At 73.7% G+C, this 57,671-nt stretch carries 44 protein-coding genes (1 of these 44 running past the window's edge); 16 read left to right on the top strand and 28 right to left on the bottom strand.

Annotated features, from left to right (window positions below; genetic code table 11):
* The 5 genes from E1266_RS00935 to E1266_RS00915 all read right to left on the bottom strand — a co-directional run.
* Positions 1–402, bottom strand: partial view of an aminotransferase class III-fold pyridoxal phosphate-dependent enzyme gene (locus tag E1266_RS00935; protein ID WP_132042649.1) — the 5' portion only. 852 nt of this gene lie to the left of the window's left edge; only the first 402 of its 1,254 coding nucleotides appear in the window; it begins with the start codon at positions 400–402; the stop codon falls past the left edge of the window.
* 116 nt (positions 403–518) lie between these two features.
* Entirely contained in the window at positions 519–1,178 is a 660-nt protein-coding gene (locus E1266_RS00930) for a GntR family transcriptional regulator (protein WP_131976255.1), read from the bottom strand.
* 17 nt (positions 1,179–1,195) lie between these two features.
* Positions 1,196–1,981 (bottom strand): maleate cis-trans isomerase, encoded by a 786-nt coding sequence (locus tag E1266_RS00925; protein WP_132042647.1) that lies wholly within the window; start codon positions 1,979–1,981, stop codon positions 1,196–1,198.
* Between the two features lie 36 nt (positions 1,982–2,017).
* Entirely contained in the window at positions 2,018–2,779 is a 762-nt protein-coding gene (locus tag E1266_RS00920) for an Asp/Glu racemase (RefSeq protein ID WP_132042645.1), read from the bottom strand.
* Positions 2,780–2,795: 16 nt separating this feature from the next.
* Positions 2,796–3,278, bottom strand: coding sequence for a DUF3830 family protein (locus E1266_RS00915; RefSeq protein ID WP_207945353.1), 483 nt, complete (start codon positions 3,276–3,278; stop codon positions 2,796–2,798).
* A gap of 343 nt (positions 3,279–3,621) precedes the next feature.
* Between E1266_RS00915 and E1266_RS00910 the strand changes: the two genes are divergently transcribed.
* Positions 3,622–4,548 (top strand): D-2-hydroxyacid dehydrogenase, encoded by a 927-nt coding sequence (locus E1266_RS00910; RefSeq protein ID WP_132042737.1) that lies wholly within the window; start codon positions 3,622–3,624, stop codon positions 4,546–4,548.
* Between the two features lie 29 nt (positions 4,549–4,577).
* The gene (locus tag E1266_RS00905; RefSeq protein WP_243718152.1) at positions 4,578–5,975 is read left to right on the top strand and encodes an amidase; all 1,398 of its coding nucleotides are present in this window, start codon (positions 4,578–4,580) and stop codon (positions 5,973–5,975) included.
* Positions 5,976–6,148: 173 nt separating this feature from the next.
* Here E1266_RS00905 and E1266_RS00900 read toward each other — a convergent pair whose 3' ends face one another.
* Entirely contained in the window at positions 6,149–7,162 is a 1,014-nt protein-coding gene (locus E1266_RS00900) for an alcohol dehydrogenase catalytic domain-containing protein (protein WP_165965886.1), read from the bottom strand.
* Positions 7,163–7,272: 110 nt separating this feature from the next.
* Between E1266_RS00900 and E1266_RS00895 the strand changes: the two genes are divergently transcribed.
* Complete coding sequence (locus E1266_RS00895) at positions 7,273–8,007, top strand: TetR/AcrR family transcriptional regulator (protein ID WP_132042638.1); 735 nt, start codon at positions 7,273–7,275, stop codon at positions 8,005–8,007.
* A gap of 4 nt (positions 8,008–8,011) precedes the next feature.
* Here E1266_RS00895 and E1266_RS00890 read toward each other — a convergent pair whose 3' ends face one another.
* The 4 genes from E1266_RS00890 to E1266_RS00875 all read right to left on the bottom strand — a co-directional run bounded on the left by E1266_RS00890 (position 8,012) and on the right by E1266_RS00875 (position 13,283).
* Complete coding sequence (locus E1266_RS00890; RefSeq protein WP_243718151.1) at positions 8,012–8,671, bottom strand: DUF1707 domain-containing protein; 660 nt, start codon at positions 8,669–8,671, stop codon at positions 8,012–8,014.
* 9 nt (positions 8,672–8,680) lie between these two features.
* Positions 8,681–10,981: an FdhF/YdeP family oxidoreductase gene (locus tag E1266_RS00885; RefSeq protein ID WP_132042636.1), complete on the bottom strand. Its 2,301-nt coding sequence runs from the start codon at positions 10,979–10,981 to the stop codon at positions 8,681–8,683.
* Positions 10,982–11,111: 130 nt separating this feature from the next.
* Positions 11,112–12,197: a trypsin-like peptidase domain-containing protein gene (locus E1266_RS00880; protein WP_132042634.1), complete on the bottom strand. Its 1,086-nt coding sequence runs from the start codon at positions 12,195–12,197 to the stop codon at positions 11,112–11,114.
* Positions 12,198–12,302: 105 nt separating this feature from the next.
* The gene (locus E1266_RS00875; RefSeq protein WP_132042632.1) at positions 12,303–13,283 is read right to left on the bottom strand and encodes a phosphotriesterase; all 981 of its coding nucleotides are present in this window, start codon (positions 13,281–13,283) and stop codon (positions 12,303–12,305) included.
* A 130-nt stretch (positions 13,284–13,413) separates the two neighbouring features.
* Between E1266_RS00875 and E1266_RS00870 the strand changes: the two genes are divergently transcribed.
* Positions 13,414–14,055 carry a TetR/AcrR family transcriptional regulator gene (locus E1266_RS00870; RefSeq protein ID WP_243718150.1) on the top strand — a complete coding sequence of 214 codons (642 nt, stop codon included), beginning with the start codon at positions 13,414–13,416 and terminating at the stop codon, positions 14,053–14,055.
* Here the strand turns inward: E1266_RS00870 and E1266_RS00865 are convergent.
* The 7 genes from E1266_RS00865 to grpE form a co-directional block, all read right to left on the bottom strand.
* The gene (locus E1266_RS00865) at positions 14,044–15,324 is read right to left on the bottom strand and encodes a multidrug effflux MFS transporter (protein ID WP_132042628.1); all 1,281 of its coding nucleotides are present in this window, start codon (positions 15,322–15,324) and stop codon (positions 14,044–14,046) included. The two genes, E1266_RS00870 and E1266_RS00865, sit on opposite strands and share 12 nt — an antisense overlap.
* Positions 15,325–15,452: 128 nt before the next feature.
* The gene (locus E1266_RS00860) at positions 15,453–17,189 is read right to left on the bottom strand and encodes a hypothetical protein (protein ID WP_132042626.1); all 1,737 of its coding nucleotides are present in this window, start codon (positions 17,187–17,189) and stop codon (positions 15,453–15,455) included.
* A gap of 3 nt (positions 17,190–17,192) precedes the next feature.
* A complete protein-coding gene (locus E1266_RS00855) occupies positions 17,193–19,454 on the bottom strand; it encodes a hypothetical protein (RefSeq protein ID WP_132042624.1) in 2,262 nt (753 codons plus the stop codon).
* Between the two features lie 2 nt (positions 19,455–19,456).
* The gene (locus tag E1266_RS00850; RefSeq protein WP_243718149.1) at positions 19,457–20,734 is read right to left on the bottom strand and encodes a GTPase; all 1,278 of its coding nucleotides are present in this window, start codon (positions 20,732–20,734) and stop codon (positions 19,457–19,459) included.
* Positions 20,731–23,385, bottom strand: a complete 2,655-nt coding sequence (locus E1266_RS00845) for a hypothetical protein (RefSeq protein ID WP_132042622.1) — start codon at positions 23,383–23,385, stop codon at positions 20,731–20,733. The genes E1266_RS00850 and E1266_RS00845 overlap by 4 nt, the downstream gene beginning before the upstream one ends.
* 26 nt (positions 23,386–23,411) lie before the next feature.
* Positions 23,412–24,995 (bottom strand): Hsp70 family protein, encoded by a 1,584-nt coding sequence (locus tag E1266_RS00840; protein ID WP_132042620.1) that lies wholly within the window; start codon positions 24,993–24,995, stop codon positions 23,412–23,414.
* A 7-nt stretch (positions 24,996–25,002) separates the two neighbouring features.
* Entirely contained in the window at positions 25,003–25,767 is a 765-nt protein-coding gene (gene grpE, locus E1266_RS00835; protein WP_132042618.1) for a nucleotide exchange factor GrpE, read from the bottom strand.
* A 254-nt stretch (positions 25,768–26,021) separates the two neighbouring features.
* Here grpE and E1266_RS00830 point away from each other — a divergent pair, with 254 nt between their 5' ends.
* Positions 26,022–26,666, top strand: a complete 645-nt coding sequence (locus tag E1266_RS00830; protein ID WP_132042729.1) for an ACT domain-containing protein — start codon at positions 26,022–26,024, stop codon at positions 26,664–26,666.
* A gap of 18 nt (positions 26,667–26,684) precedes the next feature.
* Here E1266_RS00830 and E1266_RS00825 read toward each other — a convergent pair whose 3' ends face one another.
* Positions 26,685–27,602, bottom strand: a complete 918-nt coding sequence (locus E1266_RS00825) for a carbohydrate kinase family protein (protein ID WP_132042616.1) — start codon at positions 27,600–27,602, stop codon at positions 26,685–26,687.
* A 71-nt stretch (positions 27,603–27,673) separates the two neighbouring features.
* On the opposite strand from E1266_RS00825, the gene E1266_RS00820 reads away from it, so the two are divergent.
* From E1266_RS00820 to E1266_RS00810, 3 genes are read left to right on the top strand one after another with little or no spacing between them, the layout of a single operon-like run.
* The gene (locus E1266_RS00820; protein WP_132042614.1) at positions 27,674–28,318 is read left to right on the top strand and encodes a class II aldolase/adducin family protein; all 645 of its coding nucleotides are present in this window, start codon (positions 27,674–27,676) and stop codon (positions 28,316–28,318) included.
* A gap of 60 nt (positions 28,319–28,378) precedes the next feature.
* Positions 28,379–29,182, top strand: coding sequence for an enoyl-CoA hydratase (locus E1266_RS00815; protein WP_132042612.1), 804 nt, complete (start codon positions 28,379–28,381; stop codon positions 29,180–29,182).
* Between the two features lie 31 nt (positions 29,183–29,213).
* Positions 29,214–29,648, top strand: coding sequence for a TIGR03668 family PPOX class F420-dependent oxidoreductase (locus E1266_RS00810; protein WP_132042610.1), 435 nt, complete (start codon positions 29,214–29,216; stop codon positions 29,646–29,648).
* On the opposite strand, the gene E1266_RS00805 is transcribed toward E1266_RS00810, so the two are convergent.
* Both E1266_RS00805 and E1266_RS00800 read right to left on the bottom strand, forming a co-directional pair.
* Positions 29,645–30,643 (bottom strand): ADP-ribosylglycohydrolase family protein, encoded by a 999-nt coding sequence (locus E1266_RS00805; protein WP_243718148.1) that lies wholly within the window; start codon positions 30,641–30,643, stop codon positions 29,645–29,647. The two genes, E1266_RS00810 and E1266_RS00805, sit on opposite strands and share 4 nt — an antisense overlap.
* Positions 30,644–30,658: 15 nt before the next feature.
* Positions 30,659–31,459 carry an AraC family transcriptional regulator gene (locus tag E1266_RS00800; RefSeq protein ID WP_243718147.1) on the bottom strand — a complete coding sequence of 267 codons (801 nt, stop codon included), beginning with the start codon at positions 31,457–31,459 and terminating at the stop codon, positions 30,659–30,661.
* Positions 31,460–31,522: 63 nt separating this feature from the next.
* Between E1266_RS00800 and E1266_RS00795 the strand changes: the two genes are divergently transcribed.
* Positions 31,523–31,933 carry a DUF2000 domain-containing protein gene (locus tag E1266_RS00795; protein ID WP_132042608.1) on the top strand — a complete coding sequence of 137 codons (411 nt, stop codon included), beginning with the start codon at positions 31,523–31,525 and terminating at the stop codon, positions 31,931–31,933.
* On the opposite strand, the gene E1266_RS00790 is transcribed toward E1266_RS00795, so the two are convergent.
* Both E1266_RS00790 and E1266_RS00785 read right to left on the bottom strand, forming a co-directional pair.
* Entirely contained in the window at positions 31,908–33,005 is a 1,098-nt protein-coding gene (locus tag E1266_RS00790; protein WP_132042606.1) for an acyl-CoA dehydrogenase family protein, read from the bottom strand. The genes E1266_RS00795 and E1266_RS00790 overlap by 26 nt on opposite strands.
* 90 nt (positions 33,006–33,095) lie before the next feature.
* Positions 33,096–33,338, bottom strand: a complete 243-nt coding sequence (locus E1266_RS00785; protein ID WP_132042604.1) for a hypothetical protein — start codon at positions 33,336–33,338, stop codon at positions 33,096–33,098.
* Between the two features lie 331 nt (positions 33,339–33,669).
* Between E1266_RS00785 and E1266_RS00780 the strand changes: the two genes are divergently transcribed.
* The 3 genes from E1266_RS00780 to helR all read left to right on the top strand — a co-directional run bounded on the left by E1266_RS00780 (position 33,670) and on the right by helR (position 38,899).
* Complete coding sequence (locus E1266_RS00780) at positions 33,670–34,098, top strand: hypothetical protein (protein WP_207945346.1); 429 nt, start codon at positions 33,670–33,672, stop codon at positions 34,096–34,098.
* Positions 34,099–34,104: 6 nt separating this feature from the next.
* Positions 34,105–36,489, top strand: coding sequence for an NACHT domain-containing protein (locus tag E1266_RS00775; RefSeq protein WP_132042602.1), 2,385 nt, complete (start codon positions 34,105–34,107; stop codon positions 36,487–36,489).
* A gap of 217 nt (positions 36,490–36,706) precedes the next feature.
* Positions 36,707–38,899, top strand: a complete 2,193-nt coding sequence (helR, locus tag E1266_RS00770; protein ID WP_132042600.1) for an RNA polymerase recycling motor ATPase HelR — start codon at positions 36,707–36,709, stop codon at positions 38,897–38,899.
* On the opposite strand, the gene E1266_RS00765 is transcribed toward helR, so the two are convergent.
* From E1266_RS00765 to E1266_RS00750, 4 genes are all read right to left on the bottom strand, one after another.
* Positions 38,896–39,561: an RraA family protein gene (locus tag E1266_RS00765; protein ID WP_132042598.1), complete on the bottom strand. Its 666-nt coding sequence runs from the start codon at positions 39,559–39,561 to the stop codon at positions 38,896–38,898. The two genes, helR and E1266_RS00765, sit on opposite strands and share 4 nt — an antisense overlap.
* A 94-nt stretch (positions 39,562–39,655) precedes the next feature.
* Entirely contained in the window at positions 39,656–40,123 is a 468-nt protein-coding gene (locus E1266_RS00760; protein WP_132042596.1) for a VOC family protein, read from the bottom strand.
* 69 nt (positions 40,124–40,192) lie between these two features.
* Positions 40,193–41,146 (bottom strand): DUF5996 family protein, encoded by a 954-nt coding sequence (locus E1266_RS00755; protein WP_132042593.1) that lies wholly within the window; start codon positions 41,144–41,146, stop codon positions 40,193–40,195.
* A 142-nt stretch (positions 41,147–41,288) separates the two neighbouring features.
* Positions 41,289–41,546 (bottom strand): helix-turn-helix transcriptional regulator, encoded by a 258-nt coding sequence (locus E1266_RS00750; protein WP_207945356.1) that lies wholly within the window; start codon positions 41,544–41,546, stop codon positions 41,289–41,291.
* A gap of 67 nt (positions 41,547–41,613) precedes the next feature.
* On the opposite strand from E1266_RS00750, the gene E1266_RS00740 reads away from it, so the two are divergent.
* Together E1266_RS00740 and E1266_RS00735 are read left to right on the top strand one after the other, a co-directional pair.
* Complete coding sequence (locus E1266_RS00740) at positions 41,614–41,760, top strand: DUF4260 family protein (RefSeq protein WP_132042591.1); 147 nt, start codon at positions 41,614–41,616, stop codon at positions 41,758–41,760.
* 109 nt (positions 41,761–41,869) lie between these two features.
* Complete coding sequence (locus E1266_RS00735; protein WP_132042589.1) at positions 41,870–43,153, top strand: glutaminase; 1,284 nt, start codon at positions 41,870–41,872, stop codon at positions 43,151–43,153.
* Here the strand turns inward: E1266_RS00735 and sbnB are convergent.
* Entirely contained in the window at positions 43,144–44,169 is a 1,026-nt protein-coding gene (gene sbnB, locus E1266_RS00730; protein WP_132042587.1) for a 2,3-diaminopropionate biosynthesis protein SbnB, read from the bottom strand. The two genes, E1266_RS00735 and sbnB, sit on opposite strands and share 10 nt — an antisense overlap.
* Positions 44,170–44,198: 29 nt before the next feature.
* Positions 44,199–45,167, bottom strand: a complete 969-nt coding sequence (gene sbnA / locus E1266_RS00725; RefSeq protein ID WP_132042585.1) for a 2,3-diaminopropionate biosynthesis protein SbnA — start codon at positions 45,165–45,167, stop codon at positions 44,199–44,201.
* Positions 45,168–45,400: 233 nt separating this feature from the next.
* Between sbnA and E1266_RS00720 the strand changes: the two genes are divergently transcribed.
* Both E1266_RS00720 and E1266_RS00715 read left to right on the top strand, forming a co-directional pair.
* Complete coding sequence (locus E1266_RS00720) at positions 45,401–46,912, top strand: amino acid adenylation domain-containing protein (protein ID WP_132042583.1); 1,512 nt, start codon at positions 45,401–45,403, stop codon at positions 46,910–46,912.
* Positions 46,913–47,359: 447 nt separating this feature from the next.
* On the top strand, positions 47,360–57,671 hold a 10,312-nt coding region (locus E1266_RS00715), incomplete at its 3' end, for a non-ribosomal peptide synthetase (RefSeq protein WP_132042581.1).

The raw sequence follows: 57,671 nt of genomic DNA, 5'->3' as shown, positions 1-57,671 counted from the left end.
GGCGGCGCCCATGGTCCGGCCGTGGAAGGAGCCGTGGAAGACGACGATGTTCTGCCGGCCGGTGGCGTGCCGCGCCAGCCGGATGGACGCCTCGACGGCCTCGCTGCCACTGTTGAGGAAGAACAGCGAGTCGAGCCCGGACGGCAGCACGTCGCCGAGCGCCTCGGTGAGGCGCAGCAGCGGCTCGTGCATGACCGTCGTGTACTGGCCGTGGATAAGCGTGCCGACCTGCCGCTGCGCGGCCTCGACCACGCGCGGGTGGCAGTGGCCGGTGCCGGTGACGCCGATGCCCGCGGTGAAGTCGAGGTGCCGCCGGCCGTCGGTGTCGTACAGGTAGACGCCCTCGCCGCGCTCGGCAAGGACGGGGGTGGCCTGCTTGAGCAGGGGTGACAGCTTAGCCATGCGTCGTCCCTCCGATGCCCTTCGTAGATTGTCGACAATCTGCAATGTAGGTGCCCCTGGGACCGGATGTCCAGCGCCGCGGGGCCACTCCGGTACGGCGCCGCCGGAAGAGAGTGCTAGGGGAGGCGGAGCCGCTCGATGGAGTCGGTCATGTGCTCCTCGATGAGGGTCAGCAGCCGCTCCTCCTCGCCGTCGCCGATCGCGTCGACCAGCCGCCGGTGCTCCTCGACCAGCTCGGACGGCTCCGGGTAGGTGTCCTGCAGCGCGTTGAGGCACATGCGGGTCTCCACCAGGAGGGTGTGCGCCATCCGCTCCAGCCGGGGGCTCCCGGACGAACTGACCAGCACCTCGTGGAACGCCTGGTCCGCGTCGCTCATCGCGACCCGGTCGCGCTGGTCGGCCGCGTCGATGAGCGCGTCGAGGGCGTCGGTGAGCCGGGCGACGGCCTCCCCGCGGTTGCGCTCCATGATCAGCTGGCACGCCTCCCGCTCGATGGCGAGCCGGGCGAGGTAGACGTCCTCGACGTCGCCCTCGTCCAGTGTGATGACGAACAGCCCGCGGTGCGGTTCGCTGACCAGCAGCCCCTCCTGGACGAGCCGCTGCATCGCCTCGCGCAGCGGCCCGCGGCTGATGCCGAGCCGGCCGGCCAGCTCGGCCTCGCCGAGCTGGGCGCCGGGCTCCAGCGACCCGTACATGATCGCCGAGCGCAGCTCGTCGGAGACGATCTCGACGGTCGACTTGCGGGGGACAGGTTCCAGCTCACCCAATCGGCCCATTGCCGCGGGCCCCTTTCTCATAGCTGCCAGGTATCTCGTCCCCGCTCGGCGACGCCGGCCGGGACGGCGGCGGGCTCGGCGAACAGCCGGCCCAGCCCGGTGCGCGGCGGGAGTCCCCCGGGACCGGACGCGAGCCGCAGCCCCTCCCACACGCTCACCTGGTTGGCGGTCAGGACCGGCTTGCCGACCCGTGCCTCCAGCTCGTCGAGCCAGGACACGGTGTGCAGCGCGGTGTCGGGCACCAGCACCGCCTCGGCGTCCGGATGGTCGTTGGCGGCGACGAAGGCGAGCACCTCGTCGCGGCCCAGGGTGCCGACCTCGGCGGCGGTGACGATGCCCCGGCAGGACAGCGCCACCACCTCGATCCCGGCGTGGCCCAGGAAGGCGACGAACCGCTCGGCGACGTCGGCCGGGTAGGTCGCGGCGATCGCGACCCTGGTCACGCCGAGGGCCCGCGCGGCGTTCACGAAGGCGAACGAGGTGCTGGACGCGGGCACGCCCGCTTCCGCGGCGACGCCCTCGACCTGCCGCGCGGCGCCGTCCCAGCCGAACACGAAGCTCCCGCTGGTACAGGCCCACACCGCGGACTGGACGCCCATGCCGCGCAGGACGCGGGCGCCCTCGCCCAGCACGTCGGCGCCGCCGACGTCCAGCAGCGCGTCGACGCGGTGGGCGTCCTCGCGCATCAGCGTGTGGACGACCGGCAGGCGCACCCCGCCGAGCGCGAGCTCGATGGCGGGGTAGTCGTCCTCAGCGCTGTAGCCGGGGTAGAGGAACCCGGCGCTCAACCCGTTCTGTGGCATCGAATCGTCAATCCTACCCTTGGGCTCCATCGGTGATCAGGCGGCGGTGGACGGGGCCAGCTGCACGAGCGACTGCCCGGGACCGGCCGCGGAGCGGCCCATCGAGCGCAGTGCCGTGCACATCGTGACCTGGTTGGCGGTGAGGACCGGCTTGCCGATCATCTGTTCCAGCGGGGCGATGATGTCGTACGTCGGCACGTTCGTGCAGCTTATGAAGACGGCCTCGGCCTCGGGGCCGTCGACCGTCGACACCGCCGACACGATCTCGCCGTAGCCGACCTTCCAGATGTGGCTGAGCAGCCCCATCCCGACCGACGACACCACTTCGATGCCGTACTCGCCGAGGAAGGACACCAGCCGCTCGGTGACCGCGTCGATGTAGGGGGTGACGACCGCGATGCGGCTGACGTCGAGGAGCCGGAGCGACTCCACCAGCGCCCCCGACGTCGTCGTGGAGACCGGCGCGCCGGCCAGCCGCATCGACTCGTGCAGCCGCAGCTCGCCCGCTTTGCCGCCGATGAAGCTCCCCGACGCGCAGGCGTAGGCGACGGCGAGCGGCTCGGGGGCGAGCACGTCGCGCGTGGCCTGCCGGACGATGGACTGGTCGGACAGCGCGGACGCCATCTCGACGGTGACCGGTACCGGGACGTACGGGAGCCGCGTCATGTACAGCGACACGTCGTCGGGCGTCCAGCGCCACAGTTCGCGGTCGAGGGCGAAGTCGAAGGGCGCGACCACGCCGATGCCGTGCTGGGCGAGCAGCTCGGGGCCGACGACCAGCGTGGGGTCGAATGTCATTTGCGCGCCCACCGCCCTAGGACTCGGCACGGCTGTAGACCAGGCGCTCACCGACACCGCCGGAGCGCCAGACGTCGTTGCAGGCCTCGGCCATGCGGTCGAGGCCCTCGACGATCGTCGCGTAGACGTTGCCGGGGACCCAGCCGACGTCCCCGTTGAGCAGCAGGTTGTTGCGGCCGTAGAAGATGGCGAGGTCGATCACGCCGGGCAGCGTGTGGATGTTCTTCTCCTCCTTGAAGCGCCGGTCGAGCATGCCGCCGGCGAAGGAGAAGTAGACGACGTCGCCCGGGATGGGGGTGACCGTGGGGTTCTCGAGGCCGACCTCCTCCTCGGAGAACCGCTCGACCATCGTGTAGACCTCGTTCCGCGCGTACTTGGCGTGGTAGGCGTCCCCGCCGAGCGGGAGGGAGTTCCACACCGCCTCGCAGGTGCGCGGCGCGTCCTTCTCCAGTAGTTCCGCGACGCACGAGACGCCGCGACGCTCCAGAGTGATGGTCATGAGCTTGGGCATGCTGGGCCTCCCCGTGGACAGGGGTGGGCGAGAACGTCGCCACCCGAAGGACTCTTCCGTTAGAGCGCTCTGGGATCCGTCCTGGCCTTGCGTGGGCAGGTTGCGACGGTCTTGCAGCACACGAGATCTCAGTGCGGTGCCCGGGGCCGCAGTGCACCGCGCTGATTGTTGACAATCCTACGAAACGTTCCTAGCGTGTCAATGCCCCCCTGAGTTGCCTTCACGTAAACTCTGGTCTCCCTGAAAGTGGCGCTCCATGGACCCTGCTCCGCCCGCACCCGGAGGACCGCCCGGCGTGGTGGTCCTGACTGGGGACGCCCGCCCGCGGGGGATGGCCGACGCGGAGCGCCTCGCCCGCGTCCGTTACGTCCGTGAAACTGAGCTTGCGGACGCCCTGCCCGGCGCGGACGTCCTGTTCGTGTGGGACTTCCTCTCCGACGCGGTCGCCGGGGCGTGGCCGCGGACCGGCGGGCCCGAGTGGGTCCACATCGCGAGCGCCGGGGTCGACCGGCTGCTCTTCCCCGGCCTGGTCGAGTCCGGCACGGTCGTCACCAACTCCCGCGGCGTCTTCGACGAGCCGATCGCAGAATACGTGCTCGGGCTGGTGCTCACGTTCGCCAAGGACCTGCACACGACCGTCCGGCTCCAGGGCGAGCGCCGCTGGCTGCACCGCGAGACCGAGCGCGTCACCGGCGCCCGCGCCCTGGTCGTCGGCACCGGGCCGATCGGCCGCGCGATCGGCCGCCGCCTGTCGGCCGCGGGCCTGGCCGTGTCCGGCGCGGGCCGCACGCCGCGCGACGCCGATCCCGACCTCGGCGTCGTCCACCCGATGGAGCGGCTGGGCGAGGCGCTCGCCGAGGCCGACTACGTCGTGCTGGCGGCGCCGCTCACCCCGGAGACCCGCCACATGGTCGACGCCGCCGCGCTCGCGCGGATGCGGCCGTCCGCGCGGCTCGTCAACGTGGGGCGCGGCGCGCTGGTGAACGAGCCCGACCTGGTCGAGGCGCTGCGGGCCGGGCGGATCGCGGGCGCGGCCCTCGATGTCTTCGAGGACGAGCCGCTCCCGGAGTCGTCGCCCCTGTGGGACATGCCGAACGTGCTGGTCTCCCCGCACATGTCCGGCGACGTCATCGGCTGGCGGGACGAGCTGGTCTGGCTGTTCACCGCCAACCTCGACCGCTATGTCGCCGGGCGCCCGCTGCGCAACGTCGTGGACAAGCGGCTCGGCTACGTGGGTTCACCGCAGAGGGTCGGCTGACCAGTGCACCGGAGGGGGATGCAGTGACCGTGACGAAGACCGACGCGGCCGATCTGACCGCGGCCGAGCTGCTGCGCGAGTACGAGGCCGGGACGCTCTCCCCGGTCGAGGCGGCGCGGGCCGTCCTCGACCGGATCGAGCGCGACGACCCCGCGCTCAACGCGTTCTGCCTGGTCGACGAAGAGACCACGCTCGACATGGCCCGCGCGGCGGCCGACCGGCGGGCGCGCGGCGCGACGCTCGGCCCGCTGGACGGCGTGCCCGTCTCCATCAAGGACGTCCTGCTCACCCGCGGCTGGCCCACGCTGCGCGGCTCCACGACGATCGACCCGGCGGGCCCGTGGGACGAGGACGCCCCGTCGGTCGCCCGGCTCCGCGAGCAGGGCGCGGTCTTCGTCGGCAAGACGACCACGCCGGAGTTCGCGTGGAAGGGCGTCACCGACAACCCGCTCACCGGCGTCACCCGCAACCCGTGGGACACGTCCCGCACGCCGGGCGGGTCGAGCGGCGGCGCGGCGGCGGCCGTCGCGGCGGGCATGGCGCCGCTCGCCCTCGGCACGGACGGCGGCGGCTCGGTGCGCATCCCCGCCGCGTTCACCGGCACGTTCACCATCAAGCCGACCTACGGCCGCATCCCGCACTACCCGGCGAGCCCGTTCGGGACGCTCGCGCACGTCGGCCCGATGACCTACACCGTCGCGGACGCGGCGCTGCTGCTCGACGCGATCTGCGGACCCGACGGCCGCGACTGGTCCGCGCTCGCGCCGCCGGACGTCCCGTTCACCGAGGCCCGCCCGGACGACCTGACCGGCCTGCGCGTGGCGTTCAGCCCCGACCTCGGCTTCGCGGAGGTCGATCCGGAGATCGCGGCGTCCGTCGCGGCCGCCGCCGAGGTGTTCGCCGAGCTGGGCGCCAAGGTCGAGCAGGCCGACCCCGGCTTCGGCGACCCCGTCGAGGAGTTCGAGGTCCTGTGGTTCGCGGGCGCCGCGAAGGTCGTCGACCACCTGCCGCCCGAGGCGCGCGCACGGCTCGACCCGGGCCTGCGGGAGATCTGCGAGCAGGGCGCGGGGTACTCGGCGCTCGAGTACCTGACCGCCACGGCCCGCCGGATGGAGCTCGGCCGCATCATGGGCCTGTTCCACGAGCGCTACGACCTGCTGCTCACCCCGACGATGCCGATCGCGGCGTTCGAGGCCGGCCTGGAGGTGCCGCCGGGTTCGCCGTCCCCGCGCTGGACGAGCTGGACCCCGTTCACCTACCCGTTCAACATGACGCAGCAGCCCGCCGCGAGCCTGCCGTGCGGCTACACCTCGGCGGGGCTGCCGATCGGCCTCCAGGTGGTCGGCGCCCGGCACGCCGACGCCCTGGTGATGGCCGCCTGCCACGTGTTCGAGCGGGCGCGCCCGTGGAAAAGGTGGCGGCCGTAAGGGAGCGCTAGCGGACTGGAGGTCGCCGTCGGGGGTCTGGGGGTTGTCCCCCAGAGGCGATAGGTGGCGGCCGTAAGGGAGCGCTAGCGGACTGGAGGTCGCCGTCGGGGGTCTGGGGGTTGTCCCCCAGAGGCGATAGGTGGACGCCCTAGCCGGCCTCGGCGGGGCCGCGGTCAGCCGAACGTGATCACCGTGCGGCCGCGGTGGAGGCCCTGGTCCATATCGGCGAGGACGCGCGGCGCGTCGTCCAGCGGGACGGACGTGACCGCGGGGACGATCCCGTGCGCCACCGCGAAGTCGAGGGTGTCGCGCAGGTCGGCGGGGGACCCGGACGGCGTGCCCATCACGCGCAGCCGGTTGGCGACCAGGGCGAGCGGCGACACCTCCACGTTCGCGGCGTCGAAGCCGACGTAGACCAGGGTGCCGTCCGCGCGCAGGCCGCCGAAGGCGGCGAGCCCCGTCGCGGTGTCGGGCGCGGTGTTCATGACGACGTCCGCGCCGCCCCAGGCCCGCAGCGCCTCGGCGGGGTCCTGCTCGGAGGTCGCGACGTACAGTTCGGCGCCGCCGCGCAGTGCCTCCTCTTCGGCGCCGCGCGTGCGGGACACCGCGGCGACCCGGGCGCCCATCGCGGCGGCGAACCGGACGGCCAGCATGCCGACGCCGCCGGTGCCGAGCACGGCGACCCGCGACCCGGCGACCGCGCCGGCCCGCCGCAGCCCGTTGAACGCGGTGACGCCCGCGCACATCAGCGGCGCGCCGGCCACGGGGTCGAGGCCGCCGGGCAGCGGGGTGACGAAACCGGCGCGGCCCAGGAAGTATTCGGCGTATCCGCCGTCGCGGTTGACCCCGGTGACCGGCCTGGGGAGGGCGCCGCACAGGTTCTGGTCGCCGCGCACGCACTGGTCGCAGTGGCCGCACGATCCGTACGGCCACGCGGCGCCGACGCGGGTGCCGACCTCCGGCCATCCGACGCCCGGGCCGAGCGCGGCGACGACGCCGCTGATCTCGTGGCCCGGCACGACCGGGAACGTCCCGAAGGCGTAGTGGCCCCGCAGGTGGTTGACCTCGGAGAAGCACATCCCGCACGCGGTGACCTCGACGAGGATCTCGCCGGGGCCCGGTTCGGGCACCTCCCGCTCGACGATCTCCAGCGGCTTGCCGGGTGCGGACAGTAGCGCGCTGCGCATGGCAGGTCCCCTCTCGGACATGTATTCATAGCGCTGATACACGAATCACCATAACGCTGCTACAGGAGCTTGCATAGCGGTGTTCGGGAAATTTCTGTAACGTTGATTTCGTGACCGCGCAGAAGGACCTCGACACCCGGGACCGGATCCTGCGGACGGCCGCCCGGCTGCTGGCCGAGGCCGATGGCGAGCCGGTCTCGACGCGCGCCGTCTGCACGGCGGCCGGGGTGGGGGCGCCGACGCTCTACCACCACTTCGGCGACAAGCGCGGGCTGTTCGACGCCGTCGCCGCCTACGGGTTCGAGACGTACCTGGCGAGCAAGCGCGCCCAGCGGAGCACCGGAGACCCGGTCGACGACCTGCGCCGCGGCTGGGACCTGCACGTCGAGTACGGCCGCACGAACCCCGCGTTCTACACCCTGATGTACGGGACGCCCCGGACGCCGCCCATCGCGGCGGAGGCGCACCGCATCCTGCTCGGCCTCGTCGACGCGGCCGCCCGCGCCGGGCGGCTCCGCGTCCCCGCCGGCACGGCCGCACGGATGATCCACGCCGCCGGGGTCGGCGTCACCCTCGCGCTCATCGCGGCCGAGGCCGGCCAAGCGGACGGCGAGCCGGGCAATGAGGCGGACGGGGCGGCGGACGACGAGCTGTCCGAGCGGACGAGGGAGGCGGTCCTGGCCGCGGTCACCGTCCCCCGCGAAGGGGAGGGCGACGCGCAGCGCACGTCCGCGGCGCGCGCGGTGGCGCTGCGCGCCGCGCTGGCCGCCGACCCGCCGAAGCGGCTATCCGCGCCGGAGGCGGCCCTGCTCGGCGAATGGCTGGACCGGATCGCCGACGGCTAGCCGGTCAGTCGTCCTCGGGCGGCCGGAGTTCCTTGTCGCGCTTCTTCTGCCGGCTCGACTTGCGGCGCTTCACCCCGACGCCGCCCCAGAACGCCAGGCCCCTGATGACGACCGTGGGGGAGCCGGGCACCCCCGGGCCGCTCGCCCGCTGGTCGAACCCGCCCATGATGCCGAGGCCCTTGACGTGCACGGTGATGTCGTCCGGCACGACGATGTCGATGCCGCCCATGATGGCCAGCGCCCGGATCGTCGTCTCCGGCTCCTCGAACCGCGCGTCGCGCAGGTCGATCTTCCCGCCGCCCCAGAACGCGAACGCCCGGAACACGCGGGGGACGTTCCACACGCCCGCCCGCAGGAAGCCGCTCATGATGCCGATGCCGCCCGTCCAGGAGGGCGCGCCCGGCAGCGGGCGCCAGGCCGCCGCGCCGGACGGCGCGGGCGCCGGTGCCGCGCCGGGGGCGGGCAGGTCCCGGGTGAGCGGCTCCAGGTCCGCGTACGTCTTGGCCGCGTACACCGCGTCCAGGCGCTCGTCCAGCTCCTCCAGGGTCAGCCGCCCGTCACCGGCTGCGTCCCGCAGCACCTGTGCGACCCGGTCGCGGTCGGCGTCGCCGGCCCGCATCTCCGGCGACGCGGAGGGTCCCGGGCGGTCGGGGAGGTTCGTCATGCCCCGAGCCTAAACCAGGTCGCCCCCCTGGGACCCCGCAGGTTCGAGACGGACGATCACGGATTTCGAGGTGGGGGTGTTGCTCACCTGGGCGGTGCTGTCGAGCGGGACGAGGACGTTGGTCTCCGGGAAGTACGCCGCCGCGCAGCCGGCCGCGGTCGGGTAGGCGACGGCGCGGAACGACGGGGCGCGGCGCTCGACGCCGTCCTCCCACTCGGAGACCAGGTCGACCATCGCGCCGTCCGCCAGCCCGAGGGCGGACAGGTCGGCCGGGTTGACGAACACGACGCGGCGCCCGGCCTTGATGCCCCGGTAGCGGTCGTCCAGCCCGTAGACGGTGGTGTTGTACTGGTCGTGGCTCCGGACGGTCTGCAGCAGCAGCCGCCCCTCCGGGACCCGCAGGACCTCCAGCTCGTTCACCGTGAGGTTGGCCTTGCCCGTGGCGGTGGGGAACCTGCGCTCGTCGCGCGGCGCGTGCGGGAGCGTGAACCCGCCGGGCTCGCGGACGCGGGCGTTGAACTCGGCGAACCCGGGCACGACGCGGGAGATGTGGTCGCGGATCACGTCGTAGTCGCGTTCCATCGCCTCCCACGCGATGCCCGAGCCGGGGAGCGCCGCCCTCGCCAGGCGGCAGACGATCGACACCTCCGACAGCAGGTGCGGGGAGGCGGGGGCGAGGCGGCCCCGCGAGGCGTGCACCATCCCCATCGAGTCCTCGACGGAGACGAACTGCGGCCCGGACTCCTGCTCGTCCCGCTCGGTGCGGCCGAGCGTCGGCAGGATCAGCGCCAGCTCGCCCACTTCGGCGTGCGAGCGGTTGAGCTTGGTGGAGACCTGCGCGGTCAGCCGGCAGTTCCGCAGCGCCGCCTCGGTGACCGCGGAGTCGGGGGTGGCGCGGACGAAGTTGCCGCCCATGCCGAGGAACACCTTCGCGCGGCCGTCCCGCATGGCGCGGATCGCGTTCACGGTGTCCACGCCGTGCTCGCGCGGCGGCTCGAACCCGAACTCGGCGGCGAGCGCGTCCAGGAACTCGGGCTTCGGCCGCTCCCAGATGCCCATCGTCCGGTCGCCCTGCACGTTGGAGTGGCCGCGCACCGGGCAGACGCCCGCGCCGGGGCGGCCGATGTTGCCGCGCAGCAGCAGGAAGTTGACGATCTCGCGGATCGTGGGGACGGAGTTGCGGTGCTGGGTGAGGCCCATCGCCCAGCAGACGATGATCCGCTCGGCCCGCAGGACGTCGCCGAGCGCGCCGGCGATCTCGTCGCGGGTCAGCCCGGTCGCCGCCCGCACGTCGTCCCAGTCCAGGCCGAGGACGTGCTTCTCGAACGCCTCGAACCCGTGGGTGTGCGCGTCGAGGAACGCGCGGTCGACGGCGTCCGGCGCGTCCGACTCCAGCAGCATCCGGTTGAGCGCCTGGAACAGGGCGAGGTCGCCGTTCAGCCGGATCTGCAGGAACCGGTCTGCGAGCACGGTGCCCTTCCCCGCGATCCCGGACGCGCGCTGCGGGTTCTTGAACCGCATCAGCCCCGCCTCGGGCAGCGGGTTGACGGCGACGATCCGGGCGCCCTCCTTCTTGGCCCGTTCCAGCGCCGACAGCATCCGCGGGTGGTTGGTCCCCGGGTTCTGCCCCACGACGAAGACCAGGTCGGCTCGGCCGAGGTCCTCCAGCAGCACCGACCCCTTGCCGACGCCGAGGGTCTCGCTCAGCGCCGACCCGGACGACTCGTGGCACATGTTGCTGCAGTCCGGCAGGTTGTTCGTGCCGAACGCGCGGACGAACAGCTGGTAGGCGAACGCGGCCTCGTTGCTCGTGCGGCCGGAGGTGTAGAAGACGGCCTCGTCCGGCGAGTCCAGCGCGCTCAGCTCCGCCGCCAGCAGGCCGAACGCCTCGTCCCACGCCACCGGCTCGTAGTGCTCGGACCCGGCGCGCTTCAGCATCGGCTCGGTGAGGCGCCCCTGCTGCCCGAGCCAGTGGTCGGAGCGCCGCGCCAGCTCGGCCACGGTGTGCCGGGCGAAGAACTCGCGGGTGACCCGCCGCGTCGTGGCCTCCTCCGCGACGGCCTTCGCGCCGTTCTCGCAGAACTCGGCGACGTGCCGGCGGTCGCCCTCCGGCCACGCGCACCCCGGGCAGTCGAAGCCCGACTTCTGGTTGACGCGCGCCAGCGTCAGCGCGGTGCGCCGGACCCCCATCTGCTCGTACGACCGCCGGAGCGCGGCCGTGACGCCGGGCACGCCGGCGGACCACGTCTTCGGCTCCGACACCTCGAGGCCCGCGTCGTCGAAGTCGTCGGAAGGCGCCTTGCGGCTCATCGCACCCACATCCTCGTTGTCGCCCGGGATCCCTCTCACTCTCGCACGAGGACGCGCACGCGTCCCTCAGCGAATCCGGACGGCGGAAACGAAGGGCGATCCGAGCCGGTCGGATGCCGTCCGGCGGGCGCTACTGGGGAGGGCCCTCGGCAAGGCGGATCGTGGCGGACACGGCGGCGCCCTGGGCGGTCGTCCACTCCAGCTGGACGACATCGCCCGGATGGTGGGCCAGCATCAGCGTCGTCAGGGTGGTGGGCGAGTCGACGCCCCGGCCGTCGAAGGTGACGATGGAGGCTCCGACCGGAATGCGCGCGGCCTCCGCGGGGGAGCCGGGCACGACCTCGGCGACGACGGCGCCCTGCGAGTTGCGGTTGGAGCGGACCTTGACGCCCAGCATGGCGGTCGGCCCGATGTGCACGGTGATGGACGACTCGCCGCGCTGGATCTGCCGGGCGACGTCCAGGGCCCGGTCGGACGGGATCGCGTACCCGCGGTGGTTCTTGTTCTTTTCCGCGTCCTTCGAGAGGCCGGCGGACGCGGCGGTGTTGATGCCGATCACCTTGCCGTCCGTGTTCAGCAGCGGCCCGCCCGAGTCGCCCGGCTCGATCGGCGCGTCGGTCTCGATCAGGCCGCTGAGCCGCTCGGTGGTGCCGCTGCTGTCGTCGCGGGCGGTGACGGACTGCTCCAGGGCGGTCACCTCGCCGGTGACGACCCGGGGCTTGCCGCCCTCGCCGCCCGCGTTGCCGACGGCGGTGACCGTGTCGCCGACGCCCACACCGGACGCCGAGGCGAACGCGGCGGCCTTGAGCCGGGTCGCGCCCTCCAGCCGGATCACCGCGATGTCGCCCGCGCGGTCGTAGCCGACGACTTGCGCGGTGTAGGTGCGGCGGTTGTCGGTGTCGGTCCCCCTGATCCTGGTGGCGCCCCTGATCACGTGGTTGTTGGTCAGCACGAGCCCGGAGGCCGTGAGCACGACCCCGGTCCCGGCGGCGCGGGTGCCGCGCAGGTCCTGCTCGGTCTCGATGTTGACGACGCCGGGGCGGCGGCCGCTGGGCTTGGCGTTCTTGCTCTTCGGTGACGCGGTGACGGGCGGCGGGACGTCCTCGGTCGTCCCGCCCCCGACGATCCGGCAGCCGGGGACGAGCAGGGCCAGCAGCGTGACCAGGAACAACACCGTCACGGCACGGATGCCGCGACGCGGGGTGTCTTCGGGCACCGGCCGCCTCCCTCACTGTCCTCCCCATGATTTCCCGAAAAGCGGCGATTAGTCGTTCATGGAGGACGATCGTGACCAGGTGGTCGCCGGCGCGCGCCGGAACGCTCAGCGGGTGAAGTAGCGCCGCGGGTTGGCCACGAGCATCTGGTCGATCCGGGCGTCGCCGACGCCGGCGGCGCGCAGGGCGGGCAGCACGTCGTCGGTGATGTGCCGGTAGTGCCAGTTCGGCTGCATCGCCGGGACCGTCGCCGGGTCGGGGCCGAACCAGTCGATGAAGCAGCTCGCGTCGTGGCTGAGCACGATCCGGTCGGCGTAGCCGCGCTCGCACAGGGCGGCGATGGTGGCCACCCGGTTCTCGGTCGGGTTGATGATGTCGAGGCCGAAGCGGTCCATGCCGAGGATCGCGCCGGAGTCGGCGAGCTCCGCCAGGTAGTCGAGGTCGTTGCTGTCGCCCGCGTGCCCGATCACGACCTTGGTGAGGTCCACGCCCTCCTTGCCGAGCAGGTCGACGACCGTCCGGCCCGCGTGGATGGAGCTCTCGGTGTGCACGGTGAGCGGCGCGCCCGTCTCGCGGTGCGCCCCGGCGACGGCGCGCAGCACCCGCTCGACGCCGGGGGTCAGCCCGGGGGCGTCCACGGCGCACTTGAGGAACGCCGCCTTGACGCCGGTGCCGCCGATGCCCTCGGTCAGGTCGCGGACGAAGTCGGCGATCATCGGGTCGGGGCCCACGTCCAGCATCGTGCCGGGGCCGCGGTGGTGGAACTGGAACGGCACGTCGTTGTAGGTGTAGATCCCCGTCGCCGCGATGATGTTGAGATCCGGCACCTGCTCGTTGATCCGCTGGATCCGCGGGATGTAGCGGCCGAGGCCCCACACGGTCGGGTCCGCGATCGTGCGGATGCCGCGGTCCGCCAGCTCGCGCAGCTTCGCGACCGCGTCGGCGACCTTCTCGTCCTCGTCCCACCAGTCGCCCGCGCCGTAGTTCTGGACGTTCTCGGTGCCGAGGACGAAGACGTGCTCGTGCATGAACGTGCGGCCGAGTTCGCCGACCTCCACGGGGCCGCGGACGGTCTCCACTGCGGGCATGGGCTCTCCTCTGTCCGGGCACCGTACGGCTCTGTACGGCCACGAGGTGCATACCGACCGGTCGGTTTTCTGGCAAGCTATGACGTGGGACACATCGGAGTCAATGCCCCCGCGGACGGGAGGTGCCCAGGTGACGGACACGGCAGGGCCCGGCTCGGCGGGCCCCAGGTCGGCGGGGCCCGTGCGGTCGAGCGCGGTCGAGCGGCGCATCCTGGACGCGGCGCTCCGGCTGTTCGCCGAACGCGGCTTCGACGGGACGTCCGTGCAGGGCATCGTGGAGGCCGCCGAGGTCACCAAGGGCGCCCTCTACCACTACTTCGACTCCAAGGACGACCTCCTCTACGAGATCTACCACTCGCTGATCGCCCGGCAGCTCGCCGACCTCGGCGACGTCCTGGCGCGCGGGCTGCCGCCCCGCGAGGCCGTCCGCGCGGTGCTGACCGGGCTGATCCGCAGCACGGCGGAGCACATCGACGAGGCGAAGGTCTTCTCCCGCGAGATGCACCGGCTGGACGGCGCCCGGATGCGCTCGGTCCGCGCCGACCGCCGCCGCTACCACGTGACGTTCCGCGGCCTCGTCGAGAAGGGGCAGCGGGACGGCGTGTTCAGCGACGCGACCCCCGCCGAGACGGTCACGATCGTCGCGCTCGGCATGGTGAACCAGATGCCGTCCTGGTACCGGGCGGACGGCCCGAAGCCCGCCGCGCGGCTCGCCGACGAGGTCGCCGGGTTCATCCTGACCGCCCTTGAAGGCGGCGCGTCAGCCCGGTGAAGGCGGTGCCGCCCCGGTGTCCTGCCGGGCGTCCGCCCCGCGGTCCCGCGGGGCGCGGGTGGCGGTCGCGGTGACGAGGGACGCCAGCACCGCGAGCGCCGCGATCGACACGGCCATCGGGACGGCGGTGTCCGGCCCGGCGATCCCGGCCAGCGGCGCGGCGGCCCCGCCCAGCGCGAACTGGGTGACGCCGAGCAGCGCCGAGGCGCTCCCCGCCACCTCGGACGCCGGGCCCGTCAGCGCCAGCGCGGTCGCGTTCGGCAGCACGAAGCCCTGCCCGGAGGTGACCAGGAACAGGGCGGGCAGGACCCCGTAGACGCCCGCGCCGGTGAAGACGGAGGCCAGCAGGACGGCGCCGCCCGCCGTCATCATGCCGAGTCCGACGGCCAGCAGCAGGCGCAGCCGCACCCGCCCGGCGAGCCGGCCGCCGATCTGCGCGGCGGTCACGGTCCCGAGGGCGTTGACGCCGAAGGCGATGCCGAACGTCTGCGGCGACAGCCCGTAGATGTCCTGCAGGACGAACGGCGACCCCGAGATGTAGGTGAACATCGCCCCGAACGACAGGCCGATGGTCAGCGCGTACCCGGCGAACATCCGGTCGGCCGCGAGGCCCCGGAACGTGCGCACCGTCGCGCGCAGCCCGCCCGTCGCGCGGCGCGCGGGCGGCAGCGTCTCCTTCACCCCGAGCAGCGCGCCGAGGAACAGCGCGACGCCGACCCCGGACAGGACCGCGAACAGGCCCGGCCACGGCATCAGCCGCAGCAGCTGGCCCCCGGCCACCGGCGCGAGGATCGGGGCGAGCCCGGTGACCAGCATCAGCGTCGAGAAGAACCGGGCGGCGGCCACGCCCCGGTAGAGGTCGCGGACGATCGCCCGCGCGATCACGATCCCGGCGGCCCCGGTCGCGCCCTGCACCACCCGCAGCGCGATCAGCGTCTCCACGGTGGGGGCGGCGGCGCACAGCAGCGACGCGGCGGCGTAGGCGGCCAGCCCGGCCAGCAGCGGCCGGCGCCGCCCGAGCGAGTCGCTGAGCGGGCCCGCCACCGCCTGCCCCGCGGCGAGGCCGGCGACGCACGCGGTCAGCGTGAGCTGCGTCTGCATCGCGCCCGTCGACAGGTCGCCGGCCAGTGCGGGCAGCGCGGGCAGGTACAGGTCGATCGACAGCGGCCCGATGGCCGTCAGCGACCCGAGGATGAGGATGAGCCAGAGCCGCCGGTCCATCCATCCGCCGGTCGCCGTCTCGGCGGCTGGATCGGCCGTCTGGGTCATGATCGCCTTCCGTTCGGGGGGCCGCGGGCGGACGATTGCCAAAGAACGTCCAATCCGATGATGGATCTATATCTTCCTGCTCATCAGGGTGTGCTCGATCACGGGCAGGACATTCGGCGCAGGAGGGGTCAGAAGGGGAAGCGCTCCGCGGCGGCGACCACCGCGCCGGTGACGGTCGCCACCGTGACGGCCGACACCCCCGCGAGGACCGCCCAGCGCCCGGCCTGGTAGCCGAGCGGGACGCGGTCCGGACCGCGTCCCCGCACCGGCCACGGGGCGCGCAGCGGGGCCGTCCCGGGCAGCTCCTGGGCGGCGTCGTCGGGCGGCCGGACGCCGTTCGCCGCACCGGCGGGCGCCAGGCCGGTCACCCAGCCGAGCAGGTCGGCGACGTCCGCGGGCTCCGTCGCCAGGCCGGACGCGAAGTACCGCACCTGCCCCGCGAGCTGGTCGAGGGTGCGGACGGTGTTGCCGAGGCCGATGTCGCCGAGCCATTCGCGCAGCCCGGCCTCGTCGTCCGGTCCCGCGCCGGTCAGGAAGCGGCCGATCTCGGTGCGGGCCAGCAGGTCGGTCTTGGTGACGACGACGGCGACCCGCTTCTGGTGCCCCTGGTCCGGGCGGGACCGCAGCTCGTTCAGCACCCGCTGCAGCGTGTCGGCCGGGTCCTCCTCCGACGACGCGGCGGACCGGTCGACGAGATCCCGCTCGTCCCCGGTCAGGGAGCCGCGCAGCTGGGGGAGGGCGAACGGGTCCACGACGAACAGCAGCGCCTCGCTGTGCTCCAGGTAGCGCAGCGACTCGACCTCCGTGGCGCCCGTGTAGTGCTCGCCGGCCGGGTCGAACAGGTAGAGGATCCGCCGGGCGCGGCCCGGGAGCTCCACGTCCACCATGGTCGCGAGCGGCAGCTCCGGCCCCGTCTTGGCGAGGCGCCCGCCGCGCTGGAACTCGCGGATCGCGCCCGCGTACGCCTGCGCGTGCCGCTGCTCCACGAACGCGAGCCGCCCGTGGACGGCGCGGGCCCGCGCGTGCAGGGCGCGGATCCCCAGGACCATGAACGTGGTCTTCCCGGCGGCCGGGCCGCCGACGAACGGCAGCGGCTCCACGCGGACCCGCCCGATCCGCTCGGGGAGCCGCCCCCCGCAGTGCGGGCAGTGCGCGGCCAGCCGGAAGCGCCCGAGCGGGACGGTCGTGGGCAGCCGCGCCCCGCAGCGGCACACGTGGCGGAACGCGCCGCGCGACCCGGGGGTGAGGCGGGGGTGCCGCGCCCCGCACCCCGGGCACTCGTACTCGGGCAGCCCGATGCGCTCGTAGCAGAAGGGGTGCGGGCAGGTCTGCAGGATCCTGCCGTACATCATGAAGAGGCGCTCCACCGCCGCCAGGACGAGCACGCACAGCAGCCACACCGCGAGCCCCGTCGCGGCCACCAGCCCGTAAAGGACGGTGAGCGCGAGCACGAACACGGCGGCCGGCACGGAGGCGGCCACGATGCCCGCGCACAGCGCCAGCCAGACCGGGAAGACGAAGAAGCCCCAGAACCCGCCGAGCAGCAGCCGGGTCAGGCGGACGAGGACGGCCCGCGCGGTCCGGTACACCTGCGGCACGACCGTGCGGCTGATCGTCCACCAGTCGCGCCACACCTGGCCGAGCAGGTAGTGCCGGTAGGCGATCTTCGGCTCGGCGACCGGCGACGGCCCTTCGAGGGTGGACGGCGCGAGCGTCCGGCACGCGTGCAGGTAGTACAGGCTCAGCGCGGCGACCCCGGCGACGACGAGCGTCGCGGCGAACAGCACCGGGAACACGTACATGAAGCCCAGCCACATGGCCGCGCCCCACACGGCGATCAGCAGCAGCACGAGGATGGGATGCACGGCTCACCTCCCCCCGCGGGAGGAGTCGCCCTCGGCGAGGAGGTCCCGCAGCGCGGCCCGCAGCCGTGGGCTGCGCTCCAGGCGGACGTCGAGCTGCCGGCTCGCCAGCCACCGGCCGGCCGCCGCCCGCGCCCACGCCTCCAGGGCCGGTTCGGCGGCGCCGCGGGTCTTCATCCGCAGCACGACCTCGACCAGGTCGTTGCGCTGCTCGGCCTCGCCGCCGCGCAGCGGGGCGCGGCCCGCGCGGGCGCGTCCGGGCAGCTCCTCGGTCCACCGCTCGCCGAGCCGGGCGCGGACGGGCGCGGGCAGCGCGGCCAGCAGCTCCGCCCGGAACGCGGGCGGCCGCCGGCACAGCCGCCGCGCCGCCCCGACGAACGCCTCGCCCGCGAGCTGCGCGGTCGCGCCGCCGGCGTCCGCGATCTCCGCCAGCGCCCGCGCCGCCCGCGCCGGGCCCGCGGTGATCGCCGTCCCGTACGCCTGGACGAGGGCGGCGTCGCGTCCGGCGCGCCCGCCGGGCAGGACCTCCCGGACCCGCTCGGCCAGCCGCAGCGCGGCCGGGTCCGCCAGCCCGTCGCCGCCGGGGAACGCGAGGCGCGTGAACGTCCGGGACGGCAGCCCGGCCAGCGGGGCGCGGGCCGCCATCGCGTCGCCGTGGGCGTCCAGCAGGCCCTCGCACTCATCGGCGGACGGCGGAACCCGCCAGACCTCGTCGAGCGCCGCGTCCAGCACCGCGACAAGGGCCGTGTCGGGGTCTCCGTCCAGCCGGAGCAGCTCCCCGGTGATCTCGATCCGGCGTTCCGGATGCCGCCGCCCGACGGACGCGAGCACGGCGCCGCCGACGGCGGGCACGGCGCGCAGCCGCTCGGGGTGCCCGTGCAGCAGGTCGCAGTTGCCCGGCGTGAGCGCCGCCGCGCGCTCCCGCTCGCCGGCCTCGGCGAGCCCGGCGAGCACCCCGTCGAGGAGGGCGTCGCGCAGCCCCTCGGGGCAGCCGGCGAGCGCCGCGGCGAGGCCGGGGTCGCCGCGCCGCGCGCACCGCGCCGCCGCCGCCGCGACCTCCGCCGGATCGAGCTCCACCCTGGCCTGCTCCGCCACCCCCGCCGCCGCCGTGATCTCGGCCAGGCCGGACGCCTCGGCCAGCGCGTCCGAGACCCGCTCGCCGACGCGCAGCGAGCACTGCCGGGCGACGTCCGCCGCCCCCGCGGCCCGCGCCCGCTCGTGCAGGGCGAGCGCGAGGTCCAGCCCCATGGACGGGACGCCGGGGACGAGGTCGCGCCACACCCATTCGGGTATCCCGGACCCGCGCCGCGACAGCAGCTCCGCCGCGGCGCCCTCCTCGGCCGCGGTGACGGTCGCGTCGCCGCGGCAGAGCGCCAGCAGCGCGGCGGCGCCCTCCTGCGCGGGGTCGGCCGGCGGTGCCAGCTCGCCGAGGGCGTCGAGGCCGGCGAAGTCGGGGCCGCGCCAGCAGCCGGCGACGGTCCGCGCGAAGCGGCTCGTCCCGCCGGCCGGGACGCCCTCGCGGAGGTCGAAGGCGCGGGCGTGCGAGGCGCGGTGCCGGACGGCGGCCCAGATCGCGGGCGTGGTGCCGACGAGGCGCTGCGCGGCGCCGTCCGGGTCGGCGGTGTAGGTGACGAACGACAGCCGCGCCGCCGCCGCGACCGGCAGCGAGTACGACACGACCGCGATCCAGCGGGCGATCAGCTCGACGTCGTCGGAGACGAGGACGACCCGGCCGTGGCCCTGCCCGAGGACGCCCGCGACGGCGTCCACCAGGTGCCCGAGCAGCGCGTAGGGGTCGTCCCGCCCGGACTCGGCGAGCCACGCGGCGAGCGACTCCGGGTCGAGCGCCGCGCCCGGGGCGAGGTCGTCCAGGGTGTCGAGTACCGCCGTCTCCGGTGCCGGGAGGTGCGCCCAGTGCGGCGCGGACCACAGCTCGGCGGGGCGCAGGCCCTCCAGCTCGTCCGGCTCGGCGACGACCGCGTGCGCGAAGAAGTTGCCGTAGCGGCCCGAGTAGTCCCGGCCGAGGTAGCGGCACCGCAGCAGCAGCGGGCGCCCGTCCACCCGGTCGTACAGCAGCGAGACCGGGAACAGCCCCAGCTCGGAGTCGTCGGGCGACAGCGGCGCGTCGGGCGGCGGCCGGTACGCCAGGTACGGGGTCACGCCCGCCCGGACCCCGTCGGGCAGGCCCGGCGTCTCGGCGACGAACTGGAACCCGGCCCGGCCGGTGGGCCCGCTCCGGGCGGAGGTGTAGTGCAGCTGCCACGCCACGGCTACGCCCCTCCGGGACGGACGCCGTCGAGCATCCCGAACCGGTGCAGCAGCCACAGCAGCGGGTCCTCGGCCCGGTACGGCCGGACGCCGCCCGCGCCGACGCGCTCGCCCTCCGGCGCGGCGCCGAGCGCCGACAGGCCGAACAGCGCGTGGTCGGCGAACTGCTGCCCGAGGTAGGTGTCGAGCTGGCCCGCCTGCCACTCGTGCAGCAGCGACCGGACCTGCTCGTTCACCGCGTCCCTGTCGTCGAGGTCCAGCACCCCCTGGCCGGACCGGGACCGGTGCAGCGCCGACTGCTCCAGCAGCCCCGGCCGCAGCATGTCGATCTTGGTGAGGGCGACCGCGACGGGCACCGGCAGCGGCTCGCCGGGCCGGGTGCCGTGCCGCTGCCGGAGCGTCTCGGTGACGCGGGCGATGACGTTCAGCGGCTCGCTGTCCGGGTCCGCGGAGTGCGGACCGCCGGACGCGCCGGGCGCGCCCGGGACGCCGTCGCGCACGCCGGAGCGGGCGCCGGGCAGCTCCAGCGGGTCGACGAGGAAGATGACCGCGTCCGCCGCCTCCAGGTACCGCAGGTGCAGGTCGGTGGCCTCGCGGCTGCGCAGGTCCTCGCCCGCCGTGTCGAACAGCACCAGCGCGAGCGAGTCGTTGCGCGGGCGGGAGAAGCGCCCCCTGCGCGTCCGGGTGAGCAGGTACACCAGCGGCTCGCGGGGGCCGGTGGCGGCGCTCGCCGTCGTCGGCAGCAGCCGCCGCTCCTCCAGCAGCGGGCGGGCGAAGTCGCGCTTGTACCGCTCGATCGTCCGGTCGTCGCACGCCACCAGCGACGCGTCCAGCTCCGTCCCGACCCGGTTCATCAGCTCGTGCAGCAGGACCGCGATGTAGGTGCTCTTGCCCGCGTTCTTCGCCCCGACGAGCGCGACGATCCGGCCGGGGGAGTCGCAGTACGCGGACGGGAGCGGGTTGTGGCACTCCGGGCAGGCGCGGTTGCCGGTCGGGAGCCCGCAGTCCGGGCAGTCCGCGCGTCCCGCGCGCCCGGACGCGGCGAACACCGGCGGCAGCGACGCGCCCGCCGTCGACCCGGTGTACGCGGCGAGCTCCTCGTCCAGGACGGGGGCGCAGCCCTGCCGCCGCCCCGACTGGCCCCGGCACCGGAACAGGATCCGCTGCGGCGCGACCGACGCGAAGCAGTACGGGCACGTGACGCCCTTCCTGGATCCGCGCGGCCTGGCCGGGCGGTGCAGCGACCCCGCACCGGGCACGCGGGCGAGCGGTCCGGTCATCGCCGCACCCGGAGCCGGCGGACGGGGGGATCGCTCAGCGCGACGGCGTCGTCGTCGGCGAAGCAGCGCAGCCAGTACGGCGCGGCGGCGGCCGGCGCGTCCAGCGACAGCTCGCCCGGCACGGGCACCTGCTCCCACCGGCCGAGCGTCTCCCCGTCGGCGGGCCGGTGCGGCATCACCCGCCCGGTGCGCAGCACCAGCGCGAGCCGCGCCAGCCGCAGCGGGCGCGGCGAGGTGAGCCGGACGGTCAGCGTCCGCCGCCACGGCGGCCCGGACCGCAGCACGTCGTAGCGGACGACCGTGCGGGCCGCGACCTCGGCGGTCACCGGCGGCCCGGTCACCCGGGAGCCGCCCACCGTCCCGGCCGCCGCGACCGACAGCTCGACCGGCTCGTCCTCGGGGACGGGCAGCCTGACGCCGCCCTGGGTGTCGTAGGCGGCGCGGGTCACGACCTCCCCGGCCGCGGCGGCGGGCCGCGGCTCGGCGCCGATCCGGTACGCCAGCTCGACCTCCGTGACGTCGGGCGGCCAGTCGAACCCGACGTGCACGTGGTCGCCGCGCCGCTCGGCGACCAGGCGGCGCGGCGGCGGCAGGTTCACGTGCCGGTGGTAGGCGCCGATCGCGGCGGTGCCCTCGGCGACGGTCACCGCGAGCAGCCATCCGCTGGCGCCCGGCCGCACCGCGAGCCCGCCGGGGACCGGGGTGCACGCCAGCCGCCGCGTCTCGCGCCGGACCTCCTCCAGCGGGACGAGCGCGCTGCGCGGCCACGGCGGCGGCTCCTCCGCCAGCACCAGCTCGGCCGTCCCGCTGCCGGGCGCGCCGAACGCGACCCGGACCAGCCCCGGATCCGACGCGTCGGTCTCGGCGGACAGCTCGTACACAGGCTCGGGCGGGGCGCTCGGGGTGGCCGACGCGCGCACGCCGTCCGTCACGACCTCGCGGCCGGCGGAGTCGAGGTAGACCGCGCAGATGCGGTAGTGGTGCGTCCGGCCGTTGGGGACGCGCTCGCGGAACCCGTCGCGTCCCGCCGGGACGGCCCGGCCGTCGCGGACGACGACGACCCGCGCCGCCTCCGCGGGGCAGCGCCACCGCCCCGTCACCTGGCCGTCCCCGGCCAGCAGCTCGACCTCGGCCGGGTCGGGCCGCACCAGCAGCGGCCCCGCCACGGCCGGCGCGGCGGCGGCGTCGCCGCGCACCGCGACGACGCCGTAGTACAGCGGCACGTTCACCGGCGGCCGCTCGTCCAGCGGCCCGCCCAGCGGCTCCCCGTCCCGGACGTCGCGCGGCGCCCGCCCGGTCCGCCGCACGACCTGGTGGAGGACCTCGCCCGCCGTGGAGGGCGACGCCTCCCACGACAGCCGCACGGTGGCGCCGTCCACGTCCGCGCGCACCGCCGGGACGGGACGCGGCGGCAGCCGGCGCTGGTGGGCGGCCGCACCGGGCAGGTCGCGGACGAGACGGAGCGCGTCGGACAGCAGCCGGTGGGCGCGGTCCGGGTCGCGCTCGGCCGCCGCGGTCTCGCGGAGGCGGAGCGCGGTGTCGAGGCGGTGCCGGGCCTCCGCGGCGAGGACCGCCTCCTCCGGCGCCTCGGCGCCCCCGGCGGTGCGGGGGAGGCCCGAGGCGTCGGCCAGCTCGGCCGCCGCGAAGACCTCGCCCGCGTCCAGCAGCGCGCGCAGCCGCCCGGCGAGCCCGCCGCCCGGCCCGGTCTCGCGGACGACGGAGAACACCATGCGGCGCGCGTCGCCCTGGTCGACGCCGAGGTCCTCGGTCGCGTACCGCAGCAGCGCCCGCTCCGAGGCCCGCTGCCGCAGCCGCTCGCGCAGCCGGTCGGCCACGTCGTAGCGGAGCAGTTCCGGCAGGTCCGCGCCCGACCGCAGCGCCGCGAGGACGGTGTCGGCGTGGGTGGTGCTCGTGTCGCGGCTGCGGCGCGCCCACGTCGCACCGGCGGCCGCGACCGCGTCGGCGTCGAGCCGCAGGTCGCCGCCGGGCGCGGCGAACCCGTCCAGCAGCCGGATCGGGCCGGTCAGCCGCTGCCCGAACAGGAAGTCGGCCAGGTGGCGCTTCCCGAGGACGTCCAGCGACTCCTGGACCTTCCGGAACGCCGGGTAGGGCGCGGCGGTGGGCAGCGCGTCGGGCTCGCGGACCTCGATCCGGTCGTCGGCGGCGAGCCGCTCCAGCTCGGCGCGGGCCACCCCGCCGGTCCGCGCGATGCCCTCGATCTCGGCGGGCGTCACCATCTTCAGCGTCCCCGCCGCGTCGGTGAGCCGCGCGCGGGCCCGGCTCCGGCGCCGCTCGCCCCGCTCGCGCCCGCCGCGCAGCCGCGCGTCCAGCGGGCGCAGGTCGCCGCGCTCGGCGGCGGTGAACAGCGGGGCCAGCTCGCGGTGCTCGGCCTCCAGCCGGTCGATCAGCTTGCGGTACTTCAGCTGCCCGCGGGCCCGCCGCCAGCACTGCCGCACCTGCTTGACCCGTGCCGCGACCTCGGGCCCAGTGAGCCCGTCGAGCGAAGTCCCTCCATTGAATGGCGGGGGGTGGGGGCTGGCGGACGGTCCGTCGGCGAGCGCGTACCGGACGCGCAGATCCTCGGGGGGCTGGTCGCCCGCCGCCCGCGCGGGCTCCAGCACCTCCCGCCGGTAGTCGTCGTCGAACGCCACGGGCGCCTCCAGGGTCCGGGGGGCGATCAGCTGACCTGGACCCTGGAGAGGGCCTTCCGGGAGCGCTCGACCTCCTCCTCCGACATGCCGCCGACGTCGACCTTCAGCTCCAGCCGCTCGCCGGTCTCCTTCTCCACGGCGGTGACGTTCAGCAGCCCGGACGAGTCGAGCGCGAACGTGACGCCGATCGGCCAGCCCGCCTTCTTGCCCGGCGGGACGCGGATCTCCCCGGTCGCGATCTCGGTGTTGTCGATCAGGTCGGCCGACTCCACGACCCCGGCCTGCTCCATCACCCGGATGTCGGCGGACCGCTGGTCGTCGTAGACGGTGAAGAAGTCCTCGGTCTTCGCCGCGGGCAGCTCGTCGTTGGCGTGCACGAGGTGCGCGACGTTCTCGGCGCCGGTCTCCCGGTCGACCACCACGATCCCGAACGCGTGCGACGCGACGGTCTTGATCTGCCGCCCGGCGATCTGCTTCTGCTGCTCGGCGGACAGGCCCGCCCTGCTCGCCATCTCCTCGGCGCGCTCGGCGGCGCCCTCCCGGACGAGCCGCCGGTAGGTCTCCTCGAACGCGTACAGGGCCGCGCCCTTGGCGACCGCGAGGTCGGGGTCCTGCAGCCGGGGGGCGAGGCCCAGCTCGGTCTCCAGCCGCGCCGCGACGACCGGCATCTTCGTGGACCCGCCCACGAGGACGAGGTCGTCGTAGTCCTCGACGTTCTTGTCGGCGGCGGTCGCCAGCGTCCGGCCGGTGATCTCGATGGTGCGGTCGAGGAGGTCCTTGGTGAGCTCCTCCAGCTTCTCCCGCGTCACCTCGACCGACGCGACCCGCCCGCCGTGCATGACGCGCACGGTGTGCGAGGTGCGGGTGGTGAGGGCCTTCTTGGCGTCCTCGGCGTCGCGGCGGAGCTGCTGCTCGGTCTGCTTGTCGTCCAGCGGGTCGCCGGCGTCGGGGTGCTCGGCGCGGAACCGCTCGGCGAGGTGCTCGACGAGCCGCGCGTCCCAGTCGGCGCCGCCGAGCTCGTGGTCGCCGTCGGTGCACACCACCTCGATGTGCCCGCCGCGCAGCGTGATGACGGTGGTGTCGAACGTGCCGCCGCCGAGGTCGTACACCAGGATCGTCCGGTCCTGCTCGGGGTTCAGGACGCCGTAGGTGATCGCGGCGGCGATCGGCTCGGACACGATGTCGATGACGTTCAGCCCCGCGATCCGGCCCGCCTTGCGGGTCGCGTCGCGCTCGGCCGCGCCGAAGTAGGCGGGGACGGTGACGACCACGTCGCGGGCCTCCTCGCCCGTGGTGGTGCGCGCGTCCGTCGCGAGCTTCAGCAGGATGAACGCCGACAGCTCCTCGGGGGTGAAGTCGATCCCGTGGATGGGGCGGGTGACGTCCCGGCCCATGTCGCGTTTGACGAGGCTGACGACGTTGTCGGGCTCCAAGACCGCGGTGTCCTTCGCGGTGGCGCCGACGATGACGTTCTCGCCGCTCTCGAAGTAGACGACGGACGGGGTGGTGTCGGTGCCCTCCAGGTTGCGCAGGACCGCCGGCCGGCCGACGTCGTCGATGGAGGCAATGCAGGAGTACGTGGTTCCGAGGTCGATCCCGTAGACAGCCATGTCCCTCTCACCTATCGGTACCGAGTGCGCTGTTCGTCTTCCCGCTGCTGGTCTTCGCGCTGTTCGCCTGCCCGCTGTTCATCGTCGCGCCGCGGGCGGCGCCGCGCAGCCGGTTCGAGCCGTCCCCGGCCGGGCGGCCGGCCCCGTTCGCGCCGGTTCCGGGGGCGTCGTCCGCCTTGTCCCCGGCGTCCTCGTCCCCGACGCCCTTGTTCGCGGCGTCCTCGTCCGCGGCGTCGTCGAGCCTGCCGACGCTGACCGCCGCCTTGCGCAGGACCTTCCCGCTCTGCTCGAACCCGTCGGACTGGACGGCCGTGACGGTGCCGTCGCGCATCCGGTCGCCGACGGGCGTCACCGCGACCGGCCGGTGCCGGGAGGCGTCGTAGGGCGCGCCCGGCTCGACCGTGAACCTCTCCACGCCGAGCCGTGCCAGCGCGTCGGCGACGTCGTCGGCCACCGCCTGCAGCAGCTGGGCCGTCTGCTCCGGGCCGGGCGGGTCGGCCAGGCCGGGGTCGGCGAGCCGGGACGACTCGCGGCGGGCCTGGTCGTGCAGCCGGTACAGCGCGGCGCGGACCGGCTCCAGCATCGCCTGGAGCTCGCCGCGCCGGAGCCGCTGGTTCTCCTCGTGCAGCCGGTCGATGACGGCCTCGCGGTGCGCGGCGCGCTCGTGCTCGCGGTCGAGCCGCGCGGCCAGCCCGGCCAGCGCGTCCCTGACCTCGGCCTGGAGCACCGCGCCCGGAGGCCCGGCCGCTTCCGGCGAGGCGTCACCGGGCATGCCGTCGCCCGGCTCCGGATCCGCACCGGACTCGTTCCTGACTGGGGGGTCCCCGTCCCTCGACACGTAGAGTTACCTTAATGCTGGGCGGCGTGAGGCGATAGGCCGACTGATGACCTTCACCGGACTCTAGTTTGACCGTTACCCGCATTCCAGCACCGGCAACGCCGCCGTTTTGTCGTGGCGACACCTTTGGGTAACACCAGGGAAACGGGGTTCGGCGAGGGTGGTGGCAGCGGAGAGCGGAGGTGGCCATGTTGCTGCGGATACGTGTAAGGCTGCCCGACCGTCCGGGGTCGCTCGGGCAGGTGGCCCGGACGCTGGGGGCCGCGGGCGCCGACGTCGTCCAGATGGCGGTGCTGGAACGCGGCAACGGCCGCGCGATGGACGACTTCACGGTCGTCTGGCCCGCGGGGGCGGGCACCGAGCGGCTCGCCGAGGGGATCGGCTCGGTCCCCGGCGTGGAGGTCGCCGGGATCTGGCCGACCGCGGAGCCGCAGGGCGCCTGCCCGGACGCCGCCGTGATCGGGCAGGTCGCGGCCGTCCCCGAGCGCGGCCCGGAGATCCTCGCCGACGCCGTGCCCGCCATCCTGAGCGCCGACTGGGCGGGGCTCGCCGAGATCGGGCACGGGGGCCGGGCAGTGCTCGTGCACGCCAGCGTGGGCGGCGCGCCCGGCGCCGGGCTGCCGGGCCTGCTGCCGCTGCGCCCGCGGGCGTTCACCGCGGCGGACGGCGCGCAGTACGCGGTCTGCCCGCTCGCGAAGGGCACCCTCGCGCTGGTCGTGGCCCGGACGGGCGCCCCGCCGTTCCACCGGACGGAGGTGTCCCGCCTGGAGCAGCTCGCCGGCGCGGCGGACGCCGTCCTCACCGGGGACCGCGCCGGACGGTCGGCCGTCTGACCGGCGGCGTCGCCCGGCTCAGTTCAGCAGGGCGAGCGCCGCCTCCAGGTCCGTGAGGCAGGCGTCGGAGCCGAGGCCCTGCGCGACGGTCGCGGCCGCCGCGGTGCCCCAGCGCGCCGACTCCAGGACGTCCCGCCCCCGCGCGAGCCCGGTGATGAACCCGGCGCAGTAGGCGTCGCCGCAGCCGGTGGTGTCGACGACCTCGACCGGCAGGGCGGGCAGCCGCTGCACGCCCGCGGCGGTCGCGACGAGGCTGCCGGCGCCGCCGAGCGTGACGACGACCGTCCGCGGCCCCCTGGCGAGCAGGGCGCGGGCGGCCTTCTCCGGGTCGTCGTGCCCGGTCATCTCGGCGGCCTGCTCCTCGTTGGGCAGGAAGTGGTCGACGTGCGGCAGGAACGCCGCGGCGCCGGTGAGCAGGTCGGGCATGGTGGACAGCAGGTCCATGGTCACGACGGTGCCGGTCCCGCGGGCGTGGGCGAGCATCTCGAAGAACGCGGGGTCGTTGAGGCCGAACGTGACGTCCGGGCCGCCGAGGTGGACGAGGTCCGCCGCGGCGAGCAGGCCGGGCCCGACCGCGCCGGCGGTGAGGGTCAGGTTGGCGCCGGGCACGTGGAAGCTGGGCCGCCCGCCGTCCGGCCGGATCGGCAGGATCGACGCGCTGGTCTGGTCGGCGGTCCGCCGGACGAGCCCCCGCACGTCCACGCCGTTCCGCTCCATGATCTTCACCAGCAGGTCGCCGAGGTCGTCGTCGCCGATCGCGCCGACCGAGATGACGTCGTTGCCGAGCCTGGCGAGGGCCACCGCGGTACCGGCGGCGGCGCCCGCCGCGGTCACCCTGATCTCGTCCACGACAACGGTGCCCTGCCCCTCCGGGATGCCCTCGACGGGCCGCGCGAGCACGTCGAGGATGTGCGCGCCCAGTGTTACAACCGTCATGACCAGACCCCTTAAAGATCGTCAGGGCCGTAGCGTACGCGGTGCAGGCCCGGGACGTGAGAGGTGTTCGCATGTTGCTGAAGGACGAGCGGGACGAACTGTGCGGGATCGGCCGGCGGCTCGCCGGGACCGGCCTGGTCACCGGGTCGGCCGGGAACGTCAGCGTCCGCTCGGGCGACCTGGTCGCGGTCACGCCGGGCGGGATGATGCTCGACCGGATGGCGCCCGCCGACTGCCCGGTGGTGGACATGTCGGCGCGGCTGGTCGAGGGGGAGCGGGCGCCGTCGTCGGAGACGCCGATGCACCTCGCCCTGTACGAGGCGACCCCGGCGGCGGCCATCGTGCACACCCACTCGACCTACGGCGCCGTCGTGGCGACGACCATGTCGGAACTGCCGCCGATCCACTACAACACCCTCCTGCTGGGCGGCGTGGTCAAGGTCGCCGAGTACGCCACGTACGGGACGCCGGAGCTGGCGGAGAACGTCCGGGCGGCCATGGCCGGGGGGAAGCGCGCCGCGCTGATGGCGAACCACGGCGGCGTCGCCATCGGCCGCGACCTGGACGAGGCGTTCGAGAACGCCCGCCTCCTGGAGTGGCTCTGCGGCGTCTACGTCCGGGCGAAGGCGATCGGCGAGCCGCGCGTCCTGACGGACGAGGAGCTGGCGCGGGTCGTCGAGCGCGGCCTCACGCCCCCGGAGTTCCCGCGCGTGTAACCTAACGCTTGTTAGGTCAATCGCCAGGTCACCGTCGCCGCCACCGTGCCGGGAGGTCCCTTGCCCTTCGTCCTCGTCGACAGGCCGCGCCCGCACGTCGCCCTCATCACCCTCAACCGGCCCGAGCGGATGAACGCGATGGCGTTCGACGTCATGATCCCCTTCCGCGAGGCGCTGGAGGAGGTGAGCCGCGACAACGGGGTCCGCGCCGTCGTGATCACCGGGGCGGGGCGCGGCTTCTGCTCAGGCGCCGATCTGGAGAACCCGGGCCACATCCCCGGCATCGACGGGCTCACCCTCCCCACCATCGCGCTCCGCTCGATGGAGCTGCTGGACGACGTCGTCCGCGCGCTGCGCCGCGTCCACCAGCCGGTCATCGCGGCGGTCAACGGCCCGGCGATCGGCGGCGGGCTCTGCCTGTCGCTGGCGGCCGACATCAGGCTCGGCTCCGACACCGCCCTGTTCCGCGCGGCGGGGATCAACAACGGCCTCACGGCGAGCGAGCTCGGCCTTAGCTACCTGCTGCCGCGCGCCATCGGCTCCTCCCGCGCCTTCGAGATGATGCTGTCGGGCCGGGACGTGGACGCCGCCGAGGCCGAACGCATCGGCCTGGTCTCCCGCGTCGTCCCGGGGGACAAGCTCCTGGACGCCAGCTACGAGCTCGCCGAGCGGATCGCCGGGTTCAGCCGTCCCGGGACCGAGCTGACGAAACGGATGCTGTGGTCCAGCCTCGACGCCGCCAGCCTGGAGGCCCACATGGGCCAGGAGGGCCTCGCGCAGCTCTACGTCCGGCTCACCACCCACAACTTCGAAGAGGCGATCAAGGCCCGCAGGGAGAACCGCCCGCCCGACTTCCAGGACTGACGGGCGGGCGGCGGCGTGGCACGCTGAAGGGGTGCCGAAGCTCTCCCCGCACGACGCGCGCCGCCTGCTGGCGGCGGTCCCCGTCCTGCGCCTGGCGACGGTCGGGGAGGACGCGCGGCCGCATATCGTCCCGGTGACGTTCGCCGTCCACCGAGGGAGCGTCTACACGGCCGTCGACCACAAGCCGAAGAGCACGCGGGATCTGCGGCGCCTGGCCGACATCCGCGCCAACCCGCGCGTGGCGCTGCTGGCCGACCACTACGAGGACGACTGGGACCGGCTCTGGTGGGTCCGCGTGGACGGCCACGCGAGCATCGTCGAGGACCCCGCGAGGATGGCGGAGCCCGTCCGGCTCCTCGCCGCCCGCTACGCCCAGTACCGCGACCGCCCGCCCGAGGGGCCCGTCATCGCCATCACGATCGAGGGCTGGACGGGCTGGGCCGCCGAGTCTCCGGCGGCCTCCTAGTCCCAGGCTCCGCCGATCCTCGCGAGGTCGGCGGCGTACTCGATGCGGGCGGACCACCCGTCCGGCCAGGCGCCCATGCCGAGGCGCGCACCCGCGAACGCCCCGGCCAGGCAGGCGATCGAGTCGGAGTCCCCGGAGCTGGCGGCGCCGCGGCGGATCGCCCCGGCCGGCTCGTCCGGGAAGAGCAGGAAGCACAGCAGGCCGGTGGCGAGCGCCTCCTCCGCGACCCAGCCCGCGCCCGTGACCGCGCACGGGTCGGACGCCCGGTCGCCGGCCGCGAGGGCCTCGTCCAGCCGGTCGAGGACGGCGAGGCACTCGTCCCAGCCGCGGGCGATGAACGTCTCGGGCGCGTCCATGCCGGGCCGCTGCCACAGCTCGCCGAGCCAGTCCCCGTGGTAGGCGGTGCGCTGCTCGTGGCAGCGGGCGCGGAGCGCGGCCGGCAGGTCGGCGGGGTCCATCCCGTCGGCCAGCCACCGGACGGCGAACGCCGTGAGCTCGCTGGCCGCCAGCCCGGTCGGGTGGCCGTGCGTGAGCGCCGCCTGGAGCTGGGAAGCGCCCGCCCGCGTCTCGTCCGACAAGCCGGGGGCGAGCCCGACCGGCGCGACGCGCATGTTCGCGCCGCAGCCCTTAAAGCCCGCCACGGTCGCCTCCACCCAGGGCTTGCCGGCGGCGAGACCGCGGCACGCCTTCAGGCAGGTGTTGCCGGGGGCGCGGTCGTTGTCCGGGCTGTCGAGCCAGTCGACGAACCGCCGCCGCCACATCGGCGTGATCAGATCGGGGGTGAGGGGAGGGTTCTCCAGGGCGTCCAGAAGCGCCAGCCCGACCGCGATCGCCATCTGCGTGTCGTCGGTGACCAGCGCGGGGTCGCCGTCGAGGTCCGCCGGGCCGTGCTCACCGAACCGCCGTCCGATCTGCTTCATGGTGAGGAACTCGGTGGGCGCGCCGAGCGCGTCCCCGTACGCCAGCCCGAACATCGTCCCGCTCGCCCGTCTCATGGCGGGCATTCTTCCCTAACCGGCACGCTGGTAGCGGCCCGGCGTCATCCCGTAGCAGCGCACGAACCAGCGCGTCAGATGGCTCTGGTCGGCGAACCCCGTCGCCGCCGCCACCTCGCCGATCGCGTCGCCGCGCGCCAGCAGCCGCCGGGCCGCGCGCAGCCGGAGCTGGCGCTGGTAGTCGCTCGGCGCCATCCCGTACGCTTCCCGGAACCCCCGGTAGAGCGCGAACCGGCTGCAGCCGGCCGCCTCGGCCAGCTCGGCCGCGCCGACGTCGTCCAGGAACGACTCCTCGATCAGCCGCCGGGCCCGCTCGGCGAGGCCCGTGGCGGACGACGCGGCCACGCGCCGCGTCGCGGCCCGGTTCACCATCGCCCCGACCGCCGCCGTCAGCAGCTCGTCCCGCCGCAGCGCGGTCGCCCCGCCGAGCAGCGCCGCGTGGAGGGCGCGCAGGTTCCGCGCCAGGACGGGATCGCGCACCACCGGGGAGGCGAACAGCGGCGGCCGGGCCGGGCGGTCGGTGATGTCGGCCAGGACGTCCGCCACCAGCTCCGGGCCGATGTGCACCATCCGGTAGGTGAAGCCCAGCTCGTCGGCGGCGTGGCCGTCGTGCGGGTCGTCCGGGTTGAACGCGATGACCATCCCGGCCGCGCTCGTGTGGGCGCCGCCCCGGCACCGGAACGCCTGGTAGCCGTCCTCGGTGACGCCGAACGAGTACGTCTCGTGGCTGTGCCGGTGGTAGACGTGCCGCTCGAAATGCGCGTGCATCGCCTCCAGCGGGCGGTCGGGGGACCGCCAGTACCGGCTCCACTCCACCCCTCCAGTGTGGCGCACCAGCGTTCAAGACGTTCCGCCGCCGCGGGCGGCATCCTGGCCCCCATGCGCTTCGACACCAAGATCGGGATCGTGGTCCGCGACGACCTGGCGGCCTGGCAGCGGCTCAACGTCACCGCCTTCCTGGCGAGCGCCGTCGCGGGCCGTTTCCCGGACGTCATCGGCGAGCCGTACGAGGACGCGTCCGGCAACGCCTACCTGGCGATGTTCCGGCAGCCCGTCCTGGTCTACGAGGGGGACGCCGACGCGATCAAGCGGTCCCACGCGCGGGCCGTCGCCCGCGGCATGGACACCGCCGTCTACATCGAGGACATGTTCAAGACGGGCCACGACGAGGCGAACCGCGAGACCGTCCGCGCGGTCACCGCCGAGGAGATGCCGCTCGTGGGGTTCGGCGTCCACGGGCCGAAGAACGGCGTGGACAAGGTCCTCAAGGGGCTGCGCCTGCACCCGTGAGCCCGGCCGCCTCGGCGAGCCGCGCGCGGTGCCGGTCCGGCGTCCCGAACAGCTGCCGGGACGCCTGCGCCCGCTTGAAGTACAGGTGCGCGTCGTGCTCCCACGTGAACCCGATGCCGCCGTGCAGCTGGATCGCCTCGCCCGCCGTGTGGGCGTAGGCGTCGGAGCAGTACGCCTTCGCGAGCGCCGCCGCCGCGGGCAGCCCGGCCGGGTTCCCGTCCGCGGCGGCCGCCGCGTTCAGCACCGCCGACCGCGCCGACTCCACCAGCACGAACATGTCCGCGCAGCGGTGCTTGATCGCCTGGAACGACCCGATCGGCCGCCCGAACTGGTGCCGTACCTTCGCGTACTCGACCGTCATGTCGAGGGTCTTCTGCGCGCCGCCGAGCGCCTCGGCGGCCAGTGCCACGGCGGCGACGTCGAGGGCCCGGCGCAGCGCGTCCTCGCCGCCCACCCGGCGCGCCGGGACGCCGTCGAGCGTGATCCGCGCCAGCCTCCGCGTCTGGTCGAGCGTGGGCAGGGCCGACCGAACGAGGTTCGCGCCGTCCTGCACGGCGTAGACGCCGACGCCGTCCGCGCTCCTGGCCGCAACCAGGATCAGGTCGGCGATGTGCCCGTCGAGGACGAAATCCTTGGTGCCCTGCAGCACCCCGTCCTCGAACACGGTCGAGACGGAGCCGGGATCCCAGCTCCCGTCCTCCTCGGCCACCGCGAGGGTGGCGATGGTGGTGCCGTCCGCGATACCGGGCAACAGGTCATGGCCGCCCTCGCCGGCCTGGAGCGCGGCCGCGGCGGTGACCGTGGCGAGGAACGGCGCGCACACCACGGCCCGCCCCATCTCCTCGAACACGACCGCCAGCTCGCGCATCCCGTACCCGGCGCCGCCGTGCTCCTCGCCGATCGCGAGGCCCTGCAGCCCGAGCTGCTCCGCCATCAGCGCCCACGTCCGCGGGTCGTGGCCCTCGGCGGTCTCCATCAGCCGCCGCACCTCGGCGGAGGGGGAGCGGTCGGCGAAGAAGCGCCGCAGCGCGTCCCTCAGCTCCCGCTGTTCCTCGGTGACGACGAGCTGCATCCGGCTGGCCTCCCCGCGTGGACTGCTGTGCCCGGCCATCATGGCGCAGGCCCGCGCACCCGCCGGGGACGCTCCCGCCCACCGGGACGGTCAGGGCGCCCAGTCGTGCGGGCCGAGCTGGTAGCCCCTGCTGGTCGAATGCAGGTGGTTGATCGACACCAGGTGCCCGAGGGCGGCCCAGAGATCCTCCTCGGGGGCGCCGACGAGCCGCTCGATCGTGTCGAAGTCCGCCGCGCCGCCGTCCTTGTCGATCGTCGCGACGGTCTCGTACACGGTCAGCTCGAAGTCCGTCAGCTCCTGGACGTCTCCGCGTCTGTAGCTTCGCTCATCCATGGTTTGAACGTGCCCGTTCCCCGCACGTTCTACCTGCCGCACCGATGGTGGACGAGCCTCCGGACGAGGGACGGCGCCGTACTGCGCGGCCTCCTCGCCGGCCGGCCACGGCTCCGGCGGGGCAACATCGCGAGTAAGCACTATTGAGAATGAGCCGCCAGACCCAATGTTCAGGGGGCGGCTCGAACTCCGGCTCGCCGGTTTCCATGCGCTTGGCGATGCGGTCCTCATTGTGAGTAGTTCTGCATGCGGGTGGCCGCTCGCTCCCTCTAAGGTTGATCGCGACCGTTGCGGCGACTTCGGTTGTCTTGATCATTGGGGGAGGCGTTCCGTGTCCGGGGACATCGTGCGATTGGCCGCTGACGCCACCCCGTACGTGGTGGCGGCGGCCAGTGCTTACGGGGGTACGGTGCTCGCGCATACGCAGGAGCAGGCCGCGACCGCGACGATCGGTTTCGGGCGGCGGCTGGCACAGCGGATTTTCGGTGCACGGGCCGAGGACGAGGAGGTGCCCGAGGCCCTCGCCGATGTCATCGGCGATTCCGCGGACACCGACAATCAGGCCGCGTTGCGGAAGGCCATCCGCAAGGCGCTGGCCGATGACGAGAAGCTGGAGGCGGATGTCGCGCGGCTGATAAAAGAGGCGCGCGAGACCGGAATACAGGTGACGGCGACCGGAGAGCGGTCGGTGGCCGTGCACACCAACCACGGGACCATTGCCACCGGCGACCGCAACAATCTCCCGAGCGGCTCGCAGTGATCGGCCGTGACGGACGAAGAACCGGGGGCTGAGGAACCGGACGACTCGCCATCGGGCGCCGGTGTGCACGCCTCAGGGCCGCGTTCGGTGTCGGTGGGCACCAATTACGGCACCGTCAAGACCGGCGACGAGTGGTACCTGAACGTCGTGCCGGGATCCCGCCTGGACCACGCCGCCGTGCAATTGGCGAGCGGGATCCGTGCCCGACTCGAGAGGGAGATCGGACGCAGGAAGCTGCACAGTCCCGAACCGATCCGCGTCCGCTGGTCGCGTACCGGCCGGCCCGTCCAGGCTCGCGCGGAGGTCCTGGGTCTCGAGCAGCATGGGCTTCGCGGGGACGTCACCGAGATCTCCGCACTGATCCGGACGCTGCCCAAGCGGCAGGCCGTGGTGCTGGGGAAGCCGGGCTCGGGCAAGAGCGTCCTGGCCCTGCTCCTGGCCAGGGACCTGCTCTACGAACCGCGGCCCGATCAGCCGGTGCCGGTCCTGCTCTCGCTGTCGTCCTGGCGCCCCCGCATCACGCTGCGCTCCTGGATGGTCCGGCGGATCACGGAGCTGCAGCCGGAGCTGGCCGACCGGCGCGAGTTCGGCCGGAACGCCGTCGCCCGGCTGGTCGACGCGGGCCGCGTCATGCCCGTCCTGGACGGCCTGGACGAATTGCCCCCGGAGCTGCACGCCCACGCCATCGAGGCCATCGAGCAGACCGTCGGCGAGGGCGTCCCGCTGCTGGTGACCTGCCGCACCACGGAGTACGAGGAGTCGGTCAAAGAGACCGGCGGCTATCTCACCAAGGCCGCCGTCATCGAACTCGAACCGGTGGAGTACACCGCGGTGATCTCCTTCCTGGACCGCTCACAGCCGGCCGGGCAGCACCGTTGGGACCCGGTTTTCGACCACCTGCGCGCGGCGCCGGAATCGGTGCTGGGCCGCGCCCTGTCCAAGCCGCTGATGCTGGACCTGGCGCGTGCGGCCTACCGCTCGCCCGGTACGGATCCGGGCGAGCTGACGAAGATCGGATCGCAGGACCGCCTGGAAGGCCATCTTCTGGAGCGGTTCGTGCCGACCGTTTACGCCGAGGACCCCGGATGCCGGTACCGGCCCGGGAAGGCCCGGCGGTGGCTGGCGTTCATCGCCCGGCAGATGCAGGCGCACGACACGGTCGACTTCGCCTGGTGGCAGATCGAATCAAGGATCACCGGTCTCCTCGGGGCACTGGTCTACGGCGCCGTGGGCGGATGGTTCGTCGCCCGGCTCTGGGGCGCGGATGCCGGGGTGGTCCTCGGTGGCCTTGCCGCACTCCTGATCTTCGCGGCCCGTCGTTTCACCCGGGCCGGGATCGGAAGCCTGTTCCTCACCGACGATGCACCGCGCGGGCTGCGGTCCGTCCTGTTCCGATACCTGGTTCTCGACGTGCTGCTGGCCGGCGCCGTCGCAGCCCTCATCGGGTACGGTGCGTGGTCCTGGCTGCGCGGGGAGGTGCGAGCCCCGTCGGACGCCGTCCGTGACCTTTCCATCGCTCTCGCGGTGGGAGTGGGCTGCGCAAGCCTGTTGAACTCGCCCTGGGGCTCCTACCAGGTCTCACGGGCGTGGCTCGGGCTGACCAATCAGCTGCCCTGGCGGCTGATGAGGTTTCTGGACGACGCCCATGGCCGCGGTGTGCTGCGCCAAACCGGCGTAGTCCATCAGTTCCGGCACATCCGGCTCCGGGAGGAGCTGAGCGGATCCCTCCGGAAGCCCGGGCCGTACAAGGGCGCGGCGGATGCAGTCAATTGGTCCACGCGGAGCCAGCTCCGCCGGAAGATCCTGTTGTTCGCCATGCCCCCCGCCGTCCAGCTCTGGACACTGAGCGTCGGGTTGGTCGCCATTATCTTCCCGACCCTCTTCACCGCCGACGACGCTCCTCTGGACTACAGTTCCGGTGACCGGCCGCTGGAAAGAGTCGAGTATGTCTGTGCCGACGTCGGCCCGGACAGTTACAGCCCGAGCTGCACCGAAGTGCGCTTCCTGGACTGGAGGCTCCGGACTCCGCATTCCGTGCAGCGCACTGATCTGAAGATGGCCGAACCGAAGGGCGGGACGAAGCCCATCAATGCATTCGCCGGCCGACTGGAGGCCACCGGTTGCGCCGGAGCGTCAATTGAAGTCACCATGATCGTCCAAGGGATGGCTTCCAGGTTCGTCATGGCGGCCGGTGATGTGAGCCGTGCGCAGGAAAGGACGCGCCTTCCCCGACCCGTGGAGCCCATTGGCGTCCGGGCGTCCACAACATTGCGCAGGCTTGACCAAGAGCCGTGCGAAACGCAGCTCTCCTGGCGTTTCCCCGGAGTGCATTTCGATGATTGGGCCGGTATCCGGCAACGCCTCGAAGGCGAGTCTCGCGGCGCTTCTTAGGCGGTCTGCTCCCGCAGGTCGTCACGGGCCGGGCCGTGGTCGGCGGAGCTGCTGATCCCCGGGTCGGGATCGGGTTCGCCGCGCGGAGCGTAATGCACACTCCCCGCCACTCTCAAGGTATAGCGCACCGGGGGGCTTGCGGCAAGACCCGGGTCGTGCCGCACAATCGTGCATCCGAGGCCGCAACCTGCGGAAACGCCAGATCGGAGTTGATCACTTGGAGCCGCTGACCACCGGCGCCTTCGACCTTCCCCGCACCCTCGCCCACAAGGCCGACCCGGCGCTGATCGCCGGAGACGAGCGGCACTTCGCGGCCATCGCGGAGAGCCTGGAGCACTCGATCGCCGACATCTCCGGACGCCTCGACGACGCGCGCATGGCGCCCGGCGGCATCGGCCGGCAGGCCCTGGACCGGGACATGGAGATCCACCGGCTGAGCGGGCGGCTGCGGCTGCTGCGCCGCTTCGGGCTGGACCTCTGCCTCGGGCACTTCGTCCGGGCGGACGACCCCGAGCCCGTGTACGTGGGGCGGCTCGGCCTCAAGGACGGCTCCGGCCGCCGCCTGCTGGTCGACTGGCGCTCCCCGGCGGCGGAGCCGTTCTTCGGGGCGACCCACGCCAACCCGATGGGGCTGGCGAGCCGCCGCCGGTACCGCTGGACCCGCGGCCGGATCAGCGACTACTGGGACGAGGTGTTCACCCCGGACGGCTTCGAAGGGCACGCCGCGCTGGACGACCAGTCCGCGTTCATCGCGAGCCTGGGCGGCCACCGGTCGGCCCGGATGCGGGACGTGCTCGGCACCATCCAGGCCGATCAGGACGCGATCATCCGCGCGGGCTCCCGCGGCGCCCTGGTGGTCGACGGCGGCCCGGGCACCGGGAAGACCGTCGTGGCGCTGCACCGCTCCGCCTACCTCCTCTACTCCGACCCGCGGCTCGGCCAGAACCGGGGCGGTGTGCTGTTCGTCGGGCCGCACCAGCCCTACCTGGCCTACGTCGCGGACGTCCTGCCCAGCCTCGGGGAGGACGGCGTCCAGACCTGCACGCTGCGGGACCTCCTGCCGGAGGGGGCCGAGGCGAGGGGTGAGGCCGACCCGGAGGTCGCGAGGCTGAAGTCGTCCGCGGACCTGGTGAAGGCCATCGAGCCGGCCGTCCGGTTCTACGAGAAGGCGCCCGCCGAGGGGATGACGGTCTCGACCCACTGGTCCGACATCTGGCTGGGCCCGGACGACTGGGCCGAGGCGTTCGCCGCCCCGGAACCCGGTACCCCGCACAACGAGGCGCGCGAGCAGATCTGGGACGAACTGGTCGCCATCCTCACGGACCGGCTCGACGACGACGTCTCACCCGAGCTCCTCCGCAGGGCGCTGGGGCAGGACCGGGAGCTGCTGTCCACCTTCAACCGGGCGTGGCCCGTGATCGAGCCGGCCGACCTCGTCGGCGACCTGTGGTCGGTGCCCGCCTACCTGCGCCTGTGCGCCCCATGGCTCGACCCCGGCGAGGTCCGGCGGCTGCAGCGCGCCGACGCCCACGCCTGGACGGTGTCCGACCTGCCCCTTCTGGACGCGGCGCGCCGGCGGCTCGGCGACCCGGCGGCGTCCAACCGCAAGCGCCGCCATGACGCCGCGCTCGCCGCCCAGCGCGAGCAGATGGCGCAGGTGGTCGACAACCTGATCGACGCCGCGGCGGCCTCGGGCGCCGACGGCGACGACGGCGAGGGCCTGGTGGTGATGCTGCGCGGACAGGACGCCCAGGTCAGCCTGGTCGACGAGAGCGCGCTCCCCGGCACCGACCCCGACCGGCTCGCGGGCCCGTTCGCGCACATCGTGGTGGACGAGGCCCAGGAGCTCACCGACGCGGAGTGGCAGATGCTGCTGGCCCGCTGCCCGTCCCGCAGCTTCACCATCGTCGGGGACCGCGCCCAGGCCAGGCACGGGTTCACCGAGTCGTGGCAGGACCGGCTCAAGCGGATCGGGCTGGACCGCATCGAGTCGGCCTCGCTGAGCATCAACTACCGCACCCCGGAGCCGATCATGGCGGAGGCCGAGCCGGTCATCAGGGCCGTCCTCCCGGACGCGAACGTCCCGACCTCCATCCGCACCGGCGACGCCCCCGTGATCCACGGCTCGACCGCGGACCTGCACTCCGTCCTGGAAACCTGGCTGGCCGAACACACCGAGGGGACCGCCTGCGTCATCGGCGACCCCGCGTTCGAGCCGACCCCCCGCGTCCGCTCCCTGACGCCGGAACTGGCGAAGGGCCTCGAGTTCGACCTGGTCGTCCTCATCGATCCGGAGAAGTTCGGCGAAGGCATCGAAGGAGCGGTGGACCACTACGTCGCGATGACCCGGGCAACCCGCCAACTCGTCGTCCTCGAACGCCATCTCGACGATCTGGAGCAGGCTCGTTAAGGTGCTTCCTCCGTTCGGATCTCTTCGGCGTCCCGGGCGTCCTCGGCCTCGACGGCGTGTGCTTCGGCCAGGACCCGGTCGATGCTGGCGGCCGGGATCACGACCGCGCCGGCGGTGTCGGCGTAGACGTAGTCGCCGGGGGTGATCGTGACGCCGGCGATCTCGACGGCGACGCCTGCCGCGTAGGGCATCACGGTGTCCCCGCCCCACCGGGTCGCCTCACCGCGGCACCAGGTGGCGAACCGGTAGCCGCGCAGCTCGGTGAAGTCGCGCAGTCGCCCGTCGGCGAGGACTCCCGCGATCTGCTGGTGGTCGCCGCGGGAGAGCTTGGTGCCGCCTCCGTGGGATGCGTCGGGGTAGCCGCCGCTGGAGAGCACCAGCACTCGTCCCCGCGGCTGTGCGCCGAGGGCCTGGTAGAACAGCTCGGCGAACCCGGTCCCGGACTGGGGCAGGTCGTCGCGGTAGGGCAGGTAGGCGAGGGTGGAGGCCGGCCCGAACAGCGGCCGGGCCGGATCGGGGCTGGTCAGGGGGAGGATGTGCGCCCGGTGACGGTGGACCCTGCCCATCGCGTCCACCAGTGCCGCGCACCCCAGCGCGGCGGCCTGGGTGAAGCGGTCGCGCGCGTCATCGGCGGCGGCGTCGCTCGTGTCGTCATTGCTCATCGGTCTCGGCCTTCCGCGGTGGCGGGTGTGGGTGGTGGCGTTGCTCGGCGTTGTCGCGCCGGCCGGCCACGGGGGCGGGTAACGCCCGTGTGGCCTACTGTCCGGAGTCGGCCGGCGGGTCGGCGAGGACCCCTTCGAGCATGCCGGTGGCCTGGCCGATCTCGATCAGGTAGCCGTCTGGGTCGCGCATGTAGCAGCGGAGCTCGGCCTTTCGGTCCAGGGGTTCGGTGAGGAACTCGGCGCCTTTGGCGGTGGCCTGGGCGTAGAAGGCGGCGATGTCGGCGACGCGGACGTTGAGAAAACTGGACACGGCGCCGCCTGGCTGCGGGGCGGCCAGGCTGATGTCCGGCTTGTCCGGGGTGGGGCCGCCGCCGGGGTTCATGATGATCCAGCTGTTGGCGATCTTCACGATCCCCGGGTTCTCGTCCAGCACCACCTCACCGCCGAAGACGCCGGCGTAGAAGTCCCGGGAGGCGGCGACGTCGCGGACGGTGAGGAAGTGGGTGAGGATGAGCCCCTCGACGGGGGCGGGCAGGTTGTCGTGGGTCGCTGGGGTGGCCATCGGCATGCTCCTTTGCTCGGTGTCGTCGGACCCTTGGTCGTGCTGGGACTCCAATGTCGCGCGGATGGGTCAGTGTTGCCGCTGCTGGTCCTGCCACCGGGCGGGGTCGTCCTCGAGACTCGCCCGGTCCCAGTTGCCGCGCTCAGCGGCGGCCTCGTAGGTGCTGTGCAGGAACTCCAGCAGCGCCCGGTCGGGGTCCTCGGCGGTGCGCACCGCTTCGTAGGGCAGCAGGAACTGGCCGTTAGCGGTGCTGTAGTAGGCCGCCTCGGGCCCGACCCGGTAGTCGGCGAACCCGTCGGGTTCGGGGTAGGCGTAGGCGTAGAAGGCGCCCTCCTCTCCTCCGCCGGGCCAGAAGCCGCAGCTGCTCAGCTCGCGTGAGTAGCCCTCCACCATCACCCAGTCCCCGCAGTTGGGGGCTCCGCCGGGATGCTCGGGCGCCGGCCGCCCGGAGAACCGGGTGCAGGCCAGGTCCATCGCGCCCCAGAAGAAGTGCACGGGGCTGACCTTCCCGACGAAGTGGGATCGGAACTCGCCGAACACCCGGTGGGCCTGGATCAACTGCCCCCAGAACAGGCGCGCGGCCTCGGGGTCGTAGGAGGCGTGCTCGGTGTCCTCGGCGAACGGGATCGCCGGGTCGACCTCGTTGGGACGGTCCTGGATCTCGACCTGGATGCCCAGCCGGCTCAGCGCCGCCAGAGTCTCCCGGTGGAACCGGGCCACCGGCTTCGGCTCGAGCCGGACGGTCTCGGCGCCTCCGTCGCTCCTCCGGACGGCCAGCCGGTGGTCGACGAAGTCGAACTCGATCTCGAAGAGGCCGTTGCCGTCGGGGATGCTGCCGGTGGTCAGGCCCCGCGGGGTGACGTACAGGGTGACCTGCCACCAATGGTTGACCAGCGGTGCCCGCGACAGCCGGATCTTGCCGACGATCTGGGTCCACATGTGCAGGGTGTCGCGGGTCGCGGTCCAGTCCTCGACCCGCAGCCGGGGCCATCCCCGTCCGGTCGCGGTGAGTTCCCTCGTCATGCTCGCACCTCCTGGTCGGCGGTTCTTCTCAGTGGTGATGCTGCTGCGCGGGGCGGACGCTTCGCGTCGGTGAACGTCCCTGAGTGCCGGCAGACCGGGGTGGTCTACGTAGGTGGGACCGATCGCCGCGTGTCGACGGCCTTCAGGTGAGGCGCAGGTCCTTCAGCTGCCGACGCGAGGTGATGTCGAGCTTGCGGAAGATGCTGCGCAGGTGGGCCTTGATCGTGCGGGGACTGAGGAACAGCTGCGCCACCTCGCGTGAGGTCGCCCCGGTGGCCACCAGCCGCGCGATCTGCAGCTCATGCGGGGTGAGGGCGTCGGTGGGCTGGGCGGTGCGTTTGCGCGGGTGCCCGCCGGTGGCGCGCAGCTCACGGGCCGTACGTCGGGGGCGAAGGGGCACCGCACGGGCTGCCCTGGACGCACGCCGAAGAGGCCGACGACGCCCTGCGCGCCTTCCTGGCGGACCGATGACCGGACAGGTCCGCGTCACCCAACGGGTCGAGGCAGCCTTCCACGTCGGCGTCGACCGCGCGTTGGGGTATGGACTGAAGCTGCCGGACTCTTTCCGGCACACCCATCTCGGAGAGATCGGCAAGAACCCGCCGCACGGCTGACCGGGACGGGAGGCGCGCAGGCGGCAGCGATCCGAGGCGGTCGCCATCGAAGTGACGCGGACCGCTCGGTGGGGCTCCACCGTCGCGGCACATGTATGGGGGGAAGGCTATGAGGTCACCGATTCCCGACTACCTGATCGAGGTGCTCGAGGGAGTCGCATCGAACAGGTCCGGTGCACCGGCGGGATACATCCCCGAACTCGCAGCGGCGGATCCCGAGCAGCTCGGCGCGGTGTTCGCCACAGTCGACGGCGAGATCTACGGCGCCGGCGACATCGATGCCGAGTTCACGATCCAGTCGATCTCCAAGCCGTTCACCTACGCTCTCGCGCTGGCCGATCGAGGCTTCGACGCCGTGCTGGCCAAGGTCGGCGTCGAACCGTCCGGGGAGGCGTTCAACGAGATCTCCTTGGAAAGCGGCTCTGGGCGCCCGCTCAATCCCATGATCAACGCCGGTGCGATCACGACGCACTCGCTCATCGGGTCCGCGGAGCTGGACTCGGCGGAGCGCTTGGAGCGCGTGGTGGCCGGGCTCTCCGCGTTCGCCGGACGCCGGCTGGCGATCGACGAGTCCGTGTGCACCTCGGAGCTGGAGAACGCATACCGCAACCTCGCGATCGCGCACATGCTGCGCAGCCACGACATCCTCACCGAGGACCCGACCACTGTCGTGGCCGGCTACACCCGCCAGTGCTCCCTGCTCGTCACGGCTCGCGATCTGGCCCTGATGGCCGCCACTCTGGCCAACCGCGGAGTCAACCCCGTCTCAGGCGAGCAGGTAGTCCCCGAGTCCGTGATCCGTCAGGTACTGAGCGTCATGGCCACCTGCGGCATGTACGACGCCGCCGGCGACTGGGCCACCCAGGTCGGAATTCCGGCGAAGAGCGGTGTGGCCGGGGGGCTGATCGGCGCCCTGCCAGGCCAGATCGGCATCGCGACGTTCTCCCCCCGGCTGGATCCCCACGGGACCAGCGTTCGCGGAGTGTCGCTGTTCGAACGGTTCTCGGCCGACATGGGGCTGCATGTGATGGAGGTTCCGGCGGCTGCACGCGCGGTCATGCGATCCAACCACGTCGTCGGCACCGGTGCGGATGCGGTACGGGTGCTCCGACTGCAGGGCGGGCTCCGCTTCGCCGGAGCCGAGAGAGTGGTTCGAGAGGCCGTGGACATCGAGTCGGCCGAGGCCCGGGTGGCCTTGGATCTCACGATGGTCTACTCGGTCGACGACGTCGCCAGGCGCATGCTGCTGGAGGTCGTGCGTCGACTCGCGCTCGATGGCCGGTCCGTCTACGTCGTCGACCCCGAATCGATGCTCGGCGATCCTGACACGGGCGACGGCCGAGTCATCGTCGTCAGCGACCTCGCCGACGCCCGGGCGGCGGATCAGCCGTAGCGGCTCAGGTCGTGGAAGAAGCCTGGGACGGTGTGGAGGGCGCCGGAGGCGGTGACCTCGTTGTAGACGTAGCGGGCGACGGCCAGGTCGAGGACGCCCAGGCCGAAGGGGGAGAAGACGACGGGCTTGTCGGCGGGCGGGGTGGTCTTGCCGGTGAGGACGTCGTACAGGGTGCCGTCGACGAAGTCGCGGTTGCCGACCTGCTGCTCGGCCAGGTGGGGGGACGTGTTGGCCTTCATGCAGTGCTCGACGTCGTCCACGATGTTGCACGACGACAGGATGATCTCGGGGGACAGGTCGCGCAGCGAGATGTGCAGGACGAGCGGGTTGTGCGCGAACCAGGCCGGGTCGGCGACGTGCGGCTCGCCGGCGACGGTGGCGAAGACGACCAGGTCGGACGAGCGGATCAGCGACTCGGCCGAGTCGTGGACGGTGATGTCGCCCTTCTCCGAGCGCTCCAGGTAGCCCTTGAAGCCCGCCGCGTGGTCGGGGGACAGGTCGTGGACGCCGAGCGCGTCGAACGTGAAGCCGTTGCCCGCCAGGTAGGTGTGGATGTAGCGGGCGATGAGGCCGACGCCGACGAAGCCGATCGTGCGGGGCCGGTCGCCGCGGGCGTCGGCCAGGGTCGCGGCGGCGAGGGCGGCGGACGCGGCGGTGCGGGCCGCGCTGATGATGGAGCTCTCCAGGCACGCGAACGGGTAGCCGGTCTCGGCGTCGTTGAGGATGAGCACGGCGGACGCGCGGGGGATGCCGTTCGCGACGTTGCCGGGGAAGCTGGAGATCCACTTGATGCCGTGCACGCCGACGTCGCCCTCGACGGAGGCGGGCAGCGCGATGATCCGGTCGGCCGGGCGGTCGGGGAACCGCAGGAAGTAGGAGTCGGGGTTGACGGTCCGCCCCTCGCCGTGCAGCCGGTAGGCGGCCTCGACCATCCGGGTGACCTGCTCCTCCCGCCCGGCGACCGCGTCGTGGACCTGGGCGCCGGAGATCACGGCGAATGAGGGGGCCTGCGTCATGAAAGTGCTCCGTGTTCCGACCGGGATGATCAGTGCTCGAGGATATCGGGCGGCAGTTCGCCGAAGTGCTCCCGTACCCAGCTCTCCTCGTAGATGGAGTCCAGGTAGCGCTCGCCGAGGTCGGGGGCGATGGCCACCGCGACCGGGTCCTCGCCGGGGTACTTGGCCTCCAGCCAGCGGCACGCCCCGGACACGACGGTGCCGGTGGAGCCGCCGAACAGGAACCCCCGCGACGACAGGGCGCGGACGGTCCGGATCGTGTCGGGCTCGGCGACGTGCACCACGTCGTCGACGAGCGACTCGTCCACCAGGTCGGGCTTGCTGCTGGTGCCGAGGCCCGGCACCATGCGGCGCTCGGGGATGCCGCCGAACGTGACGGAGCCGACCGCGTCCACCGCGACGATCGTGACGGGCCGGTTCCGCTCGCGGAAGTACCGGGCGCAGCCCATCAGCGTGCCGGTGGTGCCCGCGCCGACGAAGAGAACCTCCAGGTCGGGGAACTCCCGGTCGATCGATGGAGCGGTCCCGCGGTAGTGGGCCAGCCAGTTGTTCCGGTTGGCGTACTGGTTCAGCCACACGTACTGGCGGCCGGACTCGCACAGCTCCCGGACGTGCGCGATGCGGCCGCCGAGGTAGCCGCCGTTGTCGTCCTTGTCGGACACGACGCGGACCTCGGCGCCGAGCGCCCGCATGACCCGCATGGACGCCGGGTTGCAGCGCGGATCGGTGACGCACACGAACTTCAGCCCCCGGCTCGCCGCGATCAGGCTGAGCGCGATGCCGAGGTTCCCGGACGAGGACTCCACGATCACCGAGTCCGGGGTGAGCGCGCCCTCGGCCTCCGCCGCCTCCACCATCGCGGCGGCGGCCTTCAGTTTCACCGAGCCCGCGAAATTGAAGCCCTCGCATTTGAGGTACAGCGGACGGTCGATCACATGCCGCAAGTCGACGTAAAGGTCGTCGACATTGAATTCCTGCGGCGAGGTTATTATGGGCACGCTGTCACCCTCAAATGAAGAAGCAATTCCCTCATCATCCCCGAAGTTCGCCGCGGGCACGCCTGGCCATGGCGGCTCATCACGGTACCTGCGTGCATCTTCCCCCCGCAACCCCCTACTTACCGACCGGTAGTGACGAATGCGAGATGCTTCTGTCAGGGCGCGGATAAGCTATGGCCCCCGCTTGTTTTGGTCGATGACAGCGGAGAAGTCCTACCTCACGGAGAGTAATGATGAGTGCTCGCGGACCCGCCGTGGACCGGCTGCTCCCCCTGGCCGGGCTGCCCGCCCTGGACGTGCCCGCGGCGGAGCTGGCGCGGGCCCGCGAGCTGACCGCCCGGCACGGGATGGCGCGCGAGGCGGACGTCGACCTCGCCGACCCCGTCATCACGCGGGTGGAGCGGTTCGCCGCCGAGCGCGACCGTCCCGCGATCACCGACGACGGTGCCCGCGTGCTCTCCTACTCCGGCCTGGCCGCGCAGGCCCGCCGGCTGGCCGCGCTGCTTGAGGACGAGGGGGTCGAGCCCGGCACGGTCGTCGGCGTCGGCGGCCCCCGCTCGGCGTCCGTCATCGCCGCGTTCCTCGCGATCGAGCTGGTCGGCGCCCTCTACGTGCCCGCCGACGAGACGTGGCCCGCGGGGCGCGTCCGCGACGTCCTCGACCAGGCCGGGGCTTCGGTGCTGCTGCTGGCGGACGACGGCGCCGGCGACGCGGAGGCGCTGCGGCAGGGCGCCGCGGACGCCGGCTGCCGGGTCGTGCGGATCGCCGCGGCGGACGGCCTCGAACCGTGGCCCGGCGAACCGCGCCTGCACGCCCTCGACCAGCCCCGGTACGTCCTGTTCACCTCGGGGTCGACGGGCCGTCCGAAGGGCGCGGTGGTCGAGCACCAGGGCATGGTCAACCACCTCTGGGCCAAGATCGTCGACCTGGAGCTGACCGGCGCGGACGTCGTGGCGTTCACCGCCCCGCTCGGCTTCGACATCTCGATCTGGCAGATGCTGTGCCCCCTGCTGCTGGGCGGCCGGGTGGACGTCGTCGGCGACGACGTCGCGCACGACCCCGTCGCGTTCGCGCGGGCCGTGGACGACCGGGGCATCACGATCGTGGAGCTCGTCCCGACCATGGTCAGGCACCTCCTGGACGACCTCGCGCCCGGCAGCCTGCCGAGTCTGCGCTGGATGATCGCCACGGGGGAGGAACTGCCCGCGGAGCTGTCCCGGCGCTGGCTGGACGCGATGCCGCACGCCCTGCTCCTGAACGCCTACGGCCCCACCGAGTGCTCCGACGACGTCACCCACCACACGGTGACGGCCGGCGACCTGCGGCTGCTGCGCCTCCCGATCGGGACGCCGGTCGTCAACGCCCGCCTGTACGTGCTGCGGGAGGAGGACGACGGGACGTGGGCGGCGTGCGACGCGGGCGAGACCGGGGAGCTGTTCGTCGGCGGCGTGGTCGTCGGGCGCGGCTACCTGGGCAACGACGAGCGGACGCGCGAGGCGTTCTACCGCGACCCGTTCGGCGACTTGCCGACGGGCCGCCTCTACCGGACGGGCGACGCGGTGCGGCTGCTCGGGGCGGGCGAGGGCGGCGAGGACCGCCCCACCCTGCAGTACCTCGGCCGCGTCGACCGGCAGGTCAAGATCGCCGGGGTGCGGATGGAGCTCGGGGAGATCGAGGCGGTGCTGCAGCGGCACCCCTCGGTGGGGGCCGCCGCGGTCGTCGTGCACGAGTACCCGGCCGGGTGAATGTCACGCTGCGTAATCGCTTTGTGTGGTATGTGTTGTCAACCTTTGTCACCCGGCGAGCGTCGCGCGGCGCGCCGCCAGGACGCTCACCGGCCGTTTTGTCACTCCTGTTAGCAATGGGGCGGGTCAAGTTCTGCTTTTGAGGGGATTGCGAGGCATGTGACGGGCTGGTTGACTGTGGCTCCGCTACTCCTGAGTAGAGCATGGGTCCAGAGCGGTCCCGGTCGAGGGCGGAAAGCGGCGGCGCTCTGTATTGGCGGGACCACAGGGCGTTCAGTCCCGGGTTCACGCGGGCCGATCGCGTTCCCGGAAAGGCTCGGGGTGAAAGGGGACGGGGAACAGCCCGATTTGTGTGGTCATTCTCTTTAGTTTTCTGCCCGCCGGCGCCGGGCCGGTGCCGATGGCGGGCGTAAAGCCAACCCCCTTCGACCGGGAAAGTGCCGCTTGATGTCCACCGAGTACGTTCCTCTTTCGGCCGCTCAGCGGAGCGTCTGGTACGCGCAGCAACTGGCGCCCGAAACGCCGATCCACATTGCGCAGTACATCCAGATCGAGGGACCGGTCGACCACGGGCTGTTCGACCGGGTGGCGCGCATCGCCGCGCACGAGTCGCTCGCGATGAACGCGCGCATCGTCGAGGTGGACGGAATTCCGCACCAGATCCTCGACCCGGACGCGACGGCGACGATCCCCCTCGTGGACCTGTCCGGCGAGCCCGACCCGGACGCCGCGGCGCGGGCGTGGATGAAGGAGCGGATGGCCGAGCCGCTGCCGCCGGACGGCGGGCGGCTCCACCGCACGGCCCTGCTGCGGCTGTCCCCGGACCTGCACCGGTGGTTCCTGCGCGCCCACCACACGACGCTGGACGCCTACAGCGGCCTGATGATCAGCCGCCGCGCCGCCGAGATCTACACCCTGCTGGCCAACGGCGGCGAGTACGAGCCGGGCGAGCTGGGCGACTTCCGGGCGGTCCTCGCCGAGGAGGACGCCTACCGGGCGTCGGAGAAGTTCGAGCGCGACCGCGCCTACTGGCTGGAGCGGTTCGCCGACCGCCCCGTCGCGGTCTCGCTGGCGGACGGCATGGCCGAGCCGACCGCCGACTACCTGAGCCGCAGCACCGTCGTCCCGCCGGACGGGACGGCGGCGCTCGCGGCCGGCGCCCGCCGGCTGCGCACCGCGGCGCCGGGCCTGGCGATCGCCGCGACCGCGGCCTACGTGGCGCGGATGACCGGGACCGAGGACGTCATCCTCGGCCTCGCGGTCAGCGGGCGGGCCTCCGCCGCGTCGCGCGAGACGCCCGCGATGCTGTCGACGGTGCTGCCGCTGCGCGTGCGCGTCCGGCCCGACATGACCGTGGAGGAGCTGGTCCGGGCGGCGACGCGGGCGAGCGCGCGGGTGCTGCGCCACCAGCGGTACCGCCGCGAGGACCTGCTGCGCGACCTGCGGCTGCTCGGCGAGCGCCGCCGCCTGCACGGTCCGGTCATCAACGTCATGGCCTTCGACTACCGGCTCGACTTCGCGGGCCTGCCGGCGCGGGCGCACGCCATCACGACCGGCCCCATCGACGACCTGTCGATCAACATCTACGACAACTTCGACGGGACGGGGATGCGCGTCGACTTCGACGCCCACCCCGACCTCTACGCCGGGGACGAGGTCGCGACGCACCTGGAGCGCTACGTCCGGCTGCTGCGCACCCTCGGTGCCGCCGACCCGGCCACGCCGCTCCGCGAGATCGGGCTGCTGGACGACGCCGAGCGGGCCCGCGTCCTGGAGGAGTGGAACGGCACGGCGCTGCACGTCGAGCCCGCCGTCGTCCCCGAGTTGTTCGAGGCCCAGGCCGCCCGCACCCCCGGCGCGCCCGCCGTCACCCACGGCGACACCACGCTGACCTACCGGGAGCTGGACGAGCGCGCCAACCGCCTCGCCCACCACCTGATCGCCCGAGGTGTCGGCGCCGAGGACTTCGTCGCGCTGGCCCTGCCGCGGAACGCGGACCTGGTCGTCGCCGCCCTCGCGGTGCTGAAGGCGGGCGCCGCGTACCAGCCGGTCGACCTGGCGTACCCGCCCGGCCGGATCGCGTACATGCTGGAGGACGCCGCCCCGGCCTGCGTCATCACGACGTCCGGCGCGGACCTGCCCGGCGCGACCCCGCGCGTCCCGCTGGACGGCCTCGACCTCGCCGCGTACCCGGCGACGGCCCCCACGGACGCCGACCGCGTCCGGCCCCTCCGCCCCGGCAACGCGGCCTACGTCATCTACACGTCCGGTTCGACGGGCCGCCCGAAGGGCGTCGTCGTCTCGCACGCCAACGTCGTCGACCTGTGCGCCTGGGCGAACGAGGACTTCGGCCCGGAGCGCCTCGCCCGGGTGCTGTTCTCCACGTCGCTGAACTTCGACGTGTCGGTGTTCGAGTGGCTGACCCCCCTCACCGCGGGCGGGCACATCGAGGTCGTCCGCGACCTGCTCGACGTGGCGGAGCGCGGCGGCTGGAAGGGGACGCTGATCAGCGGCGTCCCGTCCGCGATGTCCGCGCTGCTCGCCACGGGCTCGCTCCACCTTGAGGCGGGGGACATCGTTCTCGCCGGTGAGGCGCTCCCGGCGCGGCTCGTCCACGACCTGCGCGCCCTCGCCCCGGACGCCCGCATCTCCAACATCTACGGCCCCACCGAGGCGACCGTCTACGTCACCGCCTGGTTCGACGACGGCAACACCGGCGGCCACGCGCCGATCGGCGCGCCGCTCGCCAACACCCGCGCCTACGTGCTGGACGCGGCCCTCGAACCCGTCCCGGCCGGGGTTCCCGGAGAGCTGTACCTGGCGGGGGACGGGCTGGCGCGCGGCTACCTGAACCGCCCTGAGCTGAGCGCCGACCGGTTCGTGGCGTGCCCGTTCGGTAAGCCGGGTGAGCGGATGTACCGGACGGGCGACCTCGTCCGCTGGCGTCAGAGCAGTTCCCGGGGGGCGTGGGGGGTCGCCCCCTCACAGGGACACGACGCCGGCCAGATCGAGTACCTCGGCCGCCTCGACCACCAGGTGAAGGTGCGGGGCTTCCGGATCGAGCCGGGCGAGATCGAGACGGCGCTGTCCGCGCACCCGGCGGTGACGCAGAGCGTCGTCGTCGCCCGCGAGGACGCCGCCGGCGACACCGTCCTCGTCGGCTACGCCGTGGCGGACGGCGCCGACCCCGCCGAGCTGAAGCGGTCCGTCGCGGCGGTGCTGCCCGAGTACATGGTGCCGTCCGCGATCGTCGTGCTGGACGCGATGCCGCTGAACCCGAACGGCAAGCTCGACCGCGCCGCGCTGCCCGAGCCGGTCCTCGCCCCGGCCGCCGCGGGCCGCGGCCCGCGGAACGCCCGCGAGGAGATCCTGTGCGCGGCGTTCGCCGAGGTGCTCGGCGTGGAGCGGGTCGGGGTCGACGACAACTTCTTCGACCTCGGCGGCGACTCCCTCAAGGCCACCCGCGTCGTGTCCCGCGTCCGCTCGGCGCTGAACGCCGACCTGGCCGTCCGCGCCCTGTTCGAGGCGCCGACCGTCGCCGCGCTCGCGGAACTGCTGGCGGAGACGGGCGCGGGCGCCAGGTCCAGGCTGGTCCCGGCCGAGCGCCCCGAACTCGTCCCCGTGTCGTACGCGCAGCGGCGGCTGTGGTTCATCCACGACCTCGAAGGCCCCTCCGCGACCTACCACATCCCGATCCCGCTGCGGCTGACCGGTGCGTTCGACCTGGCCGCCGTCCGCGCCGCGATGCGCGACGTGATGGCGCGGCACGAGTCGCTGCGCACCGTGTTCACGGTGGTCGAGGGGGAGCCCTACCAGCGGGTCCGCGCGCTGGACGAGATCCGCCCCGAGCCCGAGGTCGCCGACTGCGACCCGGCCGGCCTCGACGCGGCGGTGTTCGCGGCGGCGACCCGCGGGTTCGACCTGGCCGCCGAGGCGCCGGTCCGCGCGCACGTCTTCCGGATCGCCGACGACGACCACCTGCTCCTGCTGGTGCTGCACCACATCGCCGGCGACGGCTGGTCGATGGAGCCGCTCGCCGCCGACCTCATCACCGCCTACGCCGCCCGCGCCGCCGGCGAGGAGCCGCGGTGGGCGCCGCTGCCGGTCCAGTACGCCGACTACTCCCTCTGGCAGCGGGAGGTCCTCGGCGACGAGACCGATCCGGGCAGCGTCGTCGCCCGGCAGCTCGCGTACTGGCGGACGGCGCTCGCCGGGATCCCCGAAGAGCTGGGCCTGCCCGCCGACCGGCCCCGCCCGGCGCGCGCCACCTACCGGGGCGCCCAGCACGCGTTCGCCCTGCCGCCCGGCCTGCACGCCGCGCTGGCCGCGCTCGGCCGCGACCACCGCGCCAGCATGTTCATGGTGGTGCAGGCCGCGCTCGCCGGGCTGTTCACCCGGCTCGGCGCCGGGACCGACGTCCCGATCGGCTCCCCGGTCGCGGGCCGCCCGGACGAGGCCCTGAACGACCTGGTCGGCGTGTTCGTCAACACGCTGGTGCTGCGGACCGACACGTCCGGCGACCCGTCGTTCGCGGAGCTGCTCGCCCGCGTCCGCGACGCCGACCTCGCCGCCTTCGCCCACCAGGACGTGCCGTTCGAGCGGCTCGTCGAGGTCCTCAACCCGCAGCGGTCGATGGCGCGGCACCCGCTGTTCCAGGTGATGATCTCGATGCAGAACGACCCGTCCGCGCGGGTCGCGCTGCCGGGCCTGACCGTCGCGCTGGAGCCCGTCGACCCGGGCGTGTCCCGCTTCGACCTCGCCCTCCTCGTCGACGAGCGGCACGACGCCGCCGGCGACCCGGCCGGGATCGAGTGCCGGCTGGAGTACGCGCTGGACCTGTTCGACCCGGAGACCGCCGCGTCGATGGCCGCCCGGCTGGAGCGGCTCCTCGCCCAGGTCGCCGCCGACCCGTCCCTGCCGCTCAGCGCCGTCGACCTCCTGGACGACGCCGAGCGAGACACGCTCCTGAACGACTGGAACGACACCCGGCTGCCCGTCGCGTCCGCCGTCGTCCCGGACCTGTTCGAGGCGCAGGCGGCCCGCACACCGGACGCGACCGCCGTCATCGCGGGCGACACGCGGCTCCGCTACGCCGAGCTGAACGACCGCGCGAACCGCCTGGCCCGGTGCCTCATCGAGCACGGCGTGGGCCCCGAGGACTTCGTCGCCCTCGCCCTGCCCCGCGACGCCGGCCTGGTGGCCGCGGCGCTGGCCGTCCTCAAGGCGGGCGCCGGGTACCAGCCGATCGACCCGGCGTACCCGGCCGACCGGATCGCCTACATGCTGGAGGACGCCGCCCCGGCCTGCGTCATCACGACCCGCTCCGTGGAGCTGCCCGGCGGCACGCCCCGGATCGAGCTCGACGCGCTGTCCCTCGACGGGTACCCGGGGGAGGACGTCACCGACGCCGAGCGCGTCCGGCCCCTGCACCCGGGCAACCCGGCGTACGTCATCTACACGTCCGGTTCGACGGGCCGCCCCAAGGGCGTCGTGATCTCCCACGCGAACGTCGTGGACTTCTGCGCCGAGTCGATGGCGAGCTACGGCCCCGACCGGATGCGCCGCGTCCTGTTCTCCACGTCCCTCAACTTCGACGTGTCGGTGTTCGAGTGGCTGGTGCCGCTCACGATCGGCGGCGAGATCGAGGTCGTCCGCGACCTGCTGGAGATCGCCGAGCGCGGCGGCTGGTCCGGGACGCTGATCAGCGGCGTGCCGTCCGCGGTGGCGGTGCTGCTGTCGCGCGGCGGCCCGGACGGCGGGTTCCGGCTGGACGCCGGGGACGTGGCGCTCGGCGGGGAGGCGCTGCCGCCGCAGCTCGTCCGGGACCTGCGGGCGCTGCTGCCGGACGCGCGGATCTCCAACATCTACGGCCCCACCGAGGCGACGGTCTTCGTCACCGGCTGGTACGACGACGGCAACACCGACGGCCACGCCCCGATCGGCCGCCCGATGGCCAACACCCGCGCGTACGTGCTGGACGAGCGGCTGCGGCCGGTCCCGGTCGGCGTGCCCGGGGAGCTGTACGTGTCCGGCGACGGGCTGGCGCGCGGCTACCTGCGCCGGCCCGCGCTGACCGCCGACCGGTTCGTCGCCTGCCCGTTCGCCGGGCCGGGGGAACGGATGTACCGGACGGGGGACCTGGTCCGATGGAACCGCGCGGGGCACATCGAGTACCTCGGCCGCCTCGACCACCAGGTGAAGGTCCGCGGGTTCCGGATCGAGCTCGGCGAGATCGAGACGGTGCTGTCGGACCACCCGGCGGTGGCGCAGAGCGTCGTCGTCGCCCGCCGCGACGCGGTCGGCGACAACGTCCTCGCCGGATACGTCGTCGCGTCCCCGGGCGGCCGCGTCGAGCCCGCGGAGCTGCGCGCGTTCGTCGCGAGGACGCTGCCGGACTACATGGTGCCGTCCGCGGTCGTCGTGCTGGACGCGATGCCGCTGAACCCGAACGGCAAGCTCGACCGCGCCGCGCTGCCGGAGCCGGACTTCGCCGCGTCGCTCACCGACCGCGGCCCGCGCGACGCCCGCGAGGAGATCCTGTCCGGGATCTTCGCCGACGTCCTCGGCCTGGACCGGGTCGGCGTCGACGACGGGTTCTTCGACCTCGGCGGCGACTCGCTCAAGGCGACCCGCGTCGTCGCCCGCGCCCGCGCCGCGCTGGACGTGGAGCTGCCGGTCCGGGCGCTGTTCGAGGCGCCGACCGTCGCGGGCCTCGCCGAGCACATCGCCTCCGCGACGGCCGCCGCGCGCCCGGCGCTGCGGCCCGCCGGGCGGCCCGACCCGCTGCCGGTGTCGTACGCGCAGGAGCGGCTCTGGTTCCTGAACCGGCTCGAAGGGCTGACCGCCACCTACAACATGCCGATCCCGCTGCGGCTGACCGGCGCGGTCGACCACGACGCGATGCGGGAGGCGCTCCGCGACGTCGTCGCCCGGCACGAGTCGCTGCGCACGCTGTTCGGCGACGCCGACGGCGAGCCGCACCAGGTCGTCCTGGCACCCGGCGACGCCGACCCGGTGCTGACGGTCGGGGAGACCGACGACGTGCCGGGCACCCTCTTCACGGACGCCACGCGCGGCTTCGACCTGGCGAACGAGCTGCCGATCCGCGCCCACCTGTACCGGCTCGGCGCGGACGAGCACCTCCTGCTGATCGTCATGCACCACATCGCGGGCGACGGCTGGTCGATGGCGCCGCTGGCCCGCGACGTGATCACCGCCTACCTGGCCCGCCGGCACGGCCGCGCCCCCGAGTGGGCGCCGCTGCCCGTCCAGTACGCGGACTACGCCCTCTGGCAGCGGGAGCTGCTCGGTTCCGAGCGCGACCCGGCGAGCCTCGCCGCGCGGCAGATCGCCTACTGGAAGGACGCCCTCGCCGGGCTGCCCGGCGAGATCCGGCTGCCGGCCGACCGGCCGCGGCCGGACCGCGCGTCCTACCGGGGCGCGCAGGTCCCGTTCGAGGTCCCCGCCGAGCTGGCGGACGGGCTGCGCGCGCTCGCCCGCGACCACCAGGTCAGCGTGTTCATGGTCCTGCACGCGGCGCTCGCCGCGCTGCTCACCCGGCTCGGCGCCGGCACGGACGTGCCGATCGGCTCGCCGGTCGCGGGCCGCACCGACGAGGCCCTGGACGATCTCGTCGGCGTGTTCGTCAACACGCTGGTGCTGCGGACCGACACGTCCGGCGACCCGTCGTTCGCGGAGCTGCTCGCCCGCGTCCGCGACGCCGACCTCGCCGCGTACGCGCACCAGGACGTGCCGTTCGAGCGGCTCGTCGAGGTGCTGAACCCGGTGCGGTCCCTGTCCCGGCACCCGCTGTTCCAGGTCATGCTGACGCTGCAGAACAACCCCGAGGCGTCGGTCGAGCTGCCCGGCCTGAACGTCGCCGTCGAGCCGGTGGACGCCGGGGTCGCCAAGTTCGACCTGGAGTTCCTGCTGGAGGACGCCCGCGACGGCGGGGGCGGGTTCGCCGGAACCCTCGAATACGCCCTCGACCTGTTCGACCGGGACACCGCCGAGCGCCTCGCCGGCTGGTTCCGGCGGACTCTGGAGGCCGTCGTCGCCTCCGGCGCGGCCGTCACCGTCGAGGGTCTCGACCTCCCCGGCGCCCCCGCCGACTCCGTCCGGGAGCCGGCGGCCGAGGCGCCGGCGGTCGAGGGACCGGTGGAGAAGCGGCTCGTCGCGTACGTGGTCGCCGCGCCCGGCGAGGCGCCCGACCCGGAGGAGCTGCGCGCGCACATCCGGGAGAGCCTGCCGGAGTCGATGGTGCCCGCGGCCGTCGTCGTCCTGGACGAGATGCCGCTCACCCCGAACGGCAAGGTCGACGTCAAGGCCCTGCCGAAGCCGGAGCTCGCGGCCGCCCCGGCGACCGCGTACCGTGCCCCGTCCGGCGAGACGGAGGAGGCCGTCGCGGCGGTCTTCGCCGACCTCCTCGGCGTCGACCGGGTCGGCGCGGACGACGACTTCTTCGCGCTCGGCGGCAACTCGCTCATCGCGATGCGGGTCGTGAGCCGCGTCCGCCGCGTCCTCGACGTGGAGCTGCCCGTCCGCGCGCTGTTCGAGGCGCCGACCGTCGCGGGCCTCGCCGCCCTGCTCGGGCGCGGCGCGCGGCACGAGCCGGGGCGCCCAGTGCTGGAGCGGCGGGAGCGGCCCGCCGCGGTCCCGCCGTCGTACGCGCAGCAGCGGCTCTGGTTCCTCAACCGGTTCGAGGGGCCGTCGGCCACCTACAACATGCCGACCGCGCTGCGCATCCGCGGCCGGTTGGACGTCGCCGCGCTCCGCGCCGCCATCGGCGACGTCGTCGAGCGGCACGAGACGCTCCGCACGGTCCTGCCCGACAGCGGGGGAGTGCCGCGCCAGCTCGTCCTGGACCCGGCCGCGGCCCGCCCCGAGCTGGAGGTCGCCGACACGACGGAGGCGGAGCTGCCGACGCGGCTCGCCATGGCCGCCGGGTACGCCTTCGACATCTCCGCCGAGCCGCCGCTGCGCACCCACCTGTTCCGGCTCGGGCCGGAGGAGCACGTCGCGCTGCTGCTCATGCACCACGTCGCGGCCGACGGGTGGTCGATGGCGCCGCTGGCCCGCGACGTGATCACGGCCTACGCGGCCCGCGCCGGCGGGAACGCGCCGCGGTGGGCGCCGCTGCCCGTCCAGTACGCCGACTACACGCTCTGGCAGCAGGACCTCTTCGGTTCCGAGGACGACCCGGACAGCCTGATCTCCCGGCAGATCGCCTACTGGAAGGACGCCCTGGCCGGGCTGCCGGAGGAGCTGCGGCTCCCCGCCGACCGGCCGCGCCCGGCGCAGGCGTCCTACCGGGGCGGCACGGCCCGCTTCCGGCTCGGCCCCGACGTCCACGGGCCGCTGCTCGCCCTCGCCCGCGCGACCGGCGCCAGCCCCTTCATGGTCGCCCAGGCCGCGTTCGCGGGACTGCTGACCAGGCTCGGCGCCGGGACCGACGTGCCGATCGGGTCGCCGATCGCGGGCCGCTCGGACGAGGCCCTGGACGACCTCGTCGGCATGTTCGTCAACATGCTCGTCTTCCGCACCGACACGTCGGGGAACCCGTCGTTCCGCGAGCTCGTCGGCCGCGTGCGGGAGACCGACCTCGCCGCGTACGCGCACCAGGACGTGCCGTTCGAGCGGCTCGTCGAGGTGCTGAACCCGCCGCGCCACCTGGCCCGGCACCCGCTGTTCCAGGTGGGGCTCACCTTCCAGAACAACCCCGAGGCGCGGCTGGAGATGCCGGGGTTCAGCGCCGCGGTGGAGCCGCTGACCTCGGGCGCCGCCCGCTTCGACCTGCTGATGATCCTCACCGAGCGCGAGGACGGGCTCGACGGCGAGCTGGAGTACGCGCTCGACCTCTACGACCCGGCCACCGCGCGGCGGCTCATCGAGCGCTTCGAGCGGTACCTGGCCTCGCTGCTCGCCGACCCCGACGCGCCCATCGGCGCGGCCGACGTCCTGTCCGGGGACGAGCGCGCCGAGATCCTCGGCGACTGGGCCGGGGGACGCGCCCCGGTGGCGGAGCGGAGCACGATCCCGGCGCTGTTCGAGGCGCAGGCGGCGGCGCGTCCGGACGCGCCCGCGGTGACGTGCGACGGCGTGTCCTGGACGTACGGCGAGGTGAACGCCAAGGCCAACCGCCTCGCCCGCCGCCTGGTCGAGCAGGGCGCGGGCCCGGAACGCTTCGTGGCGCTGTCGCTGCCGCGTTCGGCGGACCTCGTGGTAGCGCTGTTGGCGGTGCTGAAGACGGGCGCGGCGTACGTGCCGATGGATCCGGACTATCCGGAGGACCGCATCGCGTACATGGTCGAGGACGCCCGGCCGGTGCTGACCATCGGCCCGGACGACCTCGATGCCACCGGATACGACGACACCGACCTCGGTGCGGCCATCGACCCTGAGCATCCGGCGTACGTCATCTACACCTCCGGTTCGACGGGTCGGCCCAAGGGCGTCGTGGTGCCGCACCAGAACGTGGTGCGGCTGCTGCGCTCGACGGAGCAGTGGTTCGACTTCGGCCCGGACGACGTGTGGACGCTGTTCCATTCCTACGCGTTCGACTTCACGGTGTGGGAGCTGTGGGGTTCGCTTCTGTACGGCGGGCGTCTTGTCGTCGTCCCGTACATGACCTCGCGTTCGCCGCAGGACTTCCTGAAGCTGCTGGTGGACGAGCGCGTCACCGTCCTGAACCAGACCCCTTCGGCCTTCTACCAGCTCATGGCGGCCGACAGGGACGACCCCGGTTCCGACCTGGCCCTCC

Source organism: Actinomadura sp. 7K534 (assembly GCF_004348575.1).
GTDB lineage: Bacteria > Actinomycetota > Actinomycetes > Streptosporangiales > Streptosporangiaceae > Spirillospora > Spirillospora livida.
Note: the sequence above shows the minus strand (reverse complement) of the source record. Positions and strands in the feature narration are given on the sequence as shown.

Bases quoted from the DNA above. Each gene is read 5' to 3' on its own strand.
- E1266_RS00930 (WP_131976255.1), bottom strand. From the start codon at position 1,178: ATGGGCCGATTGGGTGAGCTGGAACCTGTCCCCCGCAAGTCGACCGTC.
- E1266_RS00925 (WP_132042647.1), bottom strand. From the start codon at position 1,981: ATGCCACAGAACGGGTTGAGCGCCGGGTTCCTCTACCCCGGCTACAGC.
- E1266_RS00920 (WP_132042645.1), bottom strand. From the start codon at position 2,779: ATGACATTCGACCCCACGCTGGTCGTCGGCCCCGAGCTGCTCGCCCAG.
- E1266_RS00915 (WP_207945353.1), bottom strand. From the start codon at position 3,278: ATGACCATCACTCTGGAGCGTCGCGGCGTCTCGTGCGTCGCGGAACTA.
- E1266_RS00910 (WP_132042737.1), top strand. From the start codon at position 3,622: ATGGCCGACGCGGAGCGCCTCGCCCGCGTCCGTTACGTCCGTGAAACT.
- E1266_RS00900 (WP_165965886.1), bottom strand. From the start codon at position 7,162: ATGCGCAGCGCGCTACTGTCCGCACCCGGCAAGCCGCTGGAGATCGTC.
- E1266_RS00890 (WP_243718151.1), bottom strand. From the start codon at position 8,671: ATGACGAACCTCCCCGACCGCCCGGGACCCTCCGCGTCGCCGGAGATG.
- E1266_RS00885 (WP_132042636.1), bottom strand. From the start codon at position 10,981: ATGAGCCGCAAGGCGCCTTCCGACGACTTCGACGACGCGGGCCTCGAG.
- E1266_RS00875 (WP_132042632.1), bottom strand. From the start codon at position 13,283: ATGCCCGCAGTGGAGACCGTCCGCGGCCCCGTGGAGGTCGGCGAACTC.
- E1266_RS00865 (WP_132042628.1), bottom strand. From the start codon at position 15,324: ATGACCCAGACGGCCGATCCAGCCGCCGAGACGGCGACCGGCGGATGG.
- E1266_RS00850 (WP_243718149.1), bottom strand. From the start codon at position 20,734: ATGACCGGACCGCTCGCCCGCGTGCCCGGTGCGGGGTCGCTGCACCGC.
- E1266_RS00840 (WP_132042620.1), bottom strand. From the start codon at position 24,995: ATGGCTGTCTACGGGATCGACCTCGGAACCACGTACTCCTGCATTGCC.
- grpE (WP_132042618.1), bottom strand. From the start codon at position 25,767: ATGCCCGGTGACGCCTCGCCGGAAGCGGCCGGGCCTCCGGGCGCGGTG.
- E1266_RS00830 (WP_132042729.1), top strand. From the start codon at position 26,022: ATGTTGCTGCGGATACGTGTAAGGCTGCCCGACCGTCCGGGGTCGCTC.
- E1266_RS00825 (WP_132042616.1), bottom strand. From the start codon at position 27,602: ATGACGGTTGTAACACTGGGCGCGCACATCCTCGACGTGCTCGCGCGG.
- E1266_RS00820 (WP_132042614.1), top strand. From the start codon at position 27,674: ATGTTGCTGAAGGACGAGCGGGACGAACTGTGCGGGATCGGCCGGCGG.
- E1266_RS00805 (WP_243718148.1), bottom strand. From the start codon at position 30,643: ATGAGACGGGCGAGCGGGACGATGTTCGGGCTGGCGTACGGGGACGCG.
- E1266_RS00795 (WP_132042608.1), top strand. From the start codon at position 31,523: ATGCGCTTCGACACCAAGATCGGGATCGTGGTCCGCGACGACCTGGCG.
- E1266_RS00790 (WP_132042606.1), bottom strand. From the start codon at position 33,005: ATGCAGCTCGTCGTCACCGAGGAACAGCGGGAGCTGAGGGACGCGCTG.
- E1266_RS00785 (WP_132042604.1), bottom strand. From the start codon at position 33,338: ATGGATGAGCGAAGCTACAGACGCGGAGACGTCCAGGAGCTGACGGAC.
- E1266_RS00765 (WP_132042598.1), bottom strand. From the start codon at position 39,561: ATGAGCAATGACGACACGAGCGACGCCGCCGCCGATGACGCGCGCGAC.
- E1266_RS00760 (WP_132042596.1), bottom strand. From the start codon at position 40,123: ATGGCCACCCCAGCGACCCACGACAACCTGCCCGCCCCCGTCGAGGGG.
- E1266_RS00755 (WP_132042593.1), bottom strand. From the start codon at position 41,146: ATGACGAGGGAACTCACCGCGACCGGACGGGGATGGCCCCGGCTGCGG.
- E1266_RS00740 (WP_132042591.1), top strand. From the start codon at position 41,614: ATGACCGGACAGGTCCGCGTCACCCAACGGGTCGAGGCAGCCTTCCAC.
- E1266_RS00735 (WP_132042589.1), top strand. From the start codon at position 41,870: ATGAGGTCACCGATTCCCGACTACCTGATCGAGGTGCTCGAGGGAGTC.
- sbnB (WP_132042587.1), bottom strand. From the start codon at position 44,169: ATGACGCAGGCCCCCTCATTCGCCGTGATCTCCGGCGCCCAGGTCCAC.
- E1266_RS00720 (WP_132042583.1), top strand. From the start codon at position 45,401: ATGAGTGCTCGCGGACCCGCCGTGGACCGGCTGCTCCCCCTGGCCGGG.